The 57,671-nt window shown below is 61.8% G+C and carries 46 protein-coding genes (1 of these 46 only partly in view); 11 read left to right on the top strand and 35 right to left on the bottom strand.

Translation table 11 applies throughout. The annotated features are described in order from the left end of the window. Both AAIL66_RS11735 and AAIL66_RS11740 read right to left on the bottom strand, forming a co-directional pair. On the bottom strand, nt 1-190 hold the 5' end (the start) of the coding sequence (locus tag AAIL66_RS11735; RefSeq protein ID WP_343496809.1) for an EthD domain-containing protein. 536 nt of this gene lie to the left of the window's left edge; only the first 190 of its 726 coding nucleotides appear in the window; it begins with the start codon at nt 188-190; its stop codon lies off the left edge, out of view. Further along, nucleotides 187-1,482: an MFS transporter gene (locus tag AAIL66_RS11740; RefSeq protein ID WP_233425230.1), complete on the bottom strand. Its 1,296-nt coding sequence runs from the start codon at nt 1,480-1,482 to the stop codon at nt 187-189. The genes AAIL66_RS11735 and AAIL66_RS11740 overlap by 4 nt, the downstream gene beginning before the upstream one ends. Nucleotides 1,483-1,779: 297 nt before the next feature. Here AAIL66_RS11740 and AAIL66_RS11745 point away from each other — a divergent pair, with 297 nt between their 5' ends. Next, complete coding sequence (locus tag AAIL66_RS11745; protein ID WP_343496810.1) at nt 1,780-3,495, top strand: amidohydrolase family protein; 1,716 nt, start codon at nt 1,780-1,782, stop codon at nt 3,493-3,495. 254 nt (nt 3,496-3,749) lie between these two features. Beyond that, complete coding sequence (locus tag AAIL66_RS11750; protein ID WP_034378327.1) at nt 3,750-4,190, top strand: hypothetical protein; 441 nt, start codon at nt 3,750-3,752, stop codon at nt 4,188-4,190. Nucleotides 4,191-4,292: 102 nt separating this feature from the next. Here the strand turns inward: AAIL66_RS11750 and AAIL66_RS11755 are convergent, their stop codons facing one another. From AAIL66_RS11755 to AAIL66_RS11785, 7 genes are all read right to left on the bottom strand, one after another. After that, complete coding sequence (locus AAIL66_RS11755; protein WP_343496811.1) at nt 4,293-5,918, bottom strand: AMP-binding protein; 1,626 nt, start codon at nt 5,916-5,918, stop codon at nt 4,293-4,295. A 265-nt stretch (nt 5,919-6,183) separates the two neighbouring features. After that, the gene (locus AAIL66_RS11760; RefSeq protein WP_343496812.1) at nt 6,184-7,542 is read right to left on the bottom strand and encodes an MFS transporter; all 1,359 of its coding nucleotides are present in this window, start codon (nt 7,540-7,542) and stop codon (nt 6,184-6,186) included. A gap of 103 nt (nt 7,543-7,645) precedes the next feature. After that, nucleotides 7,646-10,057 carry an acyl-CoA dehydrogenase gene (locus AAIL66_RS11765; RefSeq protein WP_343496813.1) on the bottom strand — a complete coding sequence of 804 codons (2,412 nt, stop codon included), beginning with the start codon at nt 10,055-10,057 and terminating at the stop codon, nt 7,646-7,648. Between the two features lie 28 nt (nt 10,058-10,085). Next, complete coding sequence (locus AAIL66_RS11770) at nt 10,086-11,792, bottom strand: GMC family oxidoreductase N-terminal domain-containing protein (RefSeq protein WP_343496814.1); 1,707 nt, start codon at nt 11,790-11,792, stop codon at nt 10,086-10,088. A gap of 88 nt (nt 11,793-11,880) precedes the next feature. Beyond that, nucleotides 11,881-14,040 carry a 3-hydroxyacyl-CoA dehydrogenase NAD-binding domain-containing protein gene (locus tag AAIL66_RS11775; RefSeq protein ID WP_343496815.1) on the bottom strand — a complete coding sequence of 720 codons (2,160 nt, stop codon included), beginning with the start codon at nt 14,038-14,040 and terminating at the stop codon, nt 11,881-11,883. Nucleotides 14,041-14,057: 17 nt separating this feature from the next. Further along, nucleotides 14,058-15,263, bottom strand: coding sequence for an acetyl-CoA C-acetyltransferase (locus AAIL66_RS11780; protein ID WP_343496816.1), 1,206 nt, complete (start codon nt 15,261-15,263; stop codon nt 14,058-14,060). Nucleotides 15,264-15,549: 286 nt separating this feature from the next. Then, nucleotides 15,550-16,293 carry an SDR family oxidoreductase gene (locus AAIL66_RS11785; protein ID WP_034378320.1) on the bottom strand — a complete coding sequence of 248 codons (744 nt, stop codon included), beginning with the start codon at nt 16,291-16,293 and terminating at the stop codon, nt 15,550-15,552. A gap of 184 nt (nt 16,294-16,477) precedes the next feature. On the opposite strand from AAIL66_RS11785, the gene AAIL66_RS11790 reads away from it, so the two are divergent. Next, nucleotides 16,478-17,611 (top strand): CaiB/BaiF CoA-transferase family protein, encoded by a 1,134-nt coding sequence (locus tag AAIL66_RS11790; protein ID WP_059440856.1) that lies wholly within the window; start codon nt 16,478-16,480, stop codon nt 17,609-17,611. Nucleotides 17,612-17,880: 269 nt separating this feature from the next. Here the strand turns inward: AAIL66_RS11790 and AAIL66_RS11795 are convergent, their stop codons facing one another. The 24 genes from AAIL66_RS11795 to AAIL66_RS11910 all read right to left on the bottom strand — a co-directional run bounded on the left by AAIL66_RS11795 (nt 17,881) and on the right by AAIL66_RS11910 (nt 44,768). Continuing rightward, nucleotides 17,881-19,329 (bottom strand): sensor domain-containing diguanylate cyclase, encoded by a 1,449-nt coding sequence (locus tag AAIL66_RS11795; RefSeq protein WP_238585716.1) that lies wholly within the window; start codon nt 19,327-19,329, stop codon nt 17,881-17,883. A gap of 626 nt (nt 19,330-19,955) precedes the next feature. Continuing rightward, nucleotides 19,956-21,203 carry a LuxR C-terminal-related transcriptional regulator gene (locus AAIL66_RS11800; RefSeq protein WP_034360209.1) on the bottom strand — a complete coding sequence of 416 codons (1,248 nt, stop codon included), beginning with the start codon at nt 21,201-21,203 and terminating at the stop codon, nt 19,956-19,958. A gap of 41 nt (nt 21,204-21,244) precedes the next feature. After that, on the bottom strand, nt 21,245-22,447 hold the full coding sequence (locus AAIL66_RS11805; RefSeq protein ID WP_034360206.1) for an acetyl-CoA C-acyltransferase: 1,203 nt from the start codon (nt 22,445-22,447) through the stop codon (nt 21,245-21,247). A 136-nt stretch (nt 22,448-22,583) separates the two neighbouring features. Further along, nucleotides 22,584-23,069 carry a MaoC family dehydratase gene (locus AAIL66_RS11810; RefSeq protein WP_034378318.1) on the bottom strand — a complete coding sequence of 162 codons (486 nt, stop codon included), beginning with the start codon at nt 23,067-23,069 and terminating at the stop codon, nt 22,584-22,586. Between the two features lie 2 nt (nt 23,070-23,071). Then, nucleotides 23,072-23,857 (bottom strand): SDR family oxidoreductase, encoded by a 786-nt coding sequence (locus AAIL66_RS11815; protein WP_034378317.1) that lies wholly within the window; start codon nt 23,855-23,857, stop codon nt 23,072-23,074. Between the two features lie 216 nt (nt 23,858-24,073). Beyond that, the gene (locus AAIL66_RS11820; protein ID WP_034378315.1) at nt 24,074-25,252 is read right to left on the bottom strand and encodes an acyl-CoA dehydrogenase family protein; all 1,179 of its coding nucleotides are present in this window, start codon (nt 25,250-25,252) and stop codon (nt 24,074-24,076) included. After that, the gene (locus tag AAIL66_RS11825) at nt 25,249-26,388 is read right to left on the bottom strand and encodes an acyl-CoA dehydrogenase family protein (RefSeq protein ID WP_242609835.1); all 1,140 of its coding nucleotides are present in this window, start codon (nt 26,386-26,388) and stop codon (nt 25,249-25,251) included. Before AAIL66_RS11825 ends, AAIL66_RS11820 begins: the two co-directional genes overlap by 4 nt. Before the next feature lie 68 nt (nt 26,389-26,456). Then, nucleotides 26,457-27,332 (bottom strand): SDR family oxidoreductase, encoded by an 876-nt coding sequence (locus tag AAIL66_RS11830; RefSeq protein ID WP_034360188.1) that lies wholly within the window; start codon nt 27,330-27,332, stop codon nt 26,457-26,459. 57 nt (nt 27,333-27,389) lie between these two features. Further along, nucleotides 27,390-28,979, bottom strand: coding sequence for an amidase (locus AAIL66_RS11835; RefSeq protein WP_080746042.1), 1,590 nt, complete (start codon nt 28,977-28,979; stop codon nt 27,390-27,392). Further along, nucleotides 28,980-30,545 carry an amidase gene (locus AAIL66_RS11840; RefSeq protein WP_034410347.1) on the bottom strand — a complete coding sequence of 522 codons (1,566 nt, stop codon included), beginning with the start codon at nt 30,543-30,545 and terminating at the stop codon, nt 28,980-28,982. Nucleotides 30,546-30,645: 100 nt separating this feature from the next. After that, nucleotides 30,646-31,800, bottom strand: coding sequence for an acetyl-CoA C-acetyltransferase (locus AAIL66_RS11845; RefSeq protein WP_034360184.1), 1,155 nt, complete (start codon nt 31,798-31,800; stop codon nt 30,646-30,648). Beyond that, the gene (locus tag AAIL66_RS11850; RefSeq protein WP_034410342.1) at nt 31,797-32,936 is read right to left on the bottom strand and encodes an acyl-CoA dehydrogenase family protein; all 1,140 of its coding nucleotides are present in this window, start codon (nt 32,934-32,936) and stop codon (nt 31,797-31,799) included. Before AAIL66_RS11850 ends, AAIL66_RS11845 begins: the two co-directional genes overlap by 4 nt. Nucleotides 32,937-32,953: 17 nt before the next feature. Continuing rightward, nucleotides 32,954-34,108: an acyl-CoA dehydrogenase family protein gene (locus AAIL66_RS11855; protein ID WP_034360180.1), complete on the bottom strand. Its 1,155-nt coding sequence runs from the start codon at nt 34,106-34,108 to the stop codon at nt 32,954-32,956. Nucleotides 34,109-34,136: 28 nt separating this feature from the next. Next, on the bottom strand, nt 34,137-34,895 hold the full coding sequence (locus tag AAIL66_RS11860; RefSeq protein ID WP_034360178.1) for an enoyl-CoA hydratase family protein: 759 nt from the start codon (nt 34,893-34,895) through the stop codon (nt 34,137-34,139). A 22-nt stretch (nt 34,896-34,917) separates the two neighbouring features. Then, a complete protein-coding gene (locus tag AAIL66_RS11865) occupies nt 34,918-36,006 on the bottom strand; it encodes a nitronate monooxygenase (protein WP_034360176.1) in 1,089 nt (362 codons plus the stop codon). Further along, nucleotides 36,003-36,905: an enoyl-CoA hydratase gene (locus AAIL66_RS11870; RefSeq protein ID WP_034360173.1), complete on the bottom strand. Its 903-nt coding sequence runs from the start codon at nt 36,903-36,905 to the stop codon at nt 36,003-36,005. Before AAIL66_RS11870 ends, AAIL66_RS11865 begins: the two co-directional genes overlap by 4 nt. Nucleotide 36,906: 1 nt before the next feature. After that, nucleotides 36,907-37,677 (bottom strand): ketoacid CoA transferase, encoded by a 771-nt coding sequence (locus AAIL66_RS11875; RefSeq protein ID WP_034360171.1) that lies wholly within the window; start codon nt 37,675-37,677, stop codon nt 36,907-36,909. A gap of 12 nt (nt 37,678-37,689) precedes the next feature. Continuing rightward, nucleotides 37,690-38,568: a CoA-transferase gene (locus AAIL66_RS11880; RefSeq protein WP_034360169.1), complete on the bottom strand. Its 879-nt coding sequence runs from the start codon at nt 38,566-38,568 to the stop codon at nt 37,690-37,692. 16 nt (nt 38,569-38,584) lie between these two features. Further along, nucleotides 38,585-39,487: a VOC family protein gene (locus AAIL66_RS11885; RefSeq protein ID WP_034360167.1), complete on the bottom strand. Its 903-nt coding sequence runs from the start codon at nt 39,485-39,487 to the stop codon at nt 38,585-38,587. Between the two features lie 293 nt (nt 39,488-39,780). Next, nucleotides 39,781-40,863, bottom strand: coding sequence for an alkene reductase (locus AAIL66_RS11890; protein WP_034396755.1), 1,083 nt, complete (start codon nt 40,861-40,863; stop codon nt 39,781-39,783). 9 nt (nt 40,864-40,872) lie between these two features. After that, the gene (locus tag AAIL66_RS11895) at nt 40,873-41,520 is read right to left on the bottom strand and encodes a nuclear transport factor 2 family protein (RefSeq protein WP_343496817.1); all 648 of its coding nucleotides are present in this window, start codon (nt 41,518-41,520) and stop codon (nt 40,873-40,875) included. Between the two features lie 15 nt (nt 41,521-41,535). Beyond that, the gene (locus tag AAIL66_RS11900) at nt 41,536-42,303 is read right to left on the bottom strand and encodes an SDR family NAD(P)-dependent oxidoreductase (protein WP_224650168.1); all 768 of its coding nucleotides are present in this window, start codon (nt 42,301-42,303) and stop codon (nt 41,536-41,538) included. A gap of 12 nt (nt 42,304-42,315) precedes the next feature. Further along, entirely contained in the window at nt 42,316-43,047 is a 732-nt protein-coding gene (locus tag AAIL66_RS11905; protein WP_034396751.1) for a 3-oxoacyl-ACP reductase family protein, read from the bottom strand. Between the two features lie 233 nt (nt 43,048-43,280). Next, the gene (locus AAIL66_RS11910) at nt 43,281-44,768 is read right to left on the bottom strand and encodes a short-chain fatty acyl-CoA regulator family protein (protein ID WP_343496818.1); all 1,488 of its coding nucleotides are present in this window, start codon (nt 44,766-44,768) and stop codon (nt 43,281-43,283) included. A gap of 171 nt (nt 44,769-44,939) precedes the next feature. Here AAIL66_RS11910 and prpC point away from each other — a divergent pair, with 171 nt between their 5' ends. The 5 genes from prpC (at nt 44,940) to prpF (ending at nt 51,131) form a co-directional block, all read left to right on the top strand. Then, nucleotides 44,940-46,136 carry a 2-methylcitrate synthase gene (prpC, locus tag AAIL66_RS11915; protein WP_343496819.1) on the top strand — a complete coding sequence of 399 codons (1,197 nt, stop codon included), beginning with the start codon at nt 44,940-44,942 and terminating at the stop codon, nt 46,134-46,136. 24 nt (nt 46,137-46,160) lie between these two features. After that, nucleotides 46,161-46,649 (top strand): GntR family transcriptional regulator, encoded by a 489-nt coding sequence (locus tag AAIL66_RS11920; protein WP_233425227.1) that lies wholly within the window; start codon nt 46,161-46,163, stop codon nt 46,647-46,649. A gap of 25 nt (nt 46,650-46,674) precedes the next feature. Next, nucleotides 46,675-49,302 (top strand): Fe/S-dependent 2-methylisocitrate dehydratase AcnD, encoded by a 2,628-nt coding sequence (gene acnD / locus AAIL66_RS11925; protein WP_343496820.1) that lies wholly within the window; start codon nt 46,675-46,677, stop codon nt 49,300-49,302. 9 nt (nt 49,303-49,311) lie between these two features. Next, nucleotides 49,312-49,758, top strand: coding sequence for a 2'-5' RNA ligase family protein (locus AAIL66_RS11930; RefSeq protein ID WP_343496821.1), 447 nt, complete (start codon nt 49,312-49,314; stop codon nt 49,756-49,758). Nucleotides 49,759-49,937: 179 nt separating this feature from the next. Next, a complete protein-coding gene (prpF, locus tag AAIL66_RS11935) occupies nt 49,938-51,131 on the top strand; it encodes a 2-methylaconitate cis-trans isomerase PrpF (RefSeq protein WP_343496822.1) in 1,194 nt (397 codons plus the stop codon). A gap of 51 nt (nt 51,132-51,182) precedes the next feature. Here prpF and AAIL66_RS11940 read toward each other — a convergent pair whose 3' ends face one another. Both AAIL66_RS11940 and prpR read right to left on the bottom strand, forming a co-directional pair. Then, nucleotides 51,183-52,130: a sensor domain-containing diguanylate cyclase gene (locus AAIL66_RS11940; RefSeq protein WP_034360149.1), complete on the bottom strand. Its 948-nt coding sequence runs from the start codon at nt 52,128-52,130 to the stop codon at nt 51,183-51,185. Between the two features lie 231 nt (nt 52,131-52,361). Then, nucleotides 52,362-54,371 carry a propionate catabolism operon regulatory protein PrpR gene (prpR, locus tag AAIL66_RS11945; protein WP_343496823.1) on the bottom strand — a complete coding sequence of 670 codons (2,010 nt, stop codon included), beginning with the start codon at nt 54,369-54,371 and terminating at the stop codon, nt 52,362-52,364. Nucleotides 54,372-54,554: 183 nt separating this feature from the next. Here prpR and AAIL66_RS11950 point away from each other — a divergent pair, with 183 nt between their 5' ends. The 3 genes from AAIL66_RS11950 to AAIL66_RS11960 all read left to right on the top strand — a co-directional run bounded on the left by AAIL66_RS11950 (nt 54,555) and on the right by AAIL66_RS11960 (nt 57,592). Then, on the top strand, nt 54,555-55,529 hold the full coding sequence (locus tag AAIL66_RS11950; protein WP_034396738.1) for a tripartite tricarboxylate transporter substrate binding protein: 975 nt from the start codon (nt 54,555-54,557) through the stop codon (nt 55,527-55,529). Between the two features lie 75 nt (nt 55,530-55,604). Continuing rightward, nucleotides 55,605-56,603, top strand: coding sequence for a tripartite tricarboxylate transporter substrate binding protein (locus AAIL66_RS11955; RefSeq protein WP_343496824.1), 999 nt, complete (start codon nt 55,605-55,607; stop codon nt 56,601-56,603). 128 nt (nt 56,604-56,731) lie between these two features. Continuing rightward, complete coding sequence (locus AAIL66_RS11960; RefSeq protein WP_343496825.1) at nt 56,732-57,592, top strand: isocitrate lyase/PEP mutase family protein; 861 nt, start codon at nt 56,732-56,734, stop codon at nt 57,590-57,592. Nucleotides 57,593-57,671 lie beyond the last annotated feature (79 nt).

Below are 57,671 nucleotides of genomic sequence, written 5' to 3' on the forward strand. Positions count from 1 at the left end.
GCAGATGTCGTGAGCACTGGGCCACGGCCTTGACGCGCTGGCCCACGTTGCGACACTGGCGGCCCAGCGCGGAATGCTCGCGCCATGCCTGCGCGAACTCCTCCGGGCGCAGCGCCGGGTTGCGCCGCGCCAGATAGATCATCTTCCAGACGACGCAAGAATCCTTCTCGGTCACTTTTTCCGCCTTCATGCGGCAGCGACCACGGGCGCGTGGGCCTTGCGATAGGCGCCGGGGTAATGCTGCAGAGCACGGTAAAACGCCCATACCGCGGGCAGCAGCGTGCACATCATGATCGCCATGGCATAGCGCAGGCCTTCGCCGGGCGCAACAGTGTTGAGCACATCACTGAGCCAGCCGGCCACAATAGGCCCCACTCCGTTGCCCAGCAGGGCTCCGGCCATCAGCACCATGGCGCTGGCCGTGGCGCGCCGCTCGGTCGGCACGACCAGGCTCAAGGCAGCGTAGGTGGCCGGAGCCCACCAGGATGTGAAGAACGAATAGATCAACATGCAGGCCATGGACAGCATGAACATGTCCGAGCCCACCAGCAGATAGCCGAAACCCAGCACCATGGCCAGGCTGGTGCCGATCACGGGGATGCGAATCTGCCAGCGCACATCGCTGCGCGCCAGCCGGTCCGTCAACCAGCCAGAAAAGAGGCTGCCCGAGACCGAGAGCACAGCGGCCCCTGCAGAAATCGTCCCCGCCTGTTTGAGACTGAGATCGAAACGCCGCGCAAGCAAAGCCACATTCCAGGCGCCGATCGAGATTCCCGCGATCAGGACACAAGCAGCGCCCACGATTAGAAATCGGGTCACGGGCTCTCTCCATATCAAGGCGACGGCAGATTTGGCCTGCTGCCGGCCGTCCTGCGGCTCGGAGATCACCTGCGCGATGGCCCGAACGGGTTCGCTGATGCTCAGGCGCAGCACCAGGGACAAGACCATGATGGCCACACCGATGATGACCATGGTCACACGCCACCCCCACCACTCGGCAAACAACGGCCCCAGAAGCAAAGCCAGCAAGGCGCCCATCGCATTGCCGACACCAAAAACACTCATGGCACGCGAGCGCTCATGGGGCTTGTACAGATCGGCCAGTATGGACATGGACGCAGCGCCGCCACCGGCATCCCCCAATGCGGCACCGGCGCGCGATGCAGTCAGTCCACCCGAGCCAGTGGCCAGCGCGCCCAGCGCCGCCACGCTGCCACCAACGCCACGGCACCAGGCAATCAGGCTGCGGCGCTCTTTTCTGTCTGCCAGTCGTCCCAGAGGAATGCCCAGCACTGCGAACGTCAGCGCAAAACCGAGTCCGGTGATCAGGCCGATCTGCAGGTCCGAGAAGCCGAACTCCTGCTTGATGGGCTGCAGCAGCACAGCCAGGATCTGCCTGTCCATGAAGGTCAGGGCAGACAAGGCCGTCAGCAGCGCCAGCACATACACTCTTGATGAGCTTTGATGATTTTTGTTTGTCATTGTTTTCTTGGTTTTTTGCATCACGTCATGGCTCTCGCCGCTGTTCACGCCTCAGCAGCGCTGTCTGCCCTCGGACGGAAGGAGCGCGGGAGCAGGTCTTTGCGCACGTCTCGCATCGCGGCCGCATCCATGTCCAGTCCGATGGCGCCGCCTTGAGCATCGTGGTCATGAGCAGCCGCCCTCACATCGTCCCAACGGACGATTCCCTAACCCGGATTGGCCTTGGGTGCGGATTGCCTCTTAATGGAATGCGGCTGCGGGCTCGACCGCATGCCAGAACCTCAAGGAGACTGACACATGCCGCATTTCGACTTGCTGATCCGCAACGGCCGCATCGTGGACGGCACCGGCGCCCCTGCTTACCGCGCAGACCTTGGCGTGCGCAACGGGCGCATCGCCGCCATCGGCCAAGACCTGGGAGCCGCCGCGCAGCAAATCGATGCCGACGGATTGCTGGTGACACCGGGCTTTGTGGATGTGCATACCCACTTTGACGGTCAGGCGACCTGGGATGAAAGGCTTTGGCCAAGTTCCCAGCAGGGCGTGACCACCGCAGTGATTGGCAACTGCGGCGTGGGCTTTGCCCCCTGCCGGCCCGAGGACCGCGACACGCTGATTGCGCTCATGGAGGGCGTGGAAGACATCCCCGACACCGCGCTGCATGAAGGCCTGCCCTGGAACTGGGAAAGCTTTCCTGAGTATCTGCAAGCCTTGGCAGGGCGGCACTACGACATCGATATTGCAGCCCTGCTGCCTCACGGTCCGCTGCGCGTCTATGCCATGGGAGAGCGCGCCATACGGCGCGAGCAGGCCAATGCCGAGGACATCGGCACCATGCAGGAGCTGATCAAGCAAGGTCTGGCCGCCGGTGCCGTTGGTCTGTCAACCTCGCGCACCATGGCCCACCGCTCCAAGTCGGGGGACTTCACCCCCATGTACCAGGCCGTGAGCGAGGAGTTGCTGGAGCTGGGACTCTCGCTCAAGAGCTATCCGAACAGCGTCTTCCAGATGATCTCGGACTTCGAGCACATCGAGGACGAATTCGGCATCCTCACACGCGTCAGTCAGGGCACGGGCTGCGCCGGCACTCTCACCGTGCTTCAGTATCCGCACCGCCCGCAGCTGCACCGAGAGCTGCTGCAGCATATTGAAACAGCCAATGCCGGCGGGCTGCGCATCATGGGCCAGGTGCTCAACCGCCCTGTGGGCGTACTCATGGGGTTTGAATGCAGCCTGAACCCCTTTTCCAGCAAGCCCAGCTATGAAGCGCTGGCACAGCTCAGCCCGGCAGAACGCATCAAAGAGCTGTCCCGACCAGGCACGCGCAGCGCCATCCTCGGCGAGAAGGACCGCAATCCCCATTTGTTCATGGAGTATTTCGGCCAGAACTTTGCGGGCATGTACCCCTGGAGCGGCCAAGAGCCCAACTATCTGCCGCAAGAAGGCGATTCGGTTCAGGCTCTGGCCGACGCAGCCGGCCAGCCACCGCTGGATTGGATGTATGACTTCATGCTGGGCAATGAAGGTCAGGCACTGGTCTATCTGCCCATGGCCAACTATCTGGACCATGACTGCAGCGCCCTGCACGAGCTGCTCGGCCATCCCCACACCGTACCCGCCTTGGGCGATGGCGGTGCCCATGTGGGCACCATCTGCGACGGCAGCGCCACGACCTTTCTGCTCACCGAATGGGTGCGCGAGCGCGGCCTGTTCAGCATCGAGCAGGCCGTCCATATGCTGACGCAGCGGCCGGCTTCGCTCTACGGCTTTGCCGACCGAGGAGTCCTGCAGGTCGGCAAACTGGCAGATCTCAACCTCATCGATCTGCAGGCACTCAAAATTCTGCCGCCGCACATAGCTCGCGACCTGCCCGCCGGCGGCAAGCGCTTCCTGCAAGGCGCGCAGGGCTATCGCTACACCATCAAGTCCGGCCAGATTACCTACCGCGACAGCATGGCCACCGATGCATTGCCGGGCCGCTTGCTCAAGCGCAGCGAGCACAGGGCCAACTGAGCGCTGCCGATCCTACCCCCAGGCCTCGAACCCGGCTCTTGAGGCCTGCGCTCGTTTTTCATCCCCTCCTCATCCAAAAACGGCCCCAATCCGTCAGACCCGCCCTGCTTGCGAGCAGCCATCCTCCCTGGCCTCCTTCGCAGAAATAGGGCGCCTCGACCAAGCGCCTTGAGCAGGCACATCGAGCAGATCGTGTTCACTCCATGCGGATGCCAGCGATATAGTGACCCCGTCATCTTCCACGTCCATACCCCATGCATTTGCGCAAGTTCCGTATCCCGCCTCAGATCTGGCTCATGCTGCTGAGCTTTTGCGTCATGCCTTGCAGCGCGCAGGAAGCTGCGGCCTGGGAAAAGCAGGTCACGGGCCGCACTTCCATCACCAGGCTGGGCACGATTGACTACGAGGTGGGCTACAGCAGCGCAGGCTTTGACCATTTCTCTTCTGAAATCGTGGCCAGATGGAATGACGGGGGAGCGCAGGAGCAGACGCTGTACGAAGGCATTTACGACCGGCCGCCCGCCAAGGTCTGGGGGAACGGGCCCCATCTTTGCATTGCCATGCAGGCCTGCGCGCGGTATTCGGATCGCTGCAGCCGGTATGTGATTGCACACCGCTATGACACGCAAGCCAAAGCCTTTGTGGCCCTGAAGTCCGAGAAGACTGCGCGCCGGATCTGCGCTGCGCCACGCTGAAGATAAAAAAAAGAAGGAGGCCGGAGCCTCCTTTAAATCCCGTCGTCAGGCGCGACGAACAGGGTATCCCTTGTGCTGTCTGTAACTGTTCTTCCCTCCGGTTCAGGCCGCTACGGCGCTCAGCGGTTCATGCTCCGCCGCATAGGCCTTGGCCCAGCGGTAATCCGCCTTGCCTGCCGGGCTGCGCTTGACTTCAGTGGCCAGATACACGGCGCGCGGCAGCTTGTAGCCCGACAGATTGCTGCGGCAGATCTTTTCGAACTCCTGCAGATCAAACTCGTGGCCCTGCTGCACCTGCACCACGGCCACCACCTTGCTGCCCCAGCGTTCGTCAGGAAAGCCCACGACCACCACATCCTGAACCGGCGGGTAGCGGCGCGCGGTTTCCTCCACCTCTTCGGGGTAAACCTTCTCGCCTCCTGTGTTGATGCACTGCGAACCACGGCCCAGCACCACATATTCACCCGTGGTGTCGATGCGGGCCCTGTCCCCTGTCAACACCCAGCGGCTGCCCTCGACCATCACAAAGGTCTCGGCCGTTTTCTTGGGATCTCCGTAATAGCCCAGGGGCATGTGACCACGGCGCGAAAGAATGCCTTCCTCACCTGGCTGCGTCAGAATGCGCAGATCTTCGGAGATCACGCTGAGGTCGGGACGCGGCGAGATGCGCATAAAGCCTTCGCCCTCGGGCGTTTTCTCCCCTCCGCCCAAGACACCGGATTCGGAGCTGGCCATGCCGTTGTTGAGCACCAGATGAGGCACCTGCACCAGCAGCCGCTCCTGCAGATGACGCGAGAACACGGCACCGCCGTTGCCGAAGATCATCAGTGACTTGAGAGGCCAGCGCCCGGGGTTCTTCTCCAGCGTCTGGATGATGGGCAAGGCCATGGCATCGCCGACCACGGCCATCACATTGATCTGGTGATGCTCGATAAGATCCAGCATGTGTACGGGATCAAAGTTCTTGCGATCATTCACATAGACCGGATGTCCGGAAAACAGGCTGATCAGGGTGGCCCACATGGCTGCGCCATGCATGAGCGGTGCCGCCGCCAGATAGGCCAGTGCCGGGCCGTTGGGTACCAGTTGCAGCAGCTCCTCCGGCCTTTCGATGGGAGGTCTGCGGAAGTAATAGCCGCCACCGCCCAAGGCCCCCATGAACAAGGATTTATGCGGCCACATCACCCCTTTGGGCAACCCCGTGGTGCCGCCGGTGCAGAGCATGAAGATATCGTCATCGCTGCGCTCGGCGTCCGTAAGCTCCCGTCCACCTTCGGCCAACACGCGCTCGTAGGGTTGCACTGTCCTGGGCAGGCCATGGCGCTCCTCGCCAACCCGCAGCGCCAGACGCAAAGTGGGCACCAGGGCAATGACTTCCAGCACCGACGCATCGAAGTCCGCACCATAGACCAGGCCGCGCAGGTCCAGGCTGTTGAACAGCCCCTGAAGCTCATCGGCCACGTAGCGGTAGTTGACGTTGACCGGCACGGCACCGATCTTGCAGCAGGCGAAAAAGGCCTCCAGATACTCGGCGCAGTTGTAGAGCTGGATGCCGACGTTGTCGCCCCGTCCTACGCCACGCGCACGCAGCGCATTGCCCAGCTGATTGGCTCGCTCATCGAGCTGTTTGAAGCTGAGCTTCTGGCTGCCGCAGCCAAAGGCAATGCGATCCGGCACAGCTTGCACCACCAACTCAAAAATATCCGCCAGATTGAAGGTCCGTGTCATCTCTTGTCTCCGTCTGTCTTCCCGTTTTTACGAATCCACTTGTCCCGCAGGTGCTGCAATGCTCGACGACGGTCTGTCCACATTCATCGTCCGCTTGAACCTGGTGCAGACCCTTGTGGTTTCGAGGGGGCATGCTCGCAGATAGGCAAGCCGCACCCAACAGAACCTACCCTTAAAAAACTTCCGCCATGGCATTTCCCAAGACTTAGTCGAAGAAAGCACAATCTCAGTGGAAACTCTCTCCATCGTCTGTTTCCAGATCGCCTCAGGCGATCTTTTTCGCAGTCACCATCGATGCATAGGGCTTGATGGTCCAGGCATAGATCAGCAGTGCCAGCGCATAAAAGGCGAGCATGCAGACCAGCGCCCAGCGCAGCGATTCACTGCCCGCCCAAACGATGAATGCATCGCTGAGCAAACCCACCGTCAGAGGTCCCAGACCACCGCCAACTGCAGTCAGCAGCAGGTTGTAGATGGACAGAGAAGTCGCCAGACGGCTGGAGGCAATCACATTGGTCAGTGCAGCAAACACCGGCGCGGCCCAGAAGCTGGAGAAGATGGAGAACAGGCCGTAGTAGGCAATCGCATGCGGAATCTGCAAGCCGGCCAGCGTCCACTGTCCCGCAGAGTCATTCAGATAGAAAGCCAGCCCCAGCGGAATCGAAATCAGCGTCCCCAGAACCGGAACGCCAATCTGCCAGCGCACATCCCTCCTTGCCATCAGATCGGTGACCCAGCCACTGAGCAAAGCCCCGAAAATCGCCCCCGGCCCGCCGATGAATCCCATGATGGCGCCCGCGTCCTTGAGCTGAAGACCGTGGGAGCGCACCAGGAACGCGGTATTCCACATGCCGATCGCATAGCCCGAGAACGCCATCAGCATGCTGGCCAGCCCCAGGCCCACAAACGCCTTGTTGCGCACCAGGGCTGACATCACCTCGCTGAACTTCTCGGTTGCTGCCTGCACCACGGCACGCCCCTCCTGCGCGCCGCGCACAGGCTCACGGCAAGTCATGCGCAGCACCAAAGCGATCAGCACGCCGGGCACAGACAGCCACAGAAAGGCCGCACGCCAACCATGGTGCTGGGCAATCCAGGCTCCCACGCCCAGGCCCACCAGCGAGCCCAGATGCGGGCCCAGGCTGAACACGCTCATGGCTCGGCTGCGCTGTTCGGGCGGGTAGACGTCGGCGATCATGGTGGTCGATGCCGCCGTGCTGCCCGCCTCGCCCACAGCCACGCCCACACGAGCAGCCGTCAGGCTCCAGAAGCCCACCGCCATGCCGCAAAGACCCGTGGCAACGCTCCAGCCGGCGCAGCACCAGGCAATCAGGTTGCGGCGGTTGGTACGGTCGGCAAAGCGGCCAAATGGCACTGCCAGAATGCTGTAGAACAGAGCAAAGGCCAGACCCGTGAGCAGGCCCATGGCACTGTCCGAAACCCCCATCTCCTGCTTGATGGGCTGAATCAGCACCCCCATGATCTGACGGTCTATCATGCTCACGCCATAGACGAGCAACAGCACCAGCAGCAGATAGTGACGACGCCAGCCCGTCACATTGCTGGCCGGCATCACCCTGGCCGAAGCGGCTTGCGGCACACGGGCCACAGCAGATGCACTCATTTCCTGTCTCCTGAAAAACGTGATCTCCGCCACGTGGATTGAATGGAGTCTTGTATGCCCAGTAAAAAGGACGCGGCACATTGCGGTGTGCCGCGCCAAGTCACTAGGCAAGCAGTTCGCAGAAGGGCAGGTCCTTGTCCGCACGGGGCTCGGCAGCCAGCCCCAGCACGCGTTCGCCAATGCTGTTGAGCACCACCTCGTCGGTACCGCCCGCAATGCGCATACCGGCAGAGCCGAACCACAGGCGCTCCACCATGGCAAAACGCTCTCCAAGTTCGCTGGCGGCCAGCACACCTCGCTCGCCCAGCAAGTCGATGGCGAAATAGCTAAAGGACTGCAGTGCGGCAGCGGCCACGTTCTTGGCGCCGCTCATTTCGGGGCCGGGCTGACGACCCTTGCTCAGCGCCGTCAGAGCGCGGCACTGCAGCAGCCATAGCGCCTGCTCCTTCAGATAGAGGTCGGCCCAGCGCTCGCGCAGGCGACCGTCCTGCAGCGCCGGCCTGCCGTCAAATCGATGATCGGCCAGCAAGCCAGCCGTGGTGCGCCACAGCTCGGCGGGCATCACTCCGCCAATGGCCAGGCGCTCTGCCATCAAGCCTGTCAACGTGACCTTCCAGCCACCACCCAGCTTGCCCACCATCTGACTATCGGGCACGAACACGTCCTCGAAGAAGACTTCGTTGAACTCGGACTCTCCCCCTGCCTGGCGAATCGGGCGCACGGTAATGCCCGGCGACTTCATGTCCAGGAAGAAAGTGGTCAAGCCTTCAAACTTGCTGGCTTGGGGATTGGTACGAGTCAATACCAGACCAAACTGGGCAAACTGCGCGAGAGAGGTCCAGACTTTCTGGCCGTTGACGATCCATCCCTCGCGGCCATCGGTCGCACGCTCGGCACGGGTACGCACCATGCCCAGGTCAGAGCCTGCGCCGGGTTCACTCAGCAACTGGCACCAGAGGTTTTTTCCGCCCAATGCCGGTGCCACATGCAGGGCCAGCACTTCGGCGCTGGCGTGCGCCATCACCGATGGCAACACCATGCCCAGGCTGACATTGAACATGCCCGTGGGCACCTTGACCTTGCCCTCCTCCTGGCGCCAGATCAGCTCCTGCATGGGTGTACCGCCCCGGCCACCCAGCACCTTGGGCCAGGTAATCGCACCAAAACCTGCTGCAGCCTTCTTGCCCTGCCAGAGCCGGGCTGCCTCCATGCGCTGCTCGGCAGTCATGTCACGACCGAAGTAGTCGTCGGCATTGGCCTTGGGCTCGGCATTGGCTTGCAGCCAGGCGCGGCATTCGGCGCGGAAGGCGGCCTCTTCGGGCGTGTCCTCAAAGTCCATGGACTGGCGGTCAGTCGCAGCCGAGCTCTGCACAATCGTCTCTTTCGCAGGAGCAAGCAACCGCTTTTGCAACTCGGCCGCCACCTGCTCGCGCCAGGCGTGGATACTGCCCAGCTCCACGGCCTGCTGGCGCGCACGGCGGTAGAACAGATGGCAATCCAGCTCCCATGTATAGCCCATGCCGCCGTGGGTGTGCAGGTTTTCCTGTGCAGCATCCGACAGCGCCTGAGTGCTGCTCACGCGTGCTGCGGCGGCTGCGCCGGGCAGCTCGGACGCACCATCAGCCAGAGCCATGTCTGCCGTCAGCGCCCAGGCTCCGTAGTAGCAATGCGCACGGGCCAGCTGGTTGTTGGTGTAGAGATTGGCCAGCTTGTGCTTGATGCCCTGATAAGACCCAATGGGCCGGCCAAAGGCCTTGCGCTCCCTGGCGTAGTGGCAAGCCATCTCCAGCGCGGCGTCGGCTGCTCCCAGCTGTTCAAAGGCCAGCATGACGGCAGCACGATTGCGCACGCGTGACAGCACCTGGGCAGCGCTGCTGGCTCCGTCAAGTTGCTCGGCCGCCGTGCCGTCAAAGCGCAACAAGGCATAGGGCTTGGAAGGATCCAGCGTCTTGAGCTTCTTGCGCTGCACCGAGCCGTCACACCTGAAAGCCACCAGCACATCCGCCCCCATCGCATTGCGCGCCAGCGCCACCCCCCATTGCGCGGCCATGCCATCGGCCACCAGCGGACACTCCCCCTTCAAGGTCTTGCCGTCAAACAGGGGCAGAGCGTATGGCGGCTCCTGCCCGTCCGTCGGCGCTGCCAGACAGCCAATGCTTCCACCCGAAACCGGTAGCAGCCATTGCCTTCGTTGCGCGGACTGCTCCTGTGTAGATAGCAGGACGGCCTGCACCGCCAGATACATGGTCGATGCCAGAGGCACGGGACTGAGCTGGCGGCCCACTTCTTCGGCCACCACGCACATCTCCATGGCACCGAGGCCGATACCGCCACAGTCCTCCGGCAGCATCAGGCTGCTCACACCCAGCTGGGCCATGCCGCTCCATACGTCCTGGGCATGGTGACCCTCGCCCTCGAGCAAGGCACGCGCCTGCGTCAGCGGCGATTCCCTGGTCAGGAATTTTCGTATTTCGTTGCGCAATGCGCTCTGGTCGTCACTGAAATCGAAGTTCATCTTTTGTCTCCGCCCATTCTTCCAAAGCTCAGACCGCGGCGGCGGCGCATGCGCCATCCGGCAGCACGGCTGCCACACTCCACCGCCTTGCAGCAGGCGGGGCCAGGCCCAGCACCAGATCCGCGCCCTTGTCGCCAATCACCACCGATGCCGCATTCGTGTTTCCCGACACCAGATGCGGCATGACCGAGGCATCGATCACGCGCAGGCCCTGCACGCCCTTGACCCGGAGGTCGGGCGTGACCACGCTTCGCGGATCGGCCGCATGGCCCATGCGGCAGCTGCCGCAGGCGTGGTGGCCCGATCCCATGTACATGGAGATCCAGTCCAGAAGCTCCTCGTCGCTTTGCAGGCCAGGTGCCGGGCGCGTCTGCGCTTCGATCAGGCCGGCCAGCGCGGGCTGGTGGGCAATCCTGCTGGCCATGCGTACTCCATGGAGCAGCGCCTTGCGGTCACGCTCGTCATGCAGATAGTTCATGCGAATGCTGGCCAGCTCCTCGGGCTTGCTGCTCCTGAGCCTGAGCTGGCCGCGTGAATAGGGCCGCACCTGATAGGGCGCCATCGTCATGCCGGGGAAGGCCTCGGTGCGGTAGTTCTTGCCGCCCTGCATATAACCCTCGATATCGCCGGTCACGGGCAGGCCGTGAATCTGGATGTCGTTGTAGGGCAGGCTGGAGTCACTGCGGAACCATGCGGCAAACTCCGAGGCTGGCATGGCCATGGCTCCCTGCCTGGTCAACAGGTACTGAATGAGCGAAGCGCCAATCCCCAGGCCGCGCAGCGAGCGGTTGAGGCTGGGCGTTCCGGCCTTCATGCGCCAGGACATGGGGACAATCGCATGGTCCTGCAGATTGGCGCCCACCCCGGGCAGATCCACCTTGACCTCGATCCCCATCTCCTGCAGGTGCGCTGCCGGGCCGATGCCCGAAAGCATCAGCAACTGGGGCGACTGCAGGGCCCCTGCACACAGCAGGACTTCCTTGCTTGCGCGAGCTGCATGGCTTGCGCCGGCCTTGTCCCTCCAGTGCACCGTGCTGGCGCGCAGCCCGTCCAGACCTATGCGGGTGACCAGCACCTGCATGCGCACATCCAGATTGAGCCGCCGCATGGCGGGCTCGATGGCGTTTTTGGCCACCGACGAGCGCTGACCATTCTTGAGATTGACCTGAAACAGCCCTGCCCCGTCAGGATGGCCGTTGTTGAAATCCTTGCATGCGGGCATGCCGGCTTGAATGGCAGCCTGCACCATGGCCAGCGATACCGGATGGGGATTGTGCAGGTTGTTCGCTGTCAGCGGCCCGCCGCGCCCATGCCAGGGCCGGGTGAATTCTTGTTCGCTGCGCTGCTGGTCTTCGGTGCGCACAAAGTAGGGCAGCAACTCGTCATAGCTCCAGCCCGCCGCCCCTTGCTCAGCCCAGCTGTCGAAGTCCGCGCGATCGCCGCGCACATAAATCATGCCGTTGATGGAAGATGAGCCTCCCAGGCGCTTGCCTCGCGGCAGGCTGATGCGGCGCCTGGCTGCGTACTGCTCGGGCTCTGTTTCGTGCCCCCAGGAATAACGGGAACTGTTGATCATCTGGCCCCAGCCAGAAGGCATGGAGACCAGCAAATCCTTGTGGCTTGCGCCGCCTTCCAGCAGCAGGACCTTGTGCTGTCGGTTCTCGCTCAGCCGTGCAGCCAGTGTGCCGCCCGCCGAGCCCGCGCCTATGACGATGTAATCGAAGACTTCATCCATGGCTTGTCTCCATTGATGTATTTATCGGATGAGTGTCTGCACATGGGGCGAGCCCTGGCCCGCCCCTAACGGCACATTTGTGCTCTTGTCAGGCTCTTGCGCTCTTGCCGTAGAAGGTCTGGCCCCTGGCCGCCATATCGCGCAGCAGCTGAGGCGGGCGCAGTTGCTCGCCAAACAGATCTGCCAGGCGATCGGCCTCGGCCACGAACTGCGGCAGACCTATGCCGTCGATAAAGCAGAAGGGGCCGCCGGTATAGGCGGGAAAGCCCACTCCCAGAATCGAGCCGATGTCGCCATCGGCCGGCGCCAGCAGCACGCCTTCTTCCATGGCACGCGCTCCTTCGACGGCCTGCACATAGAGAATGCGCTGCCTGAGGTCGTGCGCGCTGGGCTGCAGGTCTTTCAGCGGGTAATGCTCGGCCAGGCCCGGCCAGATGCGCTTGCCGCTTTCATCGTAGTCATAGAAGCCCTTGCCCACCTTGCGGCCCAGACGGCCCAGCTCGAACAGCTTGCCGATCACCGGCACGGAGCGACCGGGCTTGTATTCCCCTGGGAACTCCCTGGCCTGGGATTCGCCCGCATGCTTGGACAGATCAATCGACAGCTCGTCGGTAATCGCCAGCGGCCCCACGGGCATGCCCGCATGCTTTGCACAGTTCTCTATCAATGCAGGGGCAATGCCTTCTGCCACCATGCCGATGGCGTCATCCACAAACGCGCCGATGAAGCGGCTGGTGAAAAAGCCGCGCTTGTCGTTGACGACAATGGGCGTCTTCTTGAGCTGAGCCACGAAATCCAGTGCCTGCGCCAGCGTGGCATCCGATGTCTGCTTGCCGCGAATGACTTCCACCAGCGGCATCTTGTCGGCCGGCGAGAAGAAGTGCAGGCCGATAAAGCGATCGGGCCTGTCGCTCGCCTGCGCCAGCAGGCTGATGGGCAGGGCCGAGGTGTTGCTGGCCAGCACGCAGCCAGGCGACAGCACGGTGTCCAGCTTACGGGTCACTTCAGCCTTGATGGCACGGTCTTCGAACACGGCTTCGACCACCATATCGGCATCTCGCAGCAACTCGTAATCAGTGCCGGGAGTGATGCGAGCGAGGATGGCATCGGCCTTCTCGCGGCTCTGGCGGCCCTTGTCCACCTGCTTGGCCAGTGTCTTCTCGGAGTACTGCTTGCCCTTGTCCGCAGCTGCCTGATCCCGGTCTATCAGCACCACCTGAATACCGCGCTGGGCGGCCACCAAGGCAATGCCCGCGCCCATCATGCCTGCGCCTATCAGACCCAGCTTGCGGCATTGGAAGGGCTCCAAGCCTGCAGGACGGTGCATACCTTTCTCGGCCTTGGCCTTGTTGACAAAGAGCGTGCGAATCATGCCGCGCGCCACGGGACTGCGCGACAGCGTGGCCATGTATTTGCTCTCGATGCGCAGGCCCTTGTCCATGGGCAGCTGGCAACCTTCGTAGATGCAGCTTTGAATGCACAGCGGCGCCGGCATATTGTGAAAGGTCCTGGCCTGCAGCATGGTGTTGCCCACCACGAAAGCCGGTGCCACGCGCGCATCCAGCGGGCCGCCACCGGGGATGCGAAAGCCTTTCACATCCCAGGGCTGCACCGCCGTGGGACTGGCCAGCAGCCAGGCCTTGGCAGCGCCGAGCAACTGCTCGGGAGCCACCACCTCGTCCACCAGTCCGGCCTCCCTGGCCTTCACGGCCTGCAGCTGCTTGCCCTCCATGAGAAAAGGCATGGCGGCCAGAATGCCGATCATGCGCGGCAGACGCTGGGTGCCGCCGGCACCGGGCAGCAAGCCCACTTGAGCCTCGGGCAGACCGACCATGACCGTGGGTGCATCGGCTGCAATGCGGTAGTGGCAGGCCAGGCAGATTTCATAGCCGCCGCCCAATGCCATGCCGTTGATTGCCGCCACCAGCGGCTTGCCCAGGGTCTCCAGTTTGCGCAGCAGCCTGGACAACGATGCGCAGGAGGCGAACAGTTCCTCGATGGGCATGTCCGCCATGGCGTCGATATTGGCCTCCATGCCCATCAGGTCGGCCCCCGCGACAAAGCTGTCCTTGCCCGAGGTGATGATGCCGCCGCGCACCCGGTCGTCGCCGTGCATGCGTGCGATACAGGCTTCCAGGCTGTCCATGAAAGCCTGGTCGATCACATTCATGGTCTTGCCGGGGTAATCCAGCGTCAGCGTGGCAATGCCGTCCTCATCTACGGCGTAGCGAATGATTTCCGTTGTCATGACTTGTGCTCCCTCACTCACACGCGTTCGATGATCATGGCCGAGCCCATGCCAGCAGCCACGCACAGACTGATCAGCGCCGTGCGCTTGCCAGTGCGCTCCAGCTCGTCCAGCACCGTGCCCAGAATCATGGCGCCGGTGGCCCCCAGCGGATGGCCCATCGCGATTGCTCCGCCGTTGACGTTCATGCGCTCATGGGGAATGTCCAGCTCCTCCATCATGGTCAGCACCACCGTGGCAAAGGCCTCGTTGAGTTCCCACAGATCAATGTCCGAAGCCTGCATTCGCGCCCTGGCCAAAGCCTTGCGTGCGGCATGGGCCGGGCCATCCAGCATCAAGGTCGGCTCGGAGCCGATGCTGGCAAAGGCGCGGATGCGGGCCCTGGGCTTCATGCCCTGCCTGGCGCCGGCCTCGGCCGTGCCGATCAGCACGGCAGCCGCACCGTCGACAATGCCCGAGCTGTTGCCTGCATGGTGATGATGGTGAATCTGCTCGACCTGCGGATAGCGCTGCAGCGCCACGCTGTCATAACCGTATTTCTGGCCCATCTCGGTGAAAGCGAGCTTGAGGGCGGCCAGCGAATCGGCGGTGGTCTCGGCTCGAATGGTCTCGTCCTTTTCCAGCAGCGTCATGCCCAGGAAGTCTTTGACGGGAACGACAGACTGGTCAAAGCGACCTTCCGTCCAGGCCTTGGCCGCGCGGCGGTGGCTTTCGGCCGAGTACTCGTCCAGATCACGGCGGCTGTGGCCGCGCAGCGATGCCAGCAAGTCTGCCGAGATGCCCTGCATCACGAAATAGGTCTTGCTGGCCAGCTGCGGGTCCTGCGCCCAGGCGCCGCCATCGGAGCCCATGGGTACGCGGGACATCATCTCCACGCCGGCGCCAATCGTCATGTCGGCCTGGCCGGCCATCACCTTGGCCGCGGCAAAGCTCACCGCCTCCAGGCCCGAGCCGCAGTAGCGATTGAGCTGCACGCCGGCCACGCTCTGCGCATAGTCGGCCTGCAGCACCGCCATGCGGCCCACATTGCCACCCTGCTCGCCCACGGGCACCACGCAGCCCATGATCACGTCGTCCACCACCGCCGTATCGAGCCGATTGCGCTCACGCAGCGCCACCAGCGGCTGCGCGGCCAGCCAGACCGGCGTCACCTCATGCAGTGCTCCATCCGGCTTGCCCTTGCCTCGGGGGGTTCGGACATGGTCGAAGATCAATGCCTCCATCTGCTTTCCTCAAATCACCAGGTTGTTATCGAGTTCTTTTTCAGATTGCCATACGGCTTTTGCCCAAACCTACCTGATTCGGACTAGGGGCAGACTATGAGAAAAACCGGCCGCAACCGCCCCTGGTGGCACATGGCTTGCACCGCCGGGCGCGAAAGCTGGTTTGCGCCGCCAGAATGCCCGCACCGGAGGCTCTGTCGCCTTCGCTGCCACAACTCGCGGTCCCATGAGTGACAAAAAAGCCTTCCGGCTTGCACCGGAAGGCTGTTGAGGACGGCTGCTGAACTCAGGCCACCAGACCACCGCCGTTGACCGGCAGCACCTGGCCGTTGACCCACTCAGCCTCGGTCGATGCCAGATAGCTCACGGCCGCACCCACATCCTGGGGCGATCCTGCCCGGCCCACGGACGTACCCTTTCTGGCAATCTTCTCCGAGCCTTCCCAGTTGTTCATGGTGCCCAGCGACAGAGCGTTGGCCGTCACCCCGTGCGGGCCCACTTCGCCCGAGAGATTGCGAATGAAGCCAATCGCGGCCGCCTTGGCTGCACCATAGGCGCACAGCCCCATGCCCGTGGCCGTGCGCGCCGCGTCGGAGTTGATGGCCACAATGCGCCCCCAGCCCTGCTCCTGCATGGAGGGCAGCAGAGCCTGGCAGGCATGCATCAACCCATGCAGATTGAGCTGCAGCCAGGCGTTCCATTCGGACTCGGGCGACTGCAGAAACGGCGTGTAGCCCCAGCCCTGGGCCGGGATACCGGCGTTGTGCACAAAGATATCGACCACACCGACCTCGTCCCGAATGCGCTGCACCATGGCAAAAATGGCGTCGCGATCCGTCAGATCCGCCGCCTGTGCCGATGCCTTCAATCCCGCTTCGCGCAGCTGACTTGCCGCACTCTCGGCGCGGTCCTGATGAAAGTCGTTCACCACCACATGCGCGCCCTGCGCGGCCAGCGCCTGCGCGATGCCGAACCCCATGCCGCGCCCGGCACCGCTGACCAGCGCCACTTTCCCATCCAGCCTGAACATGTATTGCTCTCCTTTTTTTATGGAATGTCCAGTGTTGGCCTGGCTTTCACCCCGGACATACTCCAAACGGACGGGTCCAAAACCGGCAGGATCCACAAGATAGAAAAGTCGCAGACAAAAACAGGAGACCGACTTGAGTACAGAACACCCTTTTCAAGGCCAGAGCCCGGGGCCTTTGAGCGGAATGCGCGTCATCGAATTTGCAGGCATAGGCCCTGCCCCCTTTGCCGGCATGATGCTGGCCGATATGGGTGCCGAAGTGATTCTCATCGAGCGCAGCGCAGACCATGCTGCGGCATCCCGCTACCCGCGCATGGCGCAGAACCGGGGCAAGAAATCCATCGCGCTGGACCTCAAGTCCGAGGGCGGACGCGCCGCCGCCTGGAAGCTGATCGAGTCTGCCGACGCGCTCATCGAGGGCTTCAGACCCGGCGTGATGGAGCGCCTAGGCTTCAGTCCCGAGGAAGTCGCCCGCCGCGCGCCGCGCCTGGTCTTTGGCCGCGTCACCGGCTGGGGGCAGACCGGCCCCCTGTCCCAGGCCGCAGGCCATGACATCAACTATGTGGCGCTGACGGGCGTGATGTCCACCTCCATGCGCCCCGGCCAAGCTCCCGTGCTGCCGCCCACCATCGTGGGCGATATGGCGGGCGGTGCCATGTTCTTGCTGTTCGGAATCATGTGCGCCATGCACGAGGCTCGTCAATCCGGCAGGGGCCAGGTGGTGGACGCAGCCATGATCGACGGAGTGAGCGCCATGAGTGGTCTGATGCACCAGATGCGCAGCGGCATGGGCTACTGGAAGGACGATCCCGCACAGAATCACTTTCTCAACACTTCACCCTTCTATGAAGTATTCGAGTGCGCAGATGGCAAGCACATCACCCTGGGCGCCATCGAGCCGCAGTTCTATGCCTTGCAGCTGCAAAAGCTGGGCCTGAGCGATGTGGACCCCAGGCGCCAGTACCAGAGCTCCGACTGGCCCGAAGTCAAGGCCCGCGTGGCCGAAATCGTGCGCAGGAAGACGCAGGCACAGTGGAGCGAAGAGCTCGAAGGCAGCGATGTCTGCTTTGCCCCGGTACTGAGCCTGGCCGAGGCACCCGCTCATCCACACAACGCCCAGCGCAATCTGTTCGTCGATCTGGAAGTGGACGGCAGTACCCAGCGCCAGCCCTCACCGGCCCCACGCTTTTCACGCACCCCAGCGCGCCGCCCCACACCGGGAACCAGGATCGGGCAGGACACCGATGCCGTGCTCGCATCCCTGGGCTATGCCAGGGCAGATATTGCGGCGCTGCGCGCCAGCAAGGCATGCGCCTGAGCAAGGCATGCGCCCGAGCAACTGCCTGAGACAGCCACTATCAAAATAAAAGCTGCCAGCACAATATATCAATGGAATTCAGATACTTTCAATGCTGCCATCTATTGATATCAAGCGCTTGCAGCTATTAGTTTTGTATGCAGTTCTCCTTGCCGGGCAAATGCCGTTGGCCGAGAACCGGGGTGCATGCTTCAACGCAAGGCAAGTCCGGTAGGCACCAGGCCCCTTGCGCCACGCCGGTAAGCCAGGCAAGGGTTTGCGGAGCACTATTATGAATACGCGCTTGACAAAGCGACCTTGTTACGGCCCGTCATCTTGGCGCTGTACAGCGCCTTGTCGGCCGAACGCAAAATCGTCGGCATATCCAGATCTCTTGCCGGCACCCAGGCAGCACAACCTATGCTGACCGTGACGCACCCGAATTCGCTTCCAGTGTGCGCAATGGCAAGCTGTGCGATCGCCGCACGAATATTCTCGGCAATGAGCGCCCCTCCATCCAGGGGCGTGTCGGGCAACACCACGATGAATTCCTCACCTCCATAGCGTGCCGCACTGTCTTCCGGGCGCCGAATATTATCGCCAATGCATTTCGCCACGGTCGCCAGAACAGCATCCCCGGCCTGATGCCCGTAAGTGTCGTTATAGGCCTTGAACCAATCGATATCCACGAACAACAGCGAAAAAGCGCTGTGATTCCTTTTTGCCCTGCGCCATTCGTGATCGATGATTTCATCGAGTTTGCGGCGGTTGCTCAAGCCAGTCAGGCCGTCGGTACGTGCCAGCATCGCCAATTCAGACTCTGCGCACATGCGGCGTTTGAGCTGCACTCCGAAAGCGAAGGACAGGCCAATGAAAGCCATGGTGAGCATCCCCATGACAGAGGTAATCAGCAAGGCTCTCTGTCGCCAGACCGCGTAAATATCGGAATGCGCCTTGGCCACCATGATGATGAATGGCAAGCTGGGCAGATTCTTGAAGTAATACGCCCGCTGGGCCCCATCAAGGTACGACGTATCCGAAAAACTGCCTTCGGGTGCCGACATGAACTGCTTGAACGTGCTTGCATTGCGGATATTGCGCCCGATGACCTTTGCATCGAAGGGCTGCCGCATCATCATGGCTCCGTCTTTCCTTATCAAGGCCAGCGATCCGTGTTTACCTAGCGAAAGCGCAGAAAACAGTTTCTGAAAGTACTCCAGCTGAACATCTATCAGCACAATGCCGGCAAAAGAGCCGTCCGCATGGGAAATCCGACGACTCAGAGGAATGCTCAGGGAGCCGCCATGCAGCGCGGATGAATAAGGGTCCCCCACGTAGAGCCCGATGCTTGGGCTTTCTTTGTGCACCTTGAAAAAGTCATGATCCGAGTAATGCCCATTCACCGAATTCTCGACCCCTGCATTGAGGGCAATTTTTCCGTCTGCGTCAAGAACCAGGATGGATCCCAGATAGGTCGCGGTCGCGGCCTTGTCGAACAAGGCCGCATTACGCAAATGCGGCGAGGCGGCCATCACCTCGGAGTCGTTGAGTCCATCGACCACGGCTTGCAACGACAGTGCATAGAGCTCGAAGTTCCGAACCACGTCATTTTCAGCAAGAAGGGCAACATTGCGTGATGTTTCTATCGCATGCTCCATTGCATCCAGCCGACTCTGATAGAGGACGACGGTACAGATCACTGTCATCGACAGCGCAATAATCCCACCCACCAAGAGCATTGCATAGGGCGCACCAGAAATGAAGTTGAAGTGATCAAGAGCAGGCTTGCGAAATAGTTTCATGTCGTTGCTGTATTTGAGCGAGCCGGTCACATTTCTTCTGTTTAGCCATGCAAGTGCTTTCTTCCGTAGGAACACCGGATACTCACCCTCGCGCACGTCATTCTGCCTTGGTTTCTCTAGTGAGGGGCGGGGGTTATCTTGCTCTGGAAGGCATTCGCACCGCGACCGCCAGCTTGTTTTCAAACGATTGAACTTGCGCGGATGAAATATATGAGAAGCAAGCCAGGGAGACCATGTGGCCATGCTGCGCGGACAAGCTGTGCGCAAGCAAACTCCAGGGCCTGGAGATTGATTTCGCCAAGGAATGCATGGACCACAATCGCTGGGCTTGCCTGCAACCGTAAAGTCATTTCTGCATAGGCGCCATTTCGGCCTGACCTGACCTGGCCTTCAATGAGTCGAGGCTGCTCCACGCCCGATCACAAGCGGCCTGAATCCGGGCCTCCCATCGACATGCTGTCGCGAGGAATTTTCCACGGTCAGGATTGAAAGCAGACTGCCCGGCTCTGCTCCATATACAAAAAAACGGGCCGAAGCCCGCTTTTTATTTCCACCAACCGTGGTCACTTGTTCCCCAGCCAGGCCACGCTGTTGAGGAAGATGCGCACCAGCTCGGTCTGACGGCGCACCCCCGTCTTGGAGAAGATGGAGCGCAGATGGGCTCGCGCCGTGTTGCGGCGGATGTTGAGCGCTTCGGCAGCCTCTTCAAGCGACAGGCCGTTGGCCAGTTGAATGGCCAGCGAAGTCTCGGCCGGCGTCAGCTGGAACAGCTGCTGAGCCAGCTTCACGGGAGGGTCGGCCTTGCCGCCGGTGTCGCGTACAAAGACGGCGACACTGGGACGCTGCTTGCCCTCGGTCCACTCGTCGGGAGAAATGCTTTGCACCACCACGCCCCAGTTGAGCTGGCCGGACTGCCGGCTGACCGACATGCCTTCGGTCATGGACAGGCGCGAGACCTGGGTATGCATGAGCGCATCCTTGATCAGGCGCTGCAGCTTGCGGTTGTCATTGGCGTAGTTGGCCTCCAGCATGCCGCCGGAGATCTTGAGACCGTCCTGCATGTCCAGAATGCTGGCCGCAGCGGGATTGCACTCCAGCACATTGCCGTTCTGATCGAGGATGACCACCCCCACCATCAGCTGGGCCGTGGCCTTGCTGTAGAGGGAGATGACCTGACGGTCCTGGTTCACCGAAAGATGCAGGTTCAGCGCGCGCTTGATATGCGGCAGCATCATGGCGCCAAAGGCACGCTCCTGCTTGTTGAAAGCCGGGGCACCTTCGGGCCGCGTGATGCGCAGACCATAGACGCAGCTGTCCTTGGTGACGATGTCGGCAGCCATCACGTGGAACACCTGCAACTGCTTGCACCAGTCGTTGTAGTAGCTTGAGGCGCGCCACTCGGACTCGGGCATCACATCCCCCACGGTCACGATACGATCGGTAGGCATGCTGCGAAACGGGCTCATGCTGATCTTGGGGCAGTTCGGCATCAGATCGCGGCGGTCGCCTGCGGCCGAGACGATCAGCCCCACATCATCGGCGGAGCCTGGGCGCACTATGAGCGAGGCGTAATTGCCTCCCAGTTGCAGACGCAGAGTCTCCAGAAAAGGCTTCCAGCCTTCCGGATCCATGGCAGCTTCATAGAGCTGACTGATCAGCGCACTGAACTGCTCGGCGCTCACGAAGGGTGCATCGGCCGATGCGCGCACGGGGGCCGGGGTGTCGAATATGGGCACATCCTTGATCACGCAAGCGATGGAGCTTGGCGTGTAGGTGGAAAAACCCATCTTGGCGAAAGCGCTGTCCATCATGTTCAACTCCTTGGTTGAAGGTTGGTTGCAGACAGATCGGATCAGCTCAACTCAAACAGGCCGGCAGCGCCCATGCCGCCGCCAATACACATGCTCACCACCACAAAACGCACGCCGCGGCGACGCCCCTCCAGCAGGGCGTGACCAACCAGACGTGCGCCCGACATGCCGAAGGGGTGGCCGATGGAGATCGCGCCGCCGTTGACGTTCAGGCGCTCATCGGGAATGCCCAGTTTGTCGCGGCTGTAGATCACCTGGCAGGCAAATGCCTCGTTGATTTCCCACAGGCCGATGTCGCCAACCGTCAGCCCATGCTGCTTGAGCAGCTTGGGGATGGCATAGACGGGGCCGATCCCCATTTCATCGGCACGGCAGCCTGCCACGGCCACGCCGCGATAGATGCCCAAAGGCGCGAGGCCGCGACTGCGGGCTTCGTCGGCACTCATCACCACACAGGCGCTGGCACCGTCAGACAGCTGGGATGCATTGCCGGCCGTGATGAACTGGCCTTGCTCCACCCACTGGCCGTTCTTCCATACAGGCTTGAGCTTGGCCAGACTCTCAAGCGTGGTGTCCGCACGGTTGCCCTCGTCGCGGGTCAGCGTGACTTCCTCGCTGCCGGTGACATTGCCTTCCTTGTCAAACAGCTGCTTGACCGTGGTCAGCGGCACGATTTCATCGTCGAACAGACCACGGGCCTGTGCGGCTGCCACGCGCTGCTGGCTGCGCAGCGAGTACTCGTCCTGGGCTTCACGACTGATGCCGTAACGCTGGCTGACCAGCTCGGCCGTCTCTATCATCTGGATGTAGGCTGTGGGCTCTGCGGCCAGCACCGCCTTCGATTGGGCCCGGTACGAGTTCTTGTACTTGTTCTGCACCAGGGAAATGGACTCCAGGCCGCCGGCCACAGCGATATTCATCTCGCCGGTCATGACACCCTTGGCAGCCGTGGCAATGCTCATCAGGCCCGATGCGCACATGCGATCGATCACCATTCCGCCCACGGATTCCGGCAGGCCGGCGGTGTAGCCGCACAGACGCCCCAGGTTGTAGCCCTGCGTGCCCTGCTGCGCGGCAATGCCCAAAATGACGTCATCCACATCCGCACCAGCCACGTTCGCCTTGTTGAGCGCCGCGCGAATGACGTGTCCGCCCAGCACCGGGGCTTCGGTGTCGTTGAAGGCACCACGGTAAGCCTTGCCTATGGGGGTACGTGCCGTCGAAACGATGACTGCGTCTTTCATGTCTTTGTCTCCTAACTTTCTTGTCGTCGCGCCCTGGGCAGCTTTTGCTGCCGTATCGAGGTCGGCTACTCTGTCGGCAGCTCATCCCTCTTCACAAAAAATGCAATCGCCCACCGAAGCAGGCGCTTGCACACACTCAATTTTCCTGGATAAAGAACAGCCTGCTGATGGTTTCAACCACACAGCCGGGTTTATCCTGATTCCTGACCTGTACGGTGATTCGGATCGTGACCTGTACGCCGTCTTCCCCGATAGGCGTCGCCGCCACCACCTCGCCGCTGCCACGCACGAAGCTGTTCACCAGCACCGGAGCCGGAAAACGCACCTTCTCGCAACCATAGTTGACGCCCATCTTCAGCCCCTGATAGCTGACCAACTGAGGTAAAAACAGATTGGCCAGAGACAGCGTCAGATATCCATGAGCCACGCAGGCGCCGAACGGGCCGTTCCTGGCCTGCTCGGGGTCCACATGAATCCATTGGTGATCGCCCGTGGCATCGGCAAACTGATTGATGCGCTCCTGCGTGATCTGCACCCATTCGGTCTCACCCAGCTGACGCCCCACCGATGCCTGCACCGAGGCTGCCGAGTCAAACAGCATCTTGCCTGCGACTGCATTCATGCTCAGGCCCTCTGCGAACTGACGGACACCACTTCACCCGTCATGTACGAGGAGTAGTCGCTGGCCAGGAAGATCATCACATTGGCTACTTCCCAGGGCTCGGCACCCCGACCAAAGGCTTCCTTTTCGGACAGCTTGGCCAGCAGCTCTTCAGAGGCGGACTTCTTGAGAAAGGCGTGGATGGCGATGGAAGGTGCCACGGCGTTGATGCGAATGCCGAATTCGGCCGCTTCCAGCGCCGAACAGCGTGTGAGGGCCATCACGCCCGCCTTGGCGGCCGCGTAGTGAGCCTGCTCGGTCTGAGCGCGCCAGCCCAGCACCGATGCGTTGTTGACGATCACACCCTTGCCGCGTGGCTGCATCAGCCTGAGCGCTGCGCGCGTCATGCGGAAGGTGCCGGTCAGCGTGATGTCGATGACCTTGCTCCACTCGTCATCGCCCATGTCGACGACCTTGCAACTGGTGCCCAGACCCGCGTTATTGATCAGCACATCGATACCGCCCATGGCGCTGTCGGCTTCGGAGATCAGCGCCTGAACCTGCTCTTCCTTGCTCACGTCGCAGAGCTTGCCAAAGACCTGGTGTAAACCCGTATCCTTTTTGATCTGCTCCACGGCTTCGGCCAGCCGACGCTCATGCACGTCGGAGATGAACAAGGCCTTGCAGCCCTCCTCTGCTGCCCGTTTTGCAGCTGAAAAGCCGATACCGGCGCCAGCAGCAGCGGTAACGAGCACAGTTTTGTCTTTGAGCAGGCCGTGGGGAGCAACGTAAGAGGGAGCGCTAGTCATTTGTCATTCAAAAGTAGTTGCCTCGATCTTCCGATCGCCGCTGCGCTGCAGCATCGTCACTTTGGACGATAGGTCATTCCCTAATGTCGCTGGGAGGACATTTCAAAGGAGAAAATGCTGCAAACCACCAGGGAGAACCCGCGGTTCACAGCATCTTCTTTGGAGCCACTCAGCGTATTCACCTACTCCAATGACCAAAGGAGCAGGCGCGCTCGATCAGCGCGGCATGCCCAGTGCACGTTCGGCCATGAGGTTCATCTGAATCTCGTTGGTGCCTGCGTAGATGGTGTCGGCACGGCTGACCAGCCATAGCTGCTGCAAAGCGCTGAACGCGGGATCCCTGAGCACCAGTTCGCCCTGCTCGCCCAGCACATCCATGGCCAGCTCGCCCAGATCACGGTGCCAGTTGGACCATGCGTATTTGGATACGGAAGCCACACGGAAGGGCGTGCTCTCATCGCTGGAGCGCAGCGCATGGGCGCGCAGAGTCTGCAGGCCCATATCGGCCTTGGCCAGGCGCTGACGGATCAGCGGATCGCGGGCAGCGCCATTGCGCTTGGCCAGGTCGATGATCAGGTCCAGCTCATAGCGGAAATGTGCCTGCTGGCCCAGAGTGGACGCACCGCGCTCGCAGCCCAGCAGATACATGGCGACCTTCCAGCCATCGCCCACGGGGCCCAGATGCAGCGCGCCTTCGGTGCGTGCGCCGTCAAAGAACACTTCGTTGAACTCCGAAGTGCCGGTGATCTGGCGAATCGGACGCACCTCCACGCCGGCCTGCTTGATGGGCACCAGCAGCAGCACCATGCCCGCATGGCGGGGGCTGGCAGTGCTCGCTCCGACCTCGTCGGTGCGAGCCAGCACAAACACCCATTCGGACTCATGAGCCCAGGAAGTCCAGACCTTCTGACCGTTGATCACCCACTCGCCCGTGACCGCATCACGATGGGCTTTGGTACGAATGCCCGCCAGGTCGGAGCCCGCACCGGGCTCGGAGTAGCCCTGAGCCCAATAGTCGGTACCGGCCAGAATGCCGGGCAGAAAACGCTGTTTCTGCTCTGGCGTGCCAAAAGCCATCAGCGTGGGGGCCAGCAGGGTCTCGCCGATATGACCGATGCGGCCGGGACCGCCGCAGCGCACATACTCCTCGTGGAAGATGACTTGCTGGGCCAGCGGGACGTTGCGGCCGCCGTACCGGGTCTCCCAGCCCAGGCCTGTCCAGCCGCCCTTGGCCAGCTCCTGCTCCCATTCCTTGGCCAGTTGCGCGTCATAACCTTCGGCACCCAGACCGCTGGCATGCTTGAGCGGGGCAAACCGCCCTGTCAGATGTTGCGCCATCCATTCACGCACTTCAGCGCGAAAGGCTTCATTGATTTCCGACTCCTGCATCTTCATGCTGCCTCCGTCACGCTCTCGTCCAACAAACGCGCAGCCACCAGCTCGCGCCACTGCTCCACCGTGCCCATGCGCTGGCTGGATGCCTGCGCGCGGCGGAAGAACAGATGCGGATCAAACTCCCAGGTGAATCCCACTCCGCCGTGCAACTGAATGCTTTCGCGCGTGGAAAAGAGAGCAGCCTCCGTTGCATCTGTGCGAGCTTGAGCCGCGAAGTAGCTCAGATCGCTTGTGACATCGGCGCTATCAGCTATGAAAGCTGCTGCATAGACAGCAGAACGAGCGGTCTCCACCTTCACCAGCATCTGCGCTGCCCGGTGCTTGACGCCCTGAAAACTGCCCACGGCCTTGCCGAACTGCTGACGCTCCTTCGTGTATTCCACGGCCAGATTCAGCGCGCGCTCGGCCACACCGACTTGTTCAGCCGCCAAACCGATGGCCGCCAGATTGCGGGTCTGCGCCCACAGGCTCCTGAGCGCCTCGCCATGCATCAGCACGGCAGCGCCAGTCAATCTCACATTAACGGCCATGACATCGGCACTGCTGCGTGTGGCGTCCACCGTAGTCAGCGCCTGCACGCTCAAACCTTCTTCCTTGGCGTGCACCTCCAGCAGGCCCAGCGAGCCGCAAGGCAGGGTAGCGGGCAGCAGGAACACATCGGCATGTGCTCCTGATCCCACCTGACTCCACTGGCCATTGAGCACCAGCGCATCGCCTTCGAGCTTCACGGTTGCGGCCGCGGGCAGCTCGCCACGCACCGTCATGCCCAGCACGCAGATCCGGCCCGAGGCCGCCAGGCGCTCCACCACACCCAGGCCCTGCCCGGTCTGGCTCAACGCTTGCCACAACGGCGTCACTGCGACGACAGCGTCAAAAAACGGCACGCAGGCCAGGTGATAACCCATCTGCTCCTGAAGCAGAACCAGCTCGCGCCAGCCCAGACCCATGCCACCTGCGGCTTCGGGCAGGGCCACGCTGCACCAGCCCATGTCCAGCACTTCCTGCCACAGGGCACGGTCCAGCCCGCCCTCGGTTTCAGAAACCTTGCGCACCTGCGCCGTGCTGCATTTTTCCTGCAGAAACACCGCGGCGCTCTCGGCGATCATTTTTTGTTCTTCGTTCAGACTTAAATCCATGATGGCTCGCGTCCTGAGTTCTTCATCGAATGGGAAGGCCGGGCCCATGCCCCGGCTGATTCTTCTGCTTAGGTCCCGTAGACCTTCTGAGGGGCCTTGCCCTCGGCGATCAGCTGATCGACCACACCTGACAGCTCGGCAGGCTCCCAGCGCGCCTGCTTGTCATTGATCTTGCCGGTGAACCAGCCGTCGGCCACGGACAGCTCGCCGCCCTTGGCTTCAAAGCAGCGGCCCGTCACATGCCTGGACTGCGCGCTGCCCAGCCAGACGACGATGGAGGCCACGTTCATGGGGTCCCAGACGTCGAAACCTGATTCGGGCTTCTTGACCATATCGGGCATGGCGCCTTCGGTCATGGAGGTGCGCGCAGCAGGTGCCAGACAGTTGGCGGTGATGCCGTAGCGCGCCAGCTCCGCGGCCTGCACCAGTGTCAGACCGGCGATGCCGGCCTTGGCTGCGGCATAGTTGCTCTGGCCTATGGAGCCTTGCAGGCCCGCGCCCGAGCTGGTGTTGATGATGCGTGCATCCACGTCCTTGCCGGCCTTCTTCTGATCGCGCCAGTAGCCGCCAAACACCTTGGCCATGCAGAAATGTCCGCGCAGATGCACGCGCATGACCATATCCCAGTCCTCTTCGGACAGGCTCAGGAACATGCGGTCGCGCAGCACGCCCGCGTTGTTGACGATGACCTGCACATCGCCAAAGGCGGCCAGTGCCGCATCGAGAATCGATTGCGCCCCGGCCACAGTGGTGATGTCACCGGTGTTGGCCAGCGCCTTGCCACCAGCAGCCTTGACTTCCTCGGCCACGGCCTGGGCGGCTTCGGCACGGATGTCGTTGATCACCACATTTGCACCTTCTTGCGCGAAAGCCAGCGCATAAGCGCGGCCCAGGCCACCGCCTGCACCGGTGATGACGACGGTTCTCTGGTTGCAAATACCCATTTCTTTCCCCTTTTGCTTGCAATGCAGACAACCTCATGGCCGTCTGCCTTTTTGAAATTACGCTTTAAAAACCGACAGATCAGGCTGACGATGTGCCCAGGGAACGGCTTGCTCCAGCTGCGCGGCGAGCGCCAACAGGCGCCCTTCGCGGCCGAACGGCGCAGCGAAGTGCGCGCCCACAGGCAAGTTGTCCCTGGTCCAGTGCATGGGCACAGACATGGCAGGCTGGCCTGTCATATTGAAAAGCGCGGTATAGGGCGAAGCCTTGACGGCTTCGCGCGCGAATGAGTCATAAGGCTGGTCCAGCGTCAGCACGCCCAACAGCGGTGGCGGCACGGCCATCACTGGGGTCAGAATCAGGTCGTACTTCAGAAAGAATCGGTCCAGAATCTGGCCGGCCGTATCGAAGTTGGTACGCGCCATCAGCATCTGCTCGGCGGTATAGGACTTGGCCTTTTCCAGATACAGCCAGTCCATCTGCTCTACCTCATCCTGGCGCACGGCGCGACCCAGCAGCTTTTCGCGGGCGCGGATGCTGGCCATCATGCCCACGGATGTCACCACGCCCAGGCCCGAGAACACCTCAGCCACAGGCAACTCCGGCATGTCCTCCACGATTTCATGTCCCAGCGCCAGGCAGGCCTTGATGGCCTTGTCCACCGCAGCCTGACAGTCCGCATGCACGGGAATGCCAAAGTAGTTCCTGGACCAGACGGCGATCCTGAGCTTCCTGGGTGCCTGCTTGAGGGCGTCCAGATAGCTGCCCTCCACGTCGCGCGGCGGCACGGTGCGCGAGCCCGGCTCGCGCCCCTGCGTCAGATCGAGCAGGTGAGCGCTGTCGCGCACGCTGCGACTGATGACATGGTTCATGGACAAGCCCATCCAGCCTTCCATATTGGCCGGACCGGCGGGCAGACGGCCGCGGCTGGGCTTGAGGCCAAACAGGCCGCAGTGCGAAGCGGGAATGCGAATGGAGCCGCCTCCATCGCTGGCATGGGCCACGGGCACAATGCCTGCGGCAACCACCGATGCCGCACCGCCCGAGGAACCGCCCGTCGTGTGGGCAGCATTCCATGGATTGGGCGACTTGCCGTAGAGCAAGGACTCGGTCGTGGGCGTCTGGCCGAACTCGGGCGATGCCGTCTTGCCAAAGATATTGAGACCGGCCGCCTTGTAGCGCGCCACCAGGGTGCTGTCATACTCTGCCACGGCCCCCTTGAAAAAGCGGCAGCCGTTGGTTGTGACCGTTCCCTTCAGATACTGGTTCAGATCCTTGAGCAGAAAGGGCACGCCCCACATGGGCGCCCTGGCTGTGGCTTCGGCACGTGCAGCGCTGCCCAGAGCCGACATCTGCCTGGCCTGATCACGTGCCAGATCGTAGTCCTTGATGACCACTGCATTGAGCTTGGGCAAGGCCTCCGTACGTGCAATCGCCGCTTCCAGCGCTTCCAGCGGCGTGATATCACCCCGGCGAATCTGTTCTGCCCAGGCGTAGCCATCCACCGCCGTCGCCTCATTTTTCTTCTGTGCAGCCATTGCCGGCATGGCTGTTGCTGCGGCCACGGCACCTGCGCCCTGAATAAAGCCACGACGATCCACACCTTGATTCACTGATTCCATGCTCTCCTCCTTCTTGTTGCTGGACATTCAAGCCTTGAGTGCGGACAGGTCCGGCACGCGATGTGCCCATGGCAAGGCTTGCTCCAGCTGCGCCGCCAGACGCAGCAAGCGGCCTTCGCCACCAAACGGTGCGACAAAGTGGGACCCCACAGGGAGGTAGTCTGCCGTCCAGTGCAGCGGCACGGACATGGCCGGATGACCGCTGATGTTGAACAGCGAGGTAAACGCGGAGGAATTCATGGCCTCGGCGGCATAGCTTTCATAAGGCTGATCGAGTCGCAGCGCGCCCAGTTTCTGTGCAGGCACCACGGTGGTGGGCGTCAGAATCAGGTCGTACCTGGACAGGAATGCATCGATCAATTGCCCCGCCTTGTCGAAGCCTGCGCGGCCGCGGTACAGATCCAGCGCCGAGGCCTTCTTCGCGGCCTGCAACGCAGCCCAGTTCAGCGGCTCCATCTCGTCTTCGCGCACAGCGCGGCCCAGCTGCTTCTCACGGTATTCAATGGCGCTGAGCAGACCTGCCGACATGCCTGCACCCATACCGCCAAAAATTTCGTTCACCGGCAGCTCCGGCATGGCCTCTTCAACAAAATGCCCCACGGCCTCGCAGGCCTTGGCCGCTTTGTCCACAGCCTCCAGGCATTCGGCATGCACGGGAATCCCGAAGTAGTTCTTGCGCCAGACGGCAATACGCAGCTTGCGCTCGGGCTGGTGCATCGCTTCAAGGTAGCCCCGAGAAACATCAGAGGGAGGTCGCACTCGCGAGCCGAACTCGGGCCCAGCACTCAAGTCCAGCAGCAAGGCAGTGTCGCGCACGCTGCGGCTGATGACGTGGTTCACCGACAAACCTGTTGCGCCATCCAGCGCTCCTGGCCCTGCAGGCACACGTCCACGACTGGGCTTGAGTCCGAACAGGCCGCAATGTGCGGCCGGTATGCGGATGGAGCCGCCACCATCGCTGGCATGACCCACGGGCAGAATGCCGGCCGCCACCACAGCTGCAGTCCCACCGGAAGAACCGCCCGTGGTATGTCCGGTGTTCCAGGGGTTGGGCGTGGCGCCGTAAAGCTTTGACTCCGTGGTAGTCGTCATGCCGAACTCGGGAGATGCCGTCTTGCCAAAGATGTTGAGACCCGCAGCCTTGTAGCGCATCACCAGCGTGGAGTCCTGCGAAGCGACAGCATCCTTGAAGAAGCGACAACCATTGCTGGTCACGGTTCCTGCCATGCTCAGACCCAGGTCCTTGAGCACAAACGGCAGACCCCACAGCGGAGCTTTGTCAGTCGCCTGTTTGCGTGCATCGCGGCCCATGGTCGAGAGCTTCTTGGCATGCTCGCGGGCCAGTTCGTAGTCTTTGATGACCACGGCATTGAGCTTGGGCAAGGCTTCAACGCGCGCAATGGCAGCATCAAGAGCCTCCAGCGGCGTGACATCGCCTTTGCGCATCTGCGCTGCCATGGTGATGGCATCGGCCTGCGCAACGGTCCTGGTGCCGACTTGAGCTTGCGCTGCTGGCAGACCCAGCGCTGCCGCCGTGGCAGTTGCTCCGGCCAGGAATGCTCTGCGATCTGAATCCGTCGCTTTGTCTTGCATGTCTTTGTCTCCGTTGATATTTTTGTGGATGACTTGCCAAGCTGCCAACACCGGATCTCCAACGCAATACAGGCACCCAGGGGTGCCTGCATGTCTGCCGTCAGAGTCTCTCGATGATGGTCACATTGGCCTGTCCTCCACCTTCGCACATGGTCTGCAAGCCGTAGCGCCCGCCGGTGCGCTCCAGCTCGTGCAGCAGCGTGGTCATGAGCTTGGCGCCTGAGGCTCCCAGTGGATGACCGAGCGCAATCGCACCACCGTTGACGTTGGTCCTGGCATGGTCGTAGCCGGTCTCCTTGAGCCACGCCATGACCACGGAAGCAAAGGCCTCGTTGATCTCGACCAGGTCGATGTCGGACATGGTCATGCCCGCCTTCTTGAGCGCATATTCCGTGGCTGGAATCGGCGCGGTCAGGTGCCAGATGGGGTCATCGGCGCGCACGCTCATATGGTGAATGCGGGCGCGTGGCTTGAGGTTGTAGCGCTTGAGCGCTGCTTCGGACACCACCAGCACGGCAGCCGCCGCATCGCAGGTGGAGCTTGAGACGGCTGCAGTGATGGAGGGATAGTCGGGGTCCACCGGCTCCAGCGTGGCCATCTTCTCCAGAGTCGAGAGGCGAGCCGTCTCATCCATCCTGAAAGCGCCAAAGGGGATGATTTCACGGTCGAAGCGGCCCTCGGCGATCGCATTCAAAGCGCGGTCGTGGCTTTCCTTGGCAAATACTTCCATGTCGGCACGACTCACGCCCCAGTGGTCGGCAATACGCTGGGCCGCGTAGAACTGATTGACGGGTGCGTTACCGAAACGCGCCTGCCAGCCTTTGCTCTCGGCGAACGGCGTAGTAAAGCCCAGGGGCTGACCGGCGAGCATGGCCGAGGAAATGGGAATGGCGGTCATGGTCTGCACGCCACCGGCCAGCACCACGTCCTGCGTGCCACTCATCACGGCCTGGGCCGCAAAATGAATGGCTTGCTGGGACGAGCCGCACTGGCGATCAATCGTGGTGCCTGGCACGTTCAAGGGCATGCCGGCTGCCAGCCAGGACGTCCGGGCAATGTCGCCAGCCAGAGAACCTATGGTGTCCACGCAGCCAAAGATCACGTCGTCGTAATCGGCTGCGGGAATGTCGTTGCGCTCGACCAGCGCTTTGATCACATGGGCGCCGAGATCGGCACCGTGCACAGTGGCAAGAGAGCCCTTGCGCTTTCCGGTAGGAGAGCGCAGCGCATCAACGATATAAGCCTGGGCGCTCATGCAGCCACCTCTTCCGCAACGTTCTTAATAGCATCTTGCGCAGAGCAGGAGGCACATGAATCGATTTCTCGATCAAAAGTCGATCCGGGGCCCACCGGGGCATTGGGACTGCGCAGCAAGCCCTGAGTCAGGCGGGCCGCGTGGTATGCCTTGTCGCCCCAGGCAGCGTCCAGCACCCAGGCGCGCTTCATGAACATCTGCAGATCGACTTCCCAGGTGTAGCCCATGGCGCCATGCACCTGCAGACTGTTGCGTGCCGCAAACCAGCTCGCTTCACTGCACTGGAGCTTGGCGTGCGAGATACGCACGGCCAGATCGGGTTCACCGTGCTGCAGCGCATAGAAGGCACGGTAGAGCACAGGTTTGGCAAACTCGATCTTGGTGACGATGTCCGACAGGTGGTGCTGCACGGCCTGAAAGCTGCCGATGACCTTGTCGAACTGCTTGCGCTGCGCTACATAGTCCACCGAGAGATCCAGCATGCGCTGAGCCTGGCCCAGCATCTGGGCAGCTGCGGCGATTGCACCGCGCTCGCCGGCAGTGTCCCAGACCTTCTGACCCTGAGTGCCGTCGAGCAAACGGGTGGCATCGGATGCCGTCCAGCGTACCCGTGACAGACGGCGCGAAGAGTCGATACTGCTCAGCGCCGTGATCTCGCACTGTGCAGGCCTGACCAGGTGCAGCTCCAGGCCGGTGGCCGTGGCATGGGGCAGCAACAGCACATCGGCCAATGCCGCGTCCGCCACATTGAGGTTGACGGGATGGCCCACGGCCACGCGGCAGCTGCCTTCGGCAATCCTGGACAGCCAGACACGGCTCTCATGTCCTTGCGGCAATGCACACAGCATGCCCACGGCCACATAGGCGGTGTCGCTCAGGGAATCGGGCAGAGCGTAATAGCCCACTTCCTGCAGCAGCAGTGCCCAGTCCACATCGGCCATGCCCATGCCGCCATCGGCTTCGGGAGCGGACAGGCCCATCAGGCCTTGTTCTGCAATCTTGGCCCACAACTCGGGGCTGCGACCGGTCGGAGTTTCCCAGATGTCGCGCAGCAGCTCGGGGGCTGCTTCGGTCATCAGAAAGCGGCTGATCGAGTCACGGAATGCGATTTGATCTTCGGTAAAGGTGAAGTCCATGGTTGTCTCCCTGCCGATCAGGATTTGGGCAGACCCAGCATGCGCTGAGCGATGATGTTGCGCTGGATCTCGTTACTGCCCGCGTAGATGGGACCTGCCTGCGAGAACAGGAAACCTTCCAGCCATTCGTTGGCCTCGACGTCATCGATGAGCTCGGCACGCGCGCCCAGAATGCGCATCGCGGTTTCGTGAATCATGATGTCCAGCTCGGACCAGACAATCTTGTTGGTGCTGGCTTCGGCGCCAATCTGTGCGCCCTTGTTCAGGCGGCCCACCGTGTGATAGGAAGACAGCGTGTATGCCTCCGCCCCCTGCCAGGCACGCAGCACGGCATCGCGAATGGAGTGATCGCGGTCGGCCTCGACCTGATTGCGCAGATACAGGTCCACCAGCTTCTGCGCACTGCGCTGATAGCGGGCGGGAGAGCGCAGCAGCAGGCCGCGCTCAAAGCCGGCCGTCGCCATCGCCACATGCCAGCCTTTGCCTTCTGCACCCAGCAGGTTCTCCACGGGTACTTCGACATCGTCGAAGAAGATTTCGGCAAAGTGCTCACGGCCATTGATGGCACGAATGGGACGCACGGTGATGCCGGGCGTATTCAAGGGCACCAGTATGTAGCTCAGACCATGATGGCGGCTTGATGTCGGATCACTGCGGAACAGGCCGAACACCCAGTCGGCAAAGATCGCACGGGTAGACCAGATTTTCTGACCGTTCAGAATGAACTTGTCACCCATGCGTGTGGCGCGGCTGCTGATGGCAGCCATGTCCGAGCCGGCGTTGGGCTCGGACCAACCCTGTGCCCACATATCGTCGCAGCGGGCCATACGGGGCAGAAAGCGGGCTTTCTGCTCGGGCGTGCCGAATTCCATCAGCGTGGAGCCCAGCAGCAGAATGCCGTTCTGGTTCACGCGGGATGGCGCATCGGCTGCCCAGTACTCTTCTTCAAAGATCAGCCATTCGGTCAGGTCGCAGCCGCTGCCGCCCAGGTCCTTGGGCCAGGTCACGGCGCTGTAGCCGGCGCTGGCCAGCTTGGCTTCCCACTGGCGGTGCTGCTCGAAACCCTCTCGAGTGTCATAGCTCTGCAGTCGTTCCTTGGGCACATTGTTCTTGAGCCATTCACGTACCTGGGCACGGAAGGTCTTCTGCGCTGGGGTGTATGTCAAATCCATGGTTGTCTCCTCTTCGCGCTAGTGATGCTCAGAATTTGGCGTCGCGCTTTTCCACAAAGGCGCTGCGCGTCTCGGCGGAATCTGGACTCATATAGGCTTGCAGGGTGAATCCCTGCTCCCAGCGGTATTTGTCTTCGAGATTGCCGTCTTCGATGCCGGTCAGCGCCTCCTTGGCGATGCGGATCATGGCGGGGCTCTTGGCGGCAATCTTGTTGGCGATCTCCATGGCGACGTCGCGCAGCTGCTCACGGGGAACAACACGCTCGATGGCACCCAGGCGCAGGGCTTCTGCCGCAGCGATCATCTCGCCCGTAAAGAACAGATAGCGAGTCTTCTGCACGCCGAACATGCGCTGCAGATGGGCGGCACCACCCATGGCTCCGCGGTCCACTTCAGGCAGGCCGAAAGTGGCGTCTTCCGCGGCGATCACGATGTCCGATGCCCCGCAGATACCGATGCCGCCGCCCAGCACAAAGCCGTGCACGGCGGTGATGACGGGTACCTTGTTCAGGTGCACGGCCTTGAACGTGGCGTAGTTGCCTGCGTTCACGTCGATGATGAGCTTGTCGTTGGTCGCCAGCTCCTTGATGTCCACACCCGCGCAGAAACCACGGTTTTCGGCACGGATGACGATCACGCGCACCTCGGGCCTGTCGCCCAGCGCCTGGATTTCCCGGGCCAGGCCATTCCAGCCGGCTGCATTCAAGGCATTCACGGGAGCACGGTCTATCACCAGCTCCGCCACGCCGTTGTCATGAATATTGGAGTGAAATTGTTGAGTGGACATATCCGGTCTCGTTGGCTTGTTGTTATGCGGGAGTCAATGCGTTCAATGCGTTGCGACGGTCCATGGCCTGGCGGACAATGCCGCCTATCACTTCCTCGCAGCTGTCGAGCCGGCCAATCAGCGCGGCCACCTGGCCGGCAGACATCACGCCCTCTGCGGGATTGCCATCGACCATGGAGCGCTGCAGCAACATGGGGGCGTTGGCAGCCATCACGGTCTGTGCGACGGAAGACGAGTCTTCGCGCATGGCCTTCATGAAGATGCTCAAGGCCTGGCCCGTGGTCATGCCGGTCTCGGCCTTCCACTGCAATGCCAGACCCAGGGCGATGCGCAAGCGCTTCATGGGGCTGGCTTTTTCGAGCATGGCCAGGTATTCGTTGGGAATCATGCGCTGGGGCATGCCATCGACCAGATGCGAGATGGAGATCTTTTCCGCATCCCTTGCAGCCAGATAGCGCTGCAGCGTGGCGGCGGGCACCTTGGAATCACTGGTCATCAGAAACCGCGTGCCCATGGCAATACCCGATGCGCCATAGGCCAGAGCAGCCAGCAGGCCACGGCCGTCATAAAAGCCGCCTGCGGCAATCACGGGCACCTCGACCGCATCCACTACCTGAGGCAGCAGCACCGTGGTGGGAACGCTGCCGGTATGGCCTCCCCCTTCACCGCCCTGCACAGTGATGGCATTGGCGCCCATCTCGATCGCCTTCTGGGCATGCTTCAGGGCTCCCACTGTGGGCATGCAGACGATGCCGGCATCGCGCAGACGGCCTATCACCTTCTTGTCCGGACCACGGCCGTAGCTCACCGCACGCAGACGGTACTTCACGGCCAGATCCAGCAGTTGCTGGGCATTGGGCTGAAACATGTGAAAGTTCAGCCCGAAAGGTTGGTCGTCGGTCTCGCGCTTGACACGCAGAATTTCGGCTTCGATCCTGTCGGCGGGAATGGTGGCGCCGGCCAGAAAGCCGAAGCCGCCGGCATTGGTAGTACCTATCACGAGATCAGCGCCCGCCACATAGCCCATGGCCGTCTGGATGACGGGGTAGCGGCACCCCAGCAGGTCGCAGATAGGAGTGCGCAGACTGCCCATATCGTTCATATTGCTCATGCCTTTGACTCTTCTTTATTGGCCTTTGCCATGGACCTGGCATCCTGGCCGCCCAGTTGTCCCATGCCCATCGCCTGACTGTGCGCGTGAGCAAAGTGGTGGTAGCCAAAAGCCATGTCCATGGTGGAACGCAGCCCCTGCAGCTCTTCAGCCTTGTTGACGACCATCTTGGTCAGTGCCAGGCCCAGACGCGGCTGAGCCGCCATGCGCTGGGCCATGGCATAGACCTGGTCCTCGAGCTCGGCACGCGGAACCACGCGGTTGACCATGCCCATCTGATAGGCGCGCTCTGCCGGCATGCGCTCGCCCAGCAGCAGGAACTCCTTGGCAATACGCGGATGCAGTTCGTGAGCGTGGGCGAAGTACTCCACACCGGGGATTCCCATGCGCACCACGGGATCCTGGAAAAACGCATCGTCGCTGGCCACGATCAGGTCGCAGACCCAGGCCAGCATCAGACCGCCCGCCACGCATGCCCCCTGCACCATGGCAATCATGGGTTTGGGGATCTCGCGCCAGCGTCGGCACATGCCCAGGTAGACCTCCTGCTCGCGGGCAAACAGCTGCTCGCCGCCGGGCTTGTTGGTGTGATCCCACCACAGGTGTGCACGGTCAAAGGACTTGTTGATGTCTCGGCCGGGCGTGCCGATATCGTGACCCGCACTGAAGTGCTTGCCTTCGCCGCGCAGCACGATGACCTTGACGCTATCGTCATCGGTCGCCTTGCGGAATGCAGCATCCAGCGCATAGGTCATCTGCGAGTTCTGCACGTTGTTGAACGTGGGCCGATTCATGGTGACCGTGGCAATGCCGTTGTCCACGCTGTAGAGAACGGGCTCGTCCGTTTCATAGACGGCTTTGTCCTCGCGTGTCACAAATTCGCTGGATGCATCATCCATATCAGACTCCCATGGCCGTAGCGCGCAGATTGTGCGGATCGAGCTGAGCCAGCAAGGCCAGTTGCTCGGGCGTGGGATCAGGTGTCACTCCCACGTTCTCGGGAACATGGATCGGAAAGCCCGTGGCCTCCTTGACCTGCACCGCCGTCACGCCGGGATGCAGCGACACCAGGCGCACTTGATGACTGGGTCCGCCAAAGTCCATCACACACAGATTGGTGAAGATGAAGCGAATGTCGGTGGTCTCCTCCAGCGTCCAGCCCTTGGCCAGACGCGCAGGGTTGTAGCCCACGCTGCCCACGGCATCGACCTCACCCGGGACAAACACCTTGGTGCTGTGGTTGGGCACAAAGAAGGAATTCGCGTGGTTGATCGAATTGCCGGGGAAGCCGCGCACCCCCAGCATCATGGACTTGGGACGAGCGTAGTCGCTGCCCACCATGGAGATATTGCCCTGACCGAAGCGGTCCACCTGCACGGGGCCCACCATGGCGTGGCGCTTGCCTCCCCAGACGTTGTCGAAGATGCGCGAAAAACCCATCCAGCTTTCACGCTTGATCTTGTATTCACCTCGTGGACCTACGGGCACGGGCTCATTGACCACCCAGGCTTCGGAGTCCGTCATCATCAGATCGGTGTTGATGGAACGCATGCACAGCGAAGCCGCCAGACGTGGCACCAGGCCAATGCCGGTGGCCAACACCTCGCCGTCGTTTTCCCAGGCACGTGCCGCGGCGCAGATGACGCGATCTACCAATGCAATTTCACTCATCTCTGTGCCTCCTCAGAACACGGGCAAGGGCAGGCGCTTGATTGCTTCCATGCCACCCACTTTTTCCAGATATTCCTGCTCCGTGCACTGCACGTATTTCTGCTGGTAGCTGCTCCAGCCGCCCTCTTCCTTGCTGCTGGCTGCGTATTCCTTGAAGTGCTTGACATCAAAGCCATACAGAGGAGCACAAGACGATGGGTGAGCACCGCCGGGCAGATGCACGACACCCGTGGTTTCAGAGCGCTCCCAGAACACCAGGCGCGCGGCTTGCTCCGAATCGAAGCTGCTGGACTCGACCAGTTCGTCGCAGCTCACAAACGTATTGGTTGCGGCTCGCGCAAACAGGTCGTCCATATAGATATCGGGACCGGCAATCTGGCAGACACCGCGAGAGTCCGCGCGATCCACGTGCAGCAGGGCCACATCCAGATTGATGGCGGGCATCGCCACCCACTCCTTGCCGTCGTAGGGCGATTCGATAAGGCGAATGGAGCTGTTGTGCTTGAGCACATCGGTGCCCAGACCGACTCGGGTGGGAATGTAGGGAATACGCATGCCGGCAGCCTTCAGGCCCAGCACCATATGACCTTCGTCAATTTCCATGACCTCGATCTCACCACTCTGGCGGGCCTTGCGAAAGTACGGCTCCAGCGGGATGAAGTCCAGCGACACGAAGGCGAAGATCAACTTCTTGACCTTGCCTGCCGCACACAGCATGCCCACATCGGCACCGCCATAGGCCACCACGGTCAGATCCTTGACGGGGCTGCGCAGCAGCTCGCGCACAAGGGCCATGGGCTTGCGCCGGGGCCCCCAGCCACCAATTCCGATCGTCATGCCGTCCTTGATGGATGCCACAACGTCCTTCGCTGTCATCAATTTATTGGCCATGTCTCCAAGCCTCCTATCAGTTGTTTTCAGGGCGGCCCACGCTGAAGTCGTGCCCCCAGAGGCTTACGGTCGTGAACTCGTGCGTGATGTGATGTTCCCAGTCGATGATGGCGCCGCCATAGCCGAACTCCAGGTCGAAGTTGGAGGGCGTCTTCATGTAGAACGAGATCATCTTGTCGTTGGTGTGCTGACCCAGAGTGGCCGAGAGCTTGACCTGGCTCTTTTGCATGCGGTCCATGGCACGACCCACTTCGGGCATGTTGTCCACCTCCACCATCACGTGCACGCAACCCGAGGGAGAAGGAAATTCGGCCAGAGCCAGGCTGTGGTGACGAGCGTTGGCGCAGTGGAAGAAGTGGATTCGGACCGTGGGGCCGGCATCGCCTGCGGGCTTGAAGTTGTAAATATCCGAGAGGCCAAAGCCCAGCACATTGCGCACAAAGGCCACGGTCTTGTCAAAGTCGGGAGCAGGCAGCACGGTGTGGCCCAGACCATAGTCACCGGTGATGAAGCGCGAAACACCCTGGGGCGATGCGAAATGGCTGAAGTCGGACTTGAAGCCCCAGACGATCTCATGACGGTTTCCGGACGGATCCATCACGATGGCCAACTCCTGCACATGGCGCTTGGCACACAGTTCGGAACTGCCCATTTCGTAGTGCACATCAGCGGCCTGCAGCACCTTGAGCGCCTGCTCGAAGGCTTGCTTGTTGGCCACCTCCCAACCGGATGCGGAGTATTTGTCATTGCTGCCAGGCTGAACCTGGAAGCGAAACTGACGCTCATCCATCTTGATCAGCAGATCGCCATCGGCAGTGGTGCTCGGCATCATGCCAAGCACGTCACGTGCGTAGTTGACCCAGCGATCCAAATCAGAGCTCTCGGCAACAACGTACGCTAGTCCACGTATTTCCATCATGATGTCGGGGCCTCCAACCCAAATCCTTTAGTGATGCAGAGGATTCTGAAGAGGAGAGCCTTTGCAAACATCGTCCATTGAGACTAACGATTTGCCGCTTCACTACCCAAATTTAATAGCACTCATACAAGAATCAGCATGTAGTTCAGCGGAATAGACTAGATTGCTTTCAGCCTTTTGAAACAGGTCGATCCGACACCCTTTCGACAGCCGTGAAAACCCGCAGTACGAAAAAAAGGCCGCACCCCCATACGGGAATGCGGCCAACACGATGAACTCAGTTTCTTGATGGATCAGACGGTCTGCACTTCTTCTGCAGACGCATAGTCGTTGTAGCCCCTGGCACCGGGGGTGTAGAGCGTGTTGCGGTCAAACCTGGCCAGAGGCAGGCCCTGGCGCATGCGCTGCACAAGATCGGGGTTGGCGATGAAATGCCGCGCAAAAGATACCGCCTTGCCCTCGCCTGCCTGCAACGCGGCTTCGGCGCTTTGCGCATCGAAGCCATCGTTGAGAATCAGGTTCTCGCCAAAGTTCTCACGCGCCAGCTTGAAGGCATCGATTGAAGGATCGAAGACCGCACGCATCACATGCAGATAGGCAATGCCCAGCTTGGCGGCCTGACGCATCAGCTCGGCATGGGTTGCCGCGGAGTTTTCATCCGCCGTGTCATTGAAGGTGTTGCCGGGGTTCAGGCGCAGCCCCACGCGATCGATGCCGATGGCCTCCCCCATGGCGCCCAGGCATTCCACAGCGAAACGTGAGCGACTGCTGGCGTTGCCACCATATTCATCGGTACGCTGATTGGTACTGGAGTGCAGGAACTGCAGACTCAGATAACCGCTGGTGCCATGCAGCTCGACGCCGTCAAAGCCCGCATCCATGGCGCGCCGAGCAGCTGCAGCATGCCCGGCAATCGCCTTGCGCACTTCTTCGGTGGTCAATGCCTGGGGCTGGTCGAAATCCTGCATGCCTGCCGCATCGGTCCAGATCTTGCCCTGAGCCTGAATGGCGGACGCCGATACGGAACGCACACCAGCGGGTTTGATATGGCTGCTGCCGATACGACCGGAGTGCATGATCTGCAGCACAATGGATCCGCCACGCGCATGCACGGCGTCCGTCACACGGCGCCAGCCGCGCACATGAGCGGCAGTTTCGATGCCAGGCTGACGACAGTAGGCTTGACCCGTGACCTCGGGCCAGGCCCCTTCAGCCACGATCAGGCCGGCATCAGCGCGCTGGCCATAGTGCTCGGCCATGATGTCGGTGGGCGTGCCATCGGCATCGGCGCGGTTGCGCGTCATTGGGGCCATGACCACGCGGTTCTGCAGAGCAATCTTGCCCAGCTGGGTGGGCGTGAAAAGCGTTTGACTCATGCCGACTCCTTAGCGCACACGCATGCGCGGCGCGGGTGTGCCACGGCGCATGCTTTTAAGGAACTGCTCCAGCGGCGCGGGTGCAGCCACCTGGGGCAGCTCGTCCTTTTCGGGGCGGTTGGCCCAGAATTCCTTCCAGCTCGGGAACAGGTCGTGAAAGGCTCCGTGATAAGGCTCGCGGCCGGGCCAGCGCATCTTCATGTCGCCAATCGGCGGCTTGTTCAGGTCGGTGGCATACCAGTAACAGGGCAGACGGCGACGGAAGAACCACTGGCCGTCAATGCGCTCGTAGTCGTCCCAGTACAGCATCTGCATGATGACCCACTCGGCACCGCACTCATGCTCGTTCTTGGAGTAGACCACGCCGGTGGCGTGATCCTTGTCCACGAACTCGATGATGTGCTGCCCCAGATGGTGCGAGGTGCCCGTGAACTGGTCACGCAGCGTGCTGTCCTGCCAGGCCATGAAGTGCGCACGCCCGACCTTGTCCTTGCCCACCTTGATATCAGGTGCAAACAGGTTCACATGGGCGTCCATGTCACGCATGTCCAGGGACAGGGAGTACTTGCCAGCCAGCTGGCGAATCGCATCCAGCGACTCCAGCCTGTCGATACGCTCTTCCAGCGTTTGCGGCCACTGATTCACGGGTTCACTCATCTCTAAAGCTTTCTGTTACAGCGCAGTCACCAGAACGGCGGAACGACCACCATCCACGGGCAGTGCAGCACCTGTCACATAGCTGGCTTCATCGCTGGCCAGGAACAGCACGGCATTGGCCAGCTCGCCGGACTGACCGACACGGCCCATGGGGATGAGCTTTTCGGTGTTCTTGCGCGATGCCTCATCAGCCAGCATTCCCGCTGTCGCAGGGGTCTCCACCACGGCAGGAATCACCACGTTCACGCGCACGCCAGCAGGCGCACCTTCGGCGGCTGCAGCACGCGAGAAGTTGAGAATGGCCGCCTTGGCTGCCGAGTAACCCGACATAAAAGGTGTGCCCAGCGTGCCGCAGATGGAGCTGATATTGACGATGGAACCACCCTTGGCCCCCATCAGCTTCAGCGCAGTACGCGTTCCCCAGAAAGTGCCGTCCACCGAGGTGGAAAAATTGGCATGCCAGTCGGCCGTGGTCATGCCGTCGATGCCACCCCAGGTGTAGGCCATGGCGTTGTTGACCAGAATGTCCAGGCTGCCATGCTTTTTGGCAGTCTGCTCCAGCGCTCCGACAAACTGGGCTTCGTTGCCCACGTCGGCCACGATGGCCTCGGCACTGCCGCCTGCTGCCTTGATCCTGGCCACGACTTCGTCGAGAGGCTGCTTGCGGCGGCCGCAGATCACCACGGTTGCCCCCTCCTGTGCGAAACGCTCAGCCGTTGCAGCACCGATACCGGAACCACCACCGGTCACAAATGCAATCTTTCCTTCCAGACGCTTGCTCATGCTTGTCTCTCCTTAGAGGAAGGCGCTGCCGCCGTTGACTGCCACGTTCTGACCCGTCACAAAGCCGCTGTCGTCGCTGGCCAGGAACACTGCCACCTTGGCGATGTCTTCTGGCTCAGCCATGCGACCCATGGGCACGCCGGCGATGATGGCATCGGCCCACTCCTGGGGAATGCCCTGCATCATGGGCGTGTTGGTGGGTCCGGGAACCAGTGTGTTCACACGGATCTTCTTGGACGCCAGTTCCTTGGCCATGCCACGGGTCAAGCCCATCAGGGCGGCCTTGGAAGCGCAGTAGTGCGCCGGACCGTCACCGCTGACAGCCGAGGTGCTGGAGATATTGACGATGGCACCACCCTTGCCTTCCTGCATCTGCTTGACGGCGGCACGGGCGCAGTAGAAAGCGCCGTTCAGGTTCACGCCAATCACGCGCTCCCAGGTCGCGTCAGGAATATCGGCAAATTGGTCCACCGAGCCTACACCGGCGTTGTTCACCAGCACGTCGACGGCGCCGAGCTTTTCGCGGATTTCGACAAACAGCGCATCGACCGCAGCGCTGTCGGCCACATTGGAGGAACGGGCCAGATGCTTGCCGCCCTTGCCTTCCAGGGTCTGTCTGGCTGCTTCTTCATTCAAGTCCACGGCCACCACAGTGGCACCCTCATCGGCAAAACGCTGTGCAATCGCTCGCCCCATGCCCTGGCCCGCCCCCGTGACCACGGCAACTTTTCCGGCTAAACGCATTCTTGTCTCCTTGTTGATGTGCAATCAAAACTTGGAGACAGCGTATGAAGAAATCGCCCTCAGCCCATCGTCCAAGAAGACTAAGCAAATTTTCTCTGAATGCTATCAAATAAATAGCAGAAAATACAATACAGATTTTTGCTCCAATGCATTTTCACGCCTGTTAATCAGTTGACGACAGCAATCCAGCGTCAGATGCATCCCCCCAACTTCACCGCACATGGCAGCAGCAACTAGCCGCCATAGGGGACAAATCCGCTCTCGTTTTCATTGACTTTGAGCGGTTTGGCTACGTACGGAAAAGCACGTTGCGGGCAAGCGCTGCGCTCGCATACCTTGCAGCCCATGCCGATAGGTGTGGCCGCTCCTATATTGCGCAAATCCATGCCTTGGGAGTACACCAGCCGCGCGGCGTGCTGCAAGTCGCAGCCCAGGCCGATGGAGAAGGTCTTGCCTGGAGCCCCCCAGCCCTGGCCGGCATGGCTGATGGTGCGAGCAATCCACAGGTAGACGCGCCCGTCCGGCATGCTGGCGAGCTGGGGCACTATGCGACCCGGCTGGGTAAAAGCCTCGTACACCACCCACAACGGGCAGGTGCCGCCTGTCTTGGAGAAATGAAAATGCGTGGCCGACTGGCGCTTGCTGATATTGCCAGCCCGGTCCACTCGGATAAAGAAAAACGGCACACCCGGCGCATCGCTGCGCTGCAGGGTTGAGAGACGATGACAGACGGTCTCGAAGCCCACACCGAAGTGCCTTGCGAGCAAGTCTATGTCGTAGCGCAGGCCTTCGGCTGCACGCAAGAACTCTCCATATGGCAGCACAAATGCCCCGGCTACATAATTGGCCAGCCCCATGCGTGCCAGCCGGCGCGTGGCCTCGTCCTGCCAGGGCACGCTTTGCAGCTCCCTTTCAAGCAGTGAATCAAACTCCAGCAGCGCCAGTTGTGTAGCCAGCTGAAATGCCTGCTGCATGGGACTCAGTTGCGGAGCCACATACAAGGTGCGCGTGAGCGCATCGTAGCACCTATGGCTGCCCGCTTTCTCAGCAGTCCCGACATGAGCATGCAGAACCAATACACCATGTCGTGCCTGCAGCCGGTATTGCAGCCAATCATGCAGATGACCGCCTTGCTCTGCAGCCTGCCGAGCCAGCGCTTCGGCTGCACGATCAAGCGCATCAAGGTAATTGCGGTGGGAAAAAAAGAAATCACGCACCGCCTCGAACGGCATCTGGCGCGAGGGCTGCGTCAGCAGGCCTGCCATTGCGCCATTCCCGGCGACATCTCCGTGAACTGAGGTGTCGGCATCCGGCCCGGCGCGGCCATCACTCAGATGGGCGGTCAAGGCCTCCAGCCGCTCGGCGTCCGCCAGGTGACGCTGGTGCATGGCCAGCAGCATCTGTGCCATCTGCGGCAGCTTGGCTGCGACCTCACGCAGCTCGGGAAGCGGCACCGAACCTTCTGGCTGAGGCATGGCGGCCACCGCATCGCGCAATTGCGCCAGCAAGCGGGCCTCCTCATCCTCGGAGAACTGCTGGATATCGACGCCCAGCACCCTGTGAATCTTGAGCAGCACGGCCACCGTGAGCGGGCGCTGATCCTGCTCGATCTGATTCAGATAGCTCGGTGACAACTCCAGCGCCTGGGCCAGCGCAGCCTGCGTAAGACCACGCTCGGCACGCAGGCTGCGCAGGCGTACGCCCATGAAGGTCTTGGCCATTGGCTTGCTCCTTGTTTGTTGATCTCAAAGATTCGCAAAATTTGCAAATACATGCATTCAGTTTCGCAAGCATTCACCAATTCAGTTCTATACGCAGAGAAAGCAAATGCGTAGATTGCGAAGTATCGCAGACCAGCAAGGACCTGCACTGCACATCCAAAGGAGACACCCATGAGCACTGTGACAGCCCCAACATCCCCAATATCTTCAACCGCCATTAACCACGCCGCCGCAAGCTTCAGGCCGAAAAAGTCCGTCGCCCTCGCCGGCGTGACAGCAGGCAACACTGCACTGTGCACCGTGGGCAGGAACGGCAACGACCTGCACTACCGCGGCTACGACATTCTGGACATTGCCAAGGTCTGCGAGTTTGAGGAGATTGCCCACCTGCTGGTACACGGCAAACTGCCCACCCACGCCGAACTCAGGGCCTACAAAGCCAAGCTCAAGGCTTTGCGCGGCCTGCCCGGCAGCGTGAAGACTACGCTGGAACAGCTGCCCGCCGCCAGCCATCCCATGGACGTGATGCGCACTGGCGTCTCTGCCCTGGGCTGCGCACTGCCGGAGAAAGACGACCACAATCCTCCTGGCGCCCGCGATATTGCCGACCGCCTGATGGCCAGCCTGGGCTCCATGCTGCTGTACTGGTACCACTTCAGCAACTCGGGCCGCCGTATCGAGGTCGAAACCGACGATGACTCCATCGGCGGCCATTTTCTGCATCTTTTGCATGGCGCCAAGCCATCCGAGAGCTGGGTGCGCGCCATGCATACCTCGCTCAATCTGTATGCCGAGCATGAGTTCAACGCCTCGACCTTCACGGCCCGCGTGGTGGCTGGCACAGGCAGCGATATGTATTCGGCTATCACTGGGGCGATTGGTGCACTGCGTGGTCCCAAGCATGGCGGAGCCAACGAAGTGGCATTCGAGATCCAGAAGCGCTATGACAACCCGGCCGAAGCCGAGGCCGACATCCGCCGCCGCGTGGATGCCAAGGAGGTCGTGATCGGCTTTGGCCACCCGGTCTATACCGTGAGCGACCCCCGCAATGTGGTCATCAAGGGCGTAGCCAAGAAGCTGTCGGACGAAGCTGGCAGCACCAAGATGTACGACATTGCCGCACGCCTGGAATCGGTGATGTGGGAGGTCAAGAACATGTTCCCCAACCTCGACTGGTTCAGCGCCGTCAGCTATCACATGATGGGCGTGCCCACCGCCATGTTCACGCCGCTGTTCGTGATTGCCCGTACCAGCGGTTGGGCGGCGCACATCATCGAGCAGCGCCAGGACAACAAGATCATCCGTCCCAGCGCCAACTACACAGGCCCGGACGACCTGCATTTCGTGCCTATCGAGGCACGCCAGTAAGCTCCAGCAATGTCTGCCCAGCCCATGCAAGCCCATTCCCTGTGCATTGCCATCGCCGACAAGCTGCGCGAGCGCATTCTGAGCCATCAGTTGCCGCCCGGATCGGACATCAACGACGGAGCACTGGCCCAGGAGTTTGGCGTGAGCCGCACTCCTGTGCGCGAGGCCATGAAGCTGCTGTGCCATGAAGGACTGCTGAGCGCACAGCCCCGGCGCGGCATGAGCGTGACCTGCCTGAGTGCAGCCCAGGTGGCCGAGGCTCGCTTGCTGAGCAGCCTGCTGGCTGGCCATCTGGCGCGGCAACGCCAGATGCAGACTGCCAGCACGCAGCTTTGCGAGCAGTTGCTGCGCGTGTCGCAGGCCCGGCTCCAACTCGCACTGGGTACACAGCCCACCATGCAGCCGACAAGCCAAGCGCCGATGCCTTCACCATTGCCTGCAGCCCTTTCACAATCCCCGCACTGCCACAGCGCCGGCAACGCAGAAGCCTCACGCTCGGCTCTGGCCTATTGAGACTACTAAAAGAATCCCCGAGACAATGACTCACCACCCCCACCGTAAACCCTTGCCCGGCACTGCGCTGCATTACTTCGACGCCCGGTCCGCTGTGGAAGCCATCCGCCCCGGCAGTTGGACCACACTGCCCTATACCAGTCGCGTCCATGCCGAGAACCTGGTGCGGTGCAGCGATCCGGCCCACCTGACCGAGTACCTCAGGCAAATCGTTGAACGCAAGCGCGAACGCGATTTTCCCTGGTTTCCGGCGCGTGTGGTCTGCCATGACATCCTGGGCCAGACGGCTCTCGTCGATCTGGCCGGCCTGCGCGATGCAATTGCCGAGCAAGGAGGCGACCCAGCCGCGGTCAACCCCGTGGTGCCCGTTCAACTGATCGTGGACCATTCGCTAGCCGTGGAATGCGGCGGCTACGATCCTCAAGCATTTGAAAAAAACCGCGCCATCGAAGATCGGCGCAATGAGGACCGCTTTCATTTCATCGAGTGGTGCAAACAGGCCTTCAAGAATGTGGAGGTGATTCCGCCAGGCAACGGAATCATGCACCAGATCAATCTGGAGCGTATGAGCCCTGTGATCCATGCTATCGATGGTGAAGCATTCCCAGATACTCTGGTAGGTACCGACAGCCACACACCACATGTCGATGCACTGGGAGTGATCGCCGTGGGCGTGGGCGGGCTCGAAGCCGAGAACGTGATGCTGGGCCGTGCATCGTGGATGCGCCTGCCCGAAATCGTTGGCGTGCAACTCACTGGCAGGAGGCAGGCCGGTATCACTGCCACTGACATCGTGCTGGCATTGACCCAATTCCTGCGTCAGCAAAAAGTGGTGGGAAGCTATCTGGAGTTCCATGGTGAAGGCGCACGCAGCCTCTCGATCGGCGACCGCGCCACCATCTCGAATATGGCACCCGAATATGGTGCCACGGCGGCCATGTTTGCGATCGACGAACAGACGATCGACTATCTGCGCCTGACGGGGCGCGAGCCCGAGCAGGTGCAACTGGTCGAGAACTACGCCAAACAGGCAGGTCTGTGGGCAGATAGCCTGGAAAGTGCCGAATACGAACGTACACTGAGCTTTGATCTGTCCGGCGTGGTGCGCAATATGGCCGGCCCTTCCAATCCACACGCCCGCCTGGCAACCAGCGAGCTTGCAGCAAGAGGTATTGCCGGTGAGTGGACGCAGGCCGAAGGGCTGATGCCCGATGGGGCCGTCATCATTGCAGCCATTACCAGCTGCACCAATACCAGCAACCCACGCAATGTGATCGCGGCCGGCCTGCTGGCGCGCAATGCGCGCAATCTGGGCCTGGAGCGCAAGCCCTGGGTCAAGACCTCCCTGGCTCCCGGCTCCAGGACCGTGCCCCTGTATCTGGAACAAGCCGGTCTGCTACATGACCTGGAAGCGCTGGGCTTTGGCGTGGTGGCCTTTGCCTGCACCACCTGCAACGGCATGAGCGGCGCTCTGGACCCCGTGATTCAACAAGAGATCATCGACCGAGATCTCTACACCACGGCCGTGCTCTCGGGCAACCGCAACTTCGATGGCCGCATCCACCCCTATGCCAGACAGGCCTTTCTCGCCTCGCCTCCGCTGGTCGTGGCCTATGCGATTGCGGGCACCATGCGCTTCGATATCGAGAACGATGTGCTGGGCGTCTTCCAGGGCCGCGAAATCCGCTTGAAGGACATCTGGCCCCGCGACGAGGAAATCGACGCCGTGGCCAAGGCTGCCGTCCAACCCGAGCAGTTCCGCTCGGTCTACGAGCCCATGTTTGCCATCCGCGCAGACCAGGGCGAGAAGGTCGAGGCACTGTATGACTGGCGCCCGCAAAGCACCTATATCCGCCGCCCACCCTACTGGGAGGGAGCCCTCGCGGGCGAGCGCACTTTGCGCGGCATGCGCCCTCTGGCCATATTGCCCGACAACATCACAACCGACCACCTCTCGCCCTCCAACGCCATCCTGATGGACTCGGCCGCAGGCGAGTATCTGCACAAAATGGGTCTGCCCGAGGAGGACTTCAATTCCTATGCCACGCATCGCGGCGACCACCTGACCGCACAGCGCGCCACCTTTGCCAATCCCAAGCTCCTCAACGAAATGGTGGTGGACGACCAGGGCAAGGTGCGCCAGGGCTCTCTTGCTCGCGTCGAGCCCGAGGGACTGACCATGCGCATGTGGGAAGCCATAGAGACCTATATACAGCGCAAGCAACCGCTGATCATCATCGCCGGCGCCGACTACGGCCAGGGATCGAGCCGTGACTGGGCAGCCAAGGGCGTTCGCCTGGCCGGTGTGGAGGTCATCCTGGCTGAGGGCTTCGAGCGCATCCACCGCACCAATCTGATCGGCATGGGGGTGTTGCCGCTGGAGTTCCTGCCCGGCACGAGCCGCCACACACTGGGGTTGAATGGCACCGAGAGCTTTGATGTCATCGGCCAGCGTAGCCCCCAGGCCAGGCTTACACTTCATATCCACCGCACGACCGGCGCCCGCACCGAAGTGCCGGTACTGTGTCGCCTCGATACCGCGGAAGAGGTCTCGATTTACGAAGCCGGTGGCGTGCTGCAGCGCTTTGCCCAGGACTTCCTGGCGGGTTGCGCCACAGCCGATTCCGCGTCAACGGCTGAACTTGTGAGCTAAGGAGCAGCTATGAGCCAGGCACGCATGCTGATTGTCACCCAGCCCCAAAGCCCGGAACGTCATCGCCTGCGTGCCCGGATCAGCGCCTTGGGCCTTGATAAGGACCTGGGCGAGCGCATGTTCTCTCCAGATAACTGGCACCAAACCTGCTGTGGCCCCTTTGACTCCGGGCAAGAGGCACTGCTCGCCTTGCTGGCCGCAGGCAATGCAGTGCAAGCGGCGCAGCTGAAGGCCTTCGAGCTCAGCTTCAACCGCATTCGCGGTGAGGAGGGCGAGCGCATTCACTGGTCTTTGCTAACCCGCGGACGTCCGGAGCCTTTCAACCAGCTGCTGACAACGCTGCAGACCGAGTTGAAATCCCATGGTTTCAAAGATGACGGCCATAGACCGCATATAACCATCAGCTACAGAGCTCTACATGCCCTGCCCACTCGGCGTATCGATCCCGTCGACTGACTGATCGATGAGATCCGGCTGGTCGAGCGAACCGGCACAGGCAAGCAGTTACGCTACCAGGTGCTGCATCGCTGGCCGTTGGCTTCCGGCTCTCCGCCTCGTCCTCAACAGCTACATCTGTTTCACTGATTCAAGACTCAAGCCCTGACTTGAGCCTTGAATACCTTGTTTGCCATTCCATGTCCCTCACTTCGCAAATCCGCATTCCCGCCACCTATATGCGCGGAGGCACCAGCAAAGGTGTGTTCTTCAAGCTGCAGGATCTGCCCGAAGCGGCCCGGCAGCCCGGCCCTGTTCGCGACGCCATCTTTCTGCGCACTCTGGGTAGCCCCGACCCTTATGGCAAACAGATTGACGGCATGGGCAATGCCTCATCCTCCACCAGCAAAGGCGTGATCCTCAGCCAGAGCACAAGCGCCGATCACGATGTGGACTATCTGTTCGGCCAGGTGTCCATCGATCAGCCTTTTGTGGACTGGAGCGGCAACTGCGGCAACCTGAGCGCTGCCGTCGGCCCCTGCGCCATTCACATGGGTCTGATTCCGGCCGAACGCATTCCGCTCAACGGCGTGGCCGTCATTCGCATCTGGCAAGCCAATATCGGCAAGACCATCATCAACCATGTGCAGATCCGCGATGGTCAGGTGCAGGAAACAGGGGACTTCGAACTTGACGGCGTGACCTTTGCCGCTGCCGAAGTGGCCCTGGAGTTCCTGGACCCCGCCGATGAGGGTGAGGACGGAGCTGCCATGTTTCCCACCGGCAATGTCAGTGACGAGCTGGATGTGCCCGGCGTCGGCCGCTTTTCCGCGACCCTCATCAATGCCGGCATTCCGACCATCTTTCTCGATGCCAGAGAGCTGGGCTATACCGGCTGCGAACTGCAGGATGCCATCAACAGTGATGGCCCCGCCCTGGCCAGGTTCGAAGCCATCCGCGCCCATGGCGCACTCAGGATGGGCCTGATCAAGGATCTGGGTGAAGCTGCCACACGCCAGCACACGCCCAAGATAGGCTTTGTGGCTCCCGCGCAAAGCTACACAGCCTCCAGCGGCAAAGCGATTGCCGCCAAGGATATCGATCTCGTGGTACGGGCGCTTTCCATGGGCAAGCTGCACCACGCCATGATGGGCACGGCAGCCGTCGCCATAGGCACGGCTGCCGCCATTCCAGGCACGCTGGTCAATCTGGCGGCGGGCGGCGGCAAGCGCCAATCCGTACGCTTCGGCCATCCCAGCGGCACCCTGCGTGTGGGGGCCGAAGCCAGGACCGACCAGGGTCAATGGCAGGTCACCAAGGCCTTGATGAGCCGCAGTGCCCGCATTCTGATGGAAGGCTGGGTACGGGTGCCGTGCGAAGTGCTGAAGGCCTGACACCGGGTATTGCCCTGCCGGGCGCCTGCCGCACGCAGGCCTGGGCAGGGCTCAAGCGCTCAAGATGACGCTTTCAATCCGGTGGCGGCCTTTGTTCTTGGCCGCATAGAGCTGCCGGTCCACGGCTTCGATAAAGCCGGCAGGTCGATCATGCTCTGCCGGCAGCACCGTGCCCGCACCAATGCTCATGGTGACCCGCCTGCCATGGGGCGACAGCGCATGCACGATGGACTGCTTCTGGATCAGGCGCTGGCAGCGCTCGGCCACTTTTTGCGCAGTTTCGGCATCGGCTTCGGGCAGCAGCACCACAAACTCCTCGCCACCGTAACGCGCCACCAGGTCACGCTGTCCGTCCAGCGCCAGGCTCAGGGTCTGGGCAATATCCACCAGACATTTGTCGCCCTGGATATGACCGTATAAATCGTTGTATTGCTTGAAGAAGTCGACATCGAACAGCAGCATGGACAGGGGCTTGCCATCGCTGCGCGTGCGCTCCCATTCCTGCTCGAAGCTGGTATCGAAGCAGCGCCGGTTGGCAATGCTGGTCAGGCCATCCTTGAAGGAGAGCACTTCCAGCTCCTTCTGCAGACTCAGCAGCCTTTCCTCGGTCTTTTTGCGCTCGCTGATGTCGAACATGAAGCCGATCAGCGCTTCGGCCTCGCCTTGCGCATTGCGCACCACATGGACCACATCGCGAATCCAGACATAGCCGTTGTCCTTGGTCAGCGCGCGATAGTCAGCCTCATGGTCCACGCCGGCCTGGGACTGGCTCACGCAGAAATTCACCACATATTCGCGGTCCTCGGGGTGCATGCGCATGGCCCAGTCTTCGACACTGACCCAGCTTTCACGGCTCCAACCAAGCAGGCTCTCGATCTGAGGGCCGATATAGGCGAACTTCATGGTCGCCCAGTCGATCTTCCAGGGAATGGCCTTGGTGGACTCCAGCAAGGTTCTATAGACCGCACTCTCGTTCTCAAGCTCGCTCACGTCGGACATAACCCGTCTCTCTCCCGATCTCAATCGATAAAACATCAGGCCCGGCTGTGGCACCAGCCTCGACCCGGCTCACCAGACAGCGGAGCCTGCAGTCTTTCACACCCAGAAAGCCCCAGGCACAGCCCAACCTCCGCTTGCTGGTGATTGTTGCGCCGGTTGCCGCAATTCACGCCATGCACTCGCGATATTGGCCGAAATCATACGTATGGCGGACCTCACGCTGCAACGCCGCTAAGCCTTCATGCGCCGCCACAGAGTGGCCCGGCTGATGCCGAGAATTTCACAGGCCTGGCGCTGATCACCCCCGACCGACTCCAGCACCTCGCGCAATCGCTTCTGTTCGGCAAGGCGACCCGCGTCCCTGAGCTGTGCCTGCCGGGCCGCAGCAGGCTCGGCCAGAGCCAGGCCGTCGGCGCACTCCGGGAAGACTTCAAGCAAGCGCGCCATATCCAGAAGGCCGCCCCGGCCTGAGTCCAGATAGTCGCTGCAGGCCAGCAGGCGCTCCACCCAGTTGTCCAGTTCACGGACATTACCGGGCCAGTCATGCGCCGCAGCCCTGGCCAGCAGTGCATCAAGCTGCAGCTCCACTCTGTCATGCAGTGCGCGGGGCAACCCGCTTGCAGCGCTCAGGCGCTGAGCCAGCATGGCGCGGCCCAGTTCAGCAACATCGGCACCACCTCGCATTTGCAGCGAAGGCGTGCTCAGGCGCAGCACCGCCAGCCGGTAGTAGAGATCGCGCCGGAACTGACCCCGCTCCACCTGATCCGCCAGATCCGCATGGGTGGCGGCAATCACGCGCACATCCACGGGAATCGGCGTGGTGGAACCTACGCGTAATACCTCGCGTTCCTGCAGCACGCGCAGCAGTCGCGATTGCAGCGCCAGCGGCATGTCGCCAATTTCATCGAGAAACAGGGTCCCGGTATGCGCGGCCTCGATCAGCCCGGTCTTGCCGCCGCGCCTGGCCCCGGTAAAAGCGCCTTCCTCGTAACCGAAAAGCTCGCTCTCCAGCAGGCTTTCACTGAGCGCCGCACAGTTGACGGCCAGAAATGGCTGTTCCGCACGCCGTCCTGCACTGTGGATACCCTGCGCCACCAGCTCCTTGCCGGTCCCGCTTTCACCCAGGATCAACACCGTCGCATCGCTGTTCGCGTACTGCCTGGCCAGCAGTCGCACGCGCTGTGCAGCGGGGCTGCTGCCCAGATAGTCCTCAATGCGCCAGCGTACACCGGCGGCTCTTTGCCGCTGATTGGCGCGCAGGCTGCGATCGGCCCGCTGGATGACGGCTGGATCGCGGCAGACCAGCAAAGCGCCGGTCACCAGCCCGTTCTCCACAATTGGCGCACGTCGCACCACCAGGGTACGCAAGGCCAGTTGCACCACCTCTTCTCCCCCCTCCTCACCCGCCAGTGCCCGGGCCGTGCCCAGGGCCGGAGCCACCTCCTCCAGCATACGGCCGTGCAAGGCCTCGACCGGGGCACCGAGCAAAGCGGCCATGCGAGGGTTCAGCGCGCAAATACGGCCACGCTCGTCCACGGCCACCACACCGTCCTGCAACTGGTGCAACACGGTTTCCAGCCGTTGATGCCGGTCGCGCTCGGCACGTCGATGACGGGCCAGCAGCATGGCGTCGCTGAGTGCCTGACGCACCGAAATATCGGAATACAGCAACACGCTGGCCATGCCCGCCTGCTCTGCCAGATCGGCCACCAGGCCCGGCGCCACCACGGCACCAACGCCCGACGCCTTGAGTTTCTGCACGCAGGCCGGCGCGTCATGCGGACCTTGATAGGCGATCTGGACCAGACCCAGGCCGAACAGGCTGTCGAACTGGGCCACCACGGGCGACGGCACCTCGAAGTTGACCAGGCCCACGCGCGGAGCCTCTTCCGTGGTCTGCAACTTGGCCTGGCGCAGCGCCTGCAGCAAATCCAGGCCACGTACTTCTACCATGGCCAGCGGAATGTCCACGCGCTCTCGAATCCAGGCTCCACTGGCTCCCGCCCCCACCAGGGCATCGATGGGCTGGCGCAGATTGAGCGCCTGCACCTGGGCCACCGCATCATCGAAGGAGGCCGAGATATGCGAGAACCTGGCCTCACCCGACCAGGGCTGTGCCAGCCGCTCCAGCACCCGCCCCACACGGTAGCGGCCTACGGTGACGATGTGCGGCAAATGCGGCTGGCCGGCTGCTGGCATCCGTTTGATGCCATCGTTCGATATCGCATCTATTTCACTCATGAAAACAATTATTTCATCAATGAAATACAAACAATACACCGCTACCGGCAGCTAGTCCACAGAATCACAAAAACCCCAATGATTTCAAACACTTGATATTCAGAGGGTTTTCCCCAAATTCGCCTGGCACAGTGCTTGCTGTATCGGGCCATACCAATAGGGATTTGGATCCAGGAGATATCCATGTTTTTGAACCGTCGCAATCTTGTTGCCCAGGCCTTGACTCTTTCCGTGCTGGGCACAGCCGGCCTGGCCCAGGCCGCCGACTGGCCCACGCGTCCGATTCGCCTCGTTGTGCCGTTTTCCGCAGGCGGCGCCAATGACTTGATGGCCAGATCGGCGGCCGAAGGCGCCTCCAAGATCCTTGGCCAGCCCGTGGTGATCGACAATCGTCCTGGCGCGGGTGGCACCGTAGGTGCCGATATCGTGGCCAAGGCCCAGCCCGATGGCTACACCCTGCTGGTCAGCGCGGCCGGCGTCATCTCCAACAGCATGATCAAGAAGACCATGCCTTTCAAGGACGATGCTCTGCAGCCCGTGGTGATGATTGGCCTCGCACCTTCGGTGATCGTGGTGCCCAAGAACGCGCCCTATAACAATCTGCGCGACTTCGTCGAAGCCTCCAAGAAGGGCGCCGGCTTCAACTTTGCCACCGCCGGCACGGGCAGCACGCCGCACTTCGTGGCCGAGATGCTGAATGTGAAATACGGCGCCAAGCTGCAGCCCGTGCCCTACAAGAGCGGTTCGGAGAGCACCACGGCCGTGCTCGGCGGCCAGGTCGAAGGCACTTCAGAAGCCAGCATCATCGCGCTGCCGCACATCATTCACGAGGGCAAGTTCAAACCTCTGGCCACGACCTGGACCCAGCGCATCTCGGCCTACCCCCAGCTCTCCACTGCTGTGGAGCAAGGCTTTGCCGATCTGCAGATCGCGCATTGGGCCGGCATTCATGCCCCCAAGGGCACGCCACCCGCCATTCTGGACAAGCTGGCAGCCGCCGTGGACAAGGCCATGAAGGAACCTGCCACCGTCGAAAAGCTCAAGGGGCTGGGCATCGAGCCGGTCGGCGGCACACGTGCGGAATTCGTGAAGTTTGCCGATGCCGAGCGCAAGCGCCTGGGCGAGATCGTCAAGGCAGCTCATATGCAAGAAAAGTAAGCTGAGAAGAAAACATAGCATCCAGCGTATGGCCCATATGCGCTGAAGCCTGAAAATAGTACTGAGAGCTGATTCATGATTTCCCGTAGAAATGTCTTGCTCCGCGCCACTGCCTGCGCCGCCGCTACCGCCTTGCTGGGCGGCTCCTCTGCCGCTCTGGCCCAGGGCTCGGATGCCTGGCCCACCCGTACCGTCAAGCTCATCGTGCCCTATGCGGCAGGCGGCTATGCCGATACCCGCGCACGCCTGATTGCCGACTCGCTGGGCAAGGTGCTGGGCCAGCCCGTGATCATCGACAACCGCGGCGGTGCCGGTGGCGTGACGGGCACGGATGCCATCGCCAAGGCCAACGACGGGCACACCTTCGGCTTCGGCTCGCCCGGCCCCCTGGTCACCAACCCCATGCTGATGAAGAAGATGCCTTATGACGCCAAGACGGCGTTCAAGCCCATCATCCTCATCGAGCAGGCTCCCCTGTTTCTGACCACGGCTCCCAACCAGCCCTTCAAGAGCGTGCAGCAACTGCTGGCCCATGCCAAGGCCAAGCCCGGCGATCTGACCTATGGCTCCTCGGGCGTAGGCGGGGCCCACCATCTGTCGGGCGAACTGCTGGCCTATCAGACCCAGACCCAGCTGACCCATGTGCCCTACAAGGGAGGCTCGCTGGCGGCCACCGACCTCATGGGCGGCCATCTGGCCATGATGTTCGAGATGGGCTACTCGGCCCTGCCCTCCATCAAAGCCAAAAAGATCAATGCCCTGGCCGTCTCGAGCAAGACCCGTCTGGCTGTGCTGCCCGAGGTGCCCACGCTGGACGAAGCCGGGGTCAAGGGCTTCGAGTCGTACAACTGGCTGGGCATGATTGCGCCTGCCGGCACGCCCGACGCTGTGGTGGTCAAGCTCAACCAGGCCGCCAACGAAGCGCTCAAGACCGACAAGGCTTTGCGCCAGATGATCGAAAGCAGTGGCGGCCAGATCATGGGCGGAGCGCCCCAGGCCTACGGCAAATATCTTGAAGCCGAGCGCGCCAAGTGGGGGCCCGTGATCAAGAACGCGAATATTTCGCTGGACTAATCCCCCTGAGCCGCTCCGCAGCCTTGGCCGCGAGGCGGCTGCTGCCAGGCAGCGCCCTGCCTCGTCAAGGCTGACAGCCGGCCGCGCAGGGCAGATAAGCATCAGAGTCTTTTTTATCAAGAAATCTCATGAACCCCAAACAACAACTCAAAGCCCTGGCCGATGCCCGCCGCGGCGTCATCGTGCCCGGTGCATTCAACGCCATGTCGGCGCGGCTGATCGCCGATCTGGGCTTTGAAGCCATCTATGTGACCGGTGCCGGCGTGACCAATATGTGGTTCGGCATGCCCGACCAGGGTTTCATGGGTCTCAGCGATATCGCCGACCATACGGCCCGCATCCGCGACGCCGTGGAAGTGCCGCTGCTGGTCGATGCCGACACCGGCTTCGGCAACGCCGTCAACACCTACCACGCCGTGCGCACGCTGGAGCGTGCCGGCGCCGACTGCATTCAGCTCGAGGACCAGGTCAGCCCCAAGCGCTGCGGCCACTTCAATGGCAAGGCCGTGATCGAAACCGGCGAAATGCTGGGCAAGATCAAGGCCGCCGTCGATGCGCGCCGCGACAGCGGCACTCTCATTATGGCCCGTACCGACGCGGCCGCCGTCCACGGCTTCGAAGCCGCCATCGAGCGTGCCCAGCAGTTTCAGGAAGCTGGCGCCGACATCCTGTTTGTCGAGGCCGTCACCCAGGCCGAAGAAGTGCGCGCCCTGCCGCAGCGCCTGCAAGCCCCACAGCTCATGAATATGGTCATCGGTGGCAAGACCCCCATCTTCAACGCCGACGAACTGGGCAAGCTGGGCTATGGCTTTGTGCTCTACGCCAATGCCGCACTTCAAGGCGCTGTGGCCGGCATGCAAAAGTGCCTGACCCTGCTGCGCGACGATCACAAGGTTGACGAGGACCCTGCCATCGTCGCACCTTTCCTTGAGCGCCAGCGGCTGGTGAACAAGGATTTCTGGGATGGTCTGGAGCAAAAGTACCAGTAATCCGGTCTCCGGACCCAGCGCCTGAATCGCGTGCAACCTTGATACATCAGGCGCCGCACGCCATGTTTTCAGGCCGGTG

Source organism: Comamonas sp. F1-6, from assembly GCF_039581415.1.
GTDB classification, from domain to species: domain Bacteria; phylum Pseudomonadota; class Gammaproteobacteria; order Burkholderiales; family Burkholderiaceae_C; genus Comamonas; species Comamonas thiooxydans.

Excerpts from the sequence above, each read along its gene's own strand:
- AAIL66_RS11930 (WP_343496821.1), top strand. The coding sequence starts at position 49,312 with ATGAGCCAGGCACGCATGCTGATTGTCACCCAGCCCCAAAGCCCGGAA.
- AAIL66_RS11880 (WP_034360169.1), bottom strand. The coding sequence starts at position 38,568 with ATGGCCAATAAATTGATGACAGCGAAGGACGTTGTGGCATCCATCAAG.
- AAIL66_RS11865 (WP_034360176.1), bottom strand. The coding sequence starts at position 36,006 with ATGAGCAATATGAACGATATGGGCAGTCTGCGCACTCCTATCTGCGAC.
- AAIL66_RS11950 (WP_034396738.1), top strand. The coding sequence starts at position 54,555 with ATGTTTTTGAACCGTCGCAATCTTGTTGCCCAGGCCTTGACTCTTTCC.
- AAIL66_RS11860 (WP_034360178.1), bottom strand. The coding sequence starts at position 34,895 with ATGTCCACTCAACAATTTCACTCCAATATTCATGACAACGGCGTGGCG.
- acnD (WP_343496820.1), top strand. The coding sequence starts at position 46,675 with ATGACTCACCACCCCCACCGTAAACCCTTGCCCGGCACTGCGCTGCAT.
- AAIL66_RS11760 (WP_343496812.1), bottom strand. The coding sequence starts at position 7,542 with ATGAGTGCATCTGCTGTGGCCCGTGTGCCGCAAGCCGCTTCGGCCAGG.
- AAIL66_RS11895 (WP_343496817.1), bottom strand. The coding sequence starts at position 41,520 with ATGAGTGAACCCGTGAATCAGTGGCCGCAAACGCTGGAAGAGCGTATC.
- AAIL66_RS11955 (WP_343496824.1), top strand. The coding sequence starts at position 55,605 with ATGATTTCCCGTAGAAATGTCTTGCTCCGCGCCACTGCCTGCGCCGCC.
- AAIL66_RS11745 (WP_343496810.1), top strand. The coding sequence starts at position 1,780 with ATGCCGCATTTCGACTTGCTGATCCGCAACGGCCGCATCGTGGACGGC.
- AAIL66_RS11765 (WP_343496813.1), bottom strand. The coding sequence starts at position 10,057 with ATGAACTTCGATTTCAGTGACGACCAGAGCGCATTGCGCAACGAAATA.
- AAIL66_RS11920 (WP_233425227.1), top strand. The coding sequence starts at position 46,161 with ATGCAAGCCCATTCCCTGTGCATTGCCATCGCCGACAAGCTGCGCGAG.
- AAIL66_RS11900 (WP_224650168.1), bottom strand. The coding sequence starts at position 42,303 with ATGAGCAAGCGTCTGGAAGGAAAGATTGCATTTGTGACCGGTGGTGGT.
- AAIL66_RS11775 (WP_343496815.1), bottom strand. The coding sequence starts at position 14,040 with ATGACAACGGAAATCATTCGCTACGCCGTAGATGAGGACGGCATTGCC.
- AAIL66_RS11905 (WP_034396751.1), bottom strand. The coding sequence starts at position 43,047 with ATGCGTTTAGCCGGAAAAGTTGCCGTGGTCACGGGGGCGGGCCAGGGC.
- AAIL66_RS11960 (WP_343496825.1), top strand. The coding sequence starts at position 56,732 with ATGAACCCCAAACAACAACTCAAAGCCCTGGCCGATGCCCGCCGCGGC.
- AAIL66_RS11940 (WP_034360149.1), bottom strand. The coding sequence starts at position 52,130 with ATGTCCGACGTGAGCGAGCTTGAGAACGAGAGTGCGGTCTATAGAACC.
- AAIL66_RS11740 (WP_233425230.1), bottom strand. The coding sequence starts at position 1,482 with ATGACAAACAAAAATCATCAAAGCTCATCAAGAGTGTATGTGCTGGCG.
- AAIL66_RS11795 (WP_238585716.1), bottom strand. The coding sequence starts at position 19,329 with ATGCTCTTGGTGGGTGGGATTATTGCGCTGTCGATGACAGTGATCTGT.
- AAIL66_RS11845 (WP_034360184.1), bottom strand. The coding sequence starts at position 31,800 with ATGAGCGCCCAGGCTTATATCGTTGATGCGCTGCGCTCTCCTACCGGA.
- AAIL66_RS11790 (WP_059440856.1), top strand. The coding sequence starts at position 16,478 with ATGCGCGTCATCGAATTTGCAGGCATAGGCCCTGCCCCCTTTGCCGGC.
- AAIL66_RS11785 (WP_034378320.1), bottom strand. The coding sequence starts at position 16,293 with ATGTTCAGGCTGGATGGGAAAGTGGCGCTGGTCAGCGGTGCCGGGCGC.
- AAIL66_RS11825 (WP_242609835.1), bottom strand. The coding sequence starts at position 26,388 with ATGGATTTAAGTCTGAACGAAGAACAAAAAATGATCGCCGAGAGCGCC.
- prpF (WP_343496822.1), top strand. The coding sequence starts at position 49,938 with ATGTCCCTCACTTCGCAAATCCGCATTCCCGCCACCTATATGCGCGGA.
- AAIL66_RS11875 (WP_034360171.1), bottom strand. The coding sequence starts at position 37,677 with ATGAGTGAAATTGCATTGGTAGATCGCGTCATCTGCGCCGCGGCACGT.
- AAIL66_RS11805 (WP_034360206.1), bottom strand. The coding sequence starts at position 22,447 with ATGAAAGACGCAGTCATCGTTTCGACGGCACGTACCCCCATAGGCAAG.
- AAIL66_RS11830 (WP_034360188.1), bottom strand. The coding sequence starts at position 27,332 with ATGGGTATTTGCAACCAGAGAACCGTCGTCATCACCGGTGCAGGCGGT.
- AAIL66_RS11755 (WP_343496811.1), bottom strand. The coding sequence starts at position 5,918 with ATGACACGGACCTTCAATCTGGCGGATATTTTTGAGTTGGTGGTGCAA.
- AAIL66_RS11820 (WP_034378315.1), bottom strand. The coding sequence starts at position 25,252 with ATGAAGATGCAGGAGTCGGAAATCAATGAAGCCTTTCGCGCTGAAGTG.
- prpR (WP_343496823.1), bottom strand. The coding sequence starts at position 54,371 with ATGAGTGAAATAGATGCGATATCGAACGATGGCATCAAACGGATGCCA.
- AAIL66_RS11810 (WP_034378318.1), bottom strand. The coding sequence starts at position 23,069 with ATGAATGCAGTCGCAGGCAAGATGCTGTTTGACTCGGCAGCCTCGGTG.
- AAIL66_RS11780 (WP_343496816.1), bottom strand. The coding sequence starts at position 15,263 with ATGGAGGCATTGATCTTCGACCATGTCCGAACCCCCCGAGGCAAGGGC.
- AAIL66_RS11910 (WP_343496818.1), bottom strand. The coding sequence starts at position 44,768 with ATGGCCAAGACCTTCATGGGCGTACGCCTGCGCAGCCTGCGTGCCGAG.
- AAIL66_RS11885 (WP_034360167.1), bottom strand. The coding sequence starts at position 39,487 with ATGATGGAAATACGTGGACTAGCGTACGTTGTTGCCGAGAGCTCTGAT.
- AAIL66_RS11750 (WP_034378327.1), top strand. The coding sequence starts at position 3,750 with ATGCATTTGCGCAAGTTCCGTATCCCGCCTCAGATCTGGCTCATGCTG.
- AAIL66_RS11840 (WP_034410347.1), bottom strand. The coding sequence starts at position 30,545 with ATGCAAGACAAAGCGACGGATTCAGATCGCAGAGCATTCCTGGCCGGA.
- AAIL66_RS11815 (WP_034378317.1), bottom strand. The coding sequence starts at position 23,857 with ATGACTAGCGCTCCCTCTTACGTTGCTCCCCACGGCCTGCTCAAAGAC.
- AAIL66_RS11800 (WP_034360209.1), bottom strand. The coding sequence starts at position 21,203 with ATGATGGACAGCGCTTTCGCCAAGATGGGTTTTTCCACCTACACGCCA.
- AAIL66_RS11770 (WP_343496814.1), bottom strand. The coding sequence starts at position 11,792 with ATGGATGAAGTCTTCGATTACATCGTCATAGGCGCGGGCTCGGCGGGC.
- AAIL66_RS11890 (WP_034396755.1), bottom strand. The coding sequence starts at position 40,863 with ATGAGTCAAACGCTTTTCACGCCCACCCAGCTGGGCAAGATTGCTCTG.
- AAIL66_RS11870 (WP_034360173.1), bottom strand. The coding sequence starts at position 36,905 with ATGGATGATGCATCCAGCGAATTTGTGACACGCGAGGACAAAGCCGTC.
- AAIL66_RS11855 (WP_034360180.1), bottom strand. The coding sequence starts at position 34,108 with ATGGATTTGACATACACCCCAGCGCAGAAGACCTTCCGTGCCCAGGTA.
- AAIL66_RS11835 (WP_080746042.1), bottom strand. The coding sequence starts at position 28,979 with ATGTCCAGCAACAAGAAGGAGGAGAGCATGGAATCAGTGAATCAAGGT.
- AAIL66_RS11850 (WP_034410342.1), bottom strand. The coding sequence starts at position 32,936 with ATGGACTTCACCTTTACCGAAGATCAAATCGCATTCCGTGACTCGATC.
- prpC (WP_343496819.1), top strand. The coding sequence starts at position 44,940 with ATGAGCACTGTGACAGCCCCAACATCCCCAATATCTTCAACCGCCATT.